The sequence below is a fragment of the Ferdinandcohnia sp. SAFN-114 genome (genome assembly GCF_059415045.1).
This window is the reverse complement of the sequence record NZ_JBPFDQ010000018.1, coordinates 1-57671: the sequence shown is the minus strand read 5'-3', so window position 1 is coordinate 57671 and position 57671 is coordinate 1. Positions and strand designations below refer to the sequence as shown.

Sequence of the window (57671 nt, the reverse complement as noted above, 5' to 3'; positions counted from 1 at the left end):
GGCAAACAGTTCGTGCAACAGTCACAGCACCTGAAAATGCTGTTTCTGTTAGATTGTTTGGAGGAGCTTCTAACTTCTTTACAACGTCAGGCGCCTATTACGATGACTTCAAATTAACGTATGAGAGAGAAGTTGTACTAGATAAAGTTGTTATTTCGGCAGAGGATACGCTTCTTCAAGGTAAGGAGATGGAAACTGACCTTTCTGTCCTCCTAACAAATGGAGAACAGGTCGATTTAGATGAAGTTGATGTAGAATGGGTAAGTAGCACACCTCAGGTTGCTACAGTAGAGAACGGTAAAATTACCGGTAAAAATGCAGGAACTACTGAGTTACAGGCAATCGTGACTTATCAAGATGAAGAATACACATCGAATAAGCTTACAGTGAAAGTTACAGTCACTACAGCTACATTAGCCAAGCAAATTGCAGAGCTTGCGGAATCAAATCAAATCGAGCACTCACTAATGAAACAACTAACAAACCGATTAGAACAAGCCCAGCATCATTATGATAAAGGCGATGTGCAGCAAGCAAAAAAGCACTTGCAAGACTTCACGAAGCACCTAAATAATAGTAATGCTGCGAATGATATTAAAGAAATGCTCAACAACAACGTAAATGCAATTTGGGAATAAGCGGGGCGGGACCTGTCCTCTGTCCCACAAAAAAGCCTATCTTTCGATAGAAAGATAGGCTTTTTATTAAGCTGTTCTATTTCTTCTCACGTACACAAACAATAAGGCTGAGCCGAATAGAAGAGTTGCGATTCCAATCGCAAGCATATTATAGAGTGGACTTGCAGTGTTAGGTAGCTTTGGACCTGATTTTGTTTCTGTTTTTTCAGGTGTTACTTTTTGCTCATCCTTAACAGGCTCTTCTTTTTTAGGATCTTCCTTAGGGTCTTCTGCTGGTGGCTCCTCATTCACTGGAGGCTCTTCAACAGGAGGTTCCTCGACCGGCGGCTCCTCTACTGGAGGTTCTTCCACAGGCGGTTCTTCAACCGGTGGAACAATATTTTTCACCTCAATGGAAGCGACCTTCTCCTCACCATTTCCGCTCAACACATAAACTGTGTAGAATCCATTTTCAGTTACTTCAAACACTGGATTGTCTAACGCAATTTCATTACCTTCTGTTTCAAAATCCTCTACAGGCAATTCACCCGGAAGCCATTTTAACTCCAAGACTTCTTCGTGGTTTGTAGCAACATTTATTGTGACAGGGCCTTCAGTAGAATCCGTCGGTGTAGCAGTTAATAGGATTTCCAGTTCAGGAAGTTCTGGCGGCAACAATGAAAGTAATACTTGGTCCGCTAATGCAGCCAATGCCTTTTGGCCATCAACGGTAGGGTGTACATCAGGAAAAGGTAGAATGTAAGCAGCTTGTTTTCCATTATAAGCCGAATAAGCATCTACTAAAAACGTTCCAGGTACACTAGCTGCAACTGGTGCGATTACCTTTTGATTCACATTTGTGATAATCATTTCGCCCATCGTATGTAAATTCGGCACGATTTGTTCGATATGTGCACCAAATGGGTTATAGGCGTTATAGAAGAGAATTGGCGCCTCTTGATTCACCCCACGAATGGCACCCATTATTTGTGCGAGATTACTAGCTAATTGAAGAGAAGCAGCTTCAATCTTTTTTGTAATTTCCGCTATTTTTTCTGGAGTTAACGATTGTCCTTCTTTAATGAGCGTCGAAACGTCGGCCGCCTGAAGCAAGTCATTGTTTCCGATATTTAGCGTAATGACATCAGCTTGAGCGATTGCAGGTAGATACGATGGATCACTTGTAAACTTAGCTAATAAATCGCTTGAAGTCCAACCAGGAGTACTCAAGTTTGTGACATCAAAGCCACCATTTAATATATAATTCGGGAATGCATGTGAGGATGGCTTTGATTTATCTGCATTCTCCCCCTCATAGAGATTCCATCCAAAGGTGATTGAATCACCGAGTGCTACTAGAGATGGCTTGTCCACCGGTACTTCGTCAGCAAACGCCATAGGTGCTACTACAGTTTGAAACAATAAAACGAGTAAAAATAAGATACTAAGTTTTTTCTTTTTAAAAAAATGCATCTAACGTCCTCCTTCTTTAGTAATAGAGTTATAGTCTTTTATAGTTTATTTGTAATTTTCAGAACCATCAATGTAAACCGTTCGCTAAATTCATACAAAATATTACAAAAAATTGTATTTTCTTTGTTGAAAATCGACGAAATTCAGTGGGACAAGGGACCTGTCCCTCCATCCCAGACATAGCGAGAATGAAATTCGAGCGGAGTATGGCATGTTTTAAAGGAAAGGGACAGTAAAGTCTTGACCTTCCATTCCCCTTAATCTACTACCTGTACCCACAGCACTTCATCCCTTTACACTATTGCAGGGTCAAGGGACCTGTCCCTTTGACTCATTTGTTTATCCTTCTATTGGACTAATACGACAAATTGTAACAAAACTCACGCTAGTTTTGGCTGAATTTTCCTATGACTTTTAGCGCTAGTTCCATAAATAGTAATTTAGTATAGTTTGAATATCCCGAAAATTTTGTAATGTTTTGGGGTCGAAATTTCCGTGAGGGGGGACTATTTAGAAGATTTACTAGTCTTGGAATTTCATGGGACAAGATGGCAGGTCTAGTGTCCCGATTTAAAAGGGAGGATGAAAATGGGGAAGAGAATCACGGCATTATTACTAGTTTTACTATTAGCATTTAGCGGTAGCGCGTTTGCGGTTACGGGTGGCATTACGCCAGCTCAGCTAGATGCACAGAAGCCAAAACAAGAAAACACCGATTTAAAAGCGACAAATCTACAAAACATCGATCCTGATCAAGAGGTTCGTGTCGTGGTAGAAATGGAAGGCGATGCCCCGGTTGAGGTAGCAACAAAACAGGGGAAAAAGTACGATAAGCTTTCAAAAGGTCAAAGAAAACAATTAGAGAAGGCTGCAAAAAACAAAAAAAAGACAGCTAAAGATAAAATCAAAGGGAAGAAAATCAACATTAAATATGAGCAAGAATTCGATGCGATTGTGAACGGATTCAGCGGTAAGGTAAAATATGCGGATATCGCTAAAATCGAAGAAGTTCCTGAAGTAAAAGAAGTTTACATCGCAACGGAATACAAAATTCCAAATGAAGAACCAGATATGAAATACAGTAAAGAGCTTGTTCAGGCTCAACAAGCGTGGAGAGACTACGGTTTCAAGGGAGAAGGTATGGTAGTCGGAATCATTGACTCTGGTATCGACCCTTCTCACAAAGACATGATCCTATCTGATAATTCAACAGCAAAACTTACCCAAGCTGAAGTCGGCAGCGACATCTCTGAATTCGATCTTCCAGGTAAGTATTGGAATGAAAAAGTTCCTTATGGTTGGAACTACATGGATGGCAATGATGATATCCTCGACGATGATGTCGACACTGGCATGCACGGAATGCACGTTGCTGGAACAGTAGCTGCTAACGGTGATGAAGAAAACGGCGGCATTAAAGGTGTAGCTCCAGAAGCACAATTACTTGCTCTGCGTGTATTTGGTGAAGGAGTGCCATCAACATATGGCGATATCTACATCAAGGCAATTGATGATGCACTTAAACTAGGTGCAGACGTTCTGAACATGAGTCTTGGATCGACAGCTGGATTCGTAGATTCAGATTCTCCTGAGCAACAAGCAGTTAAGCGTGCGGTTGACAATGGAGTGGTTGTGTCCATTTCAGCTGGTAACTCTGCGCTCTTTGCAGACGGATATTTTTATCCATATGCTTCAAATCCTGATTATGGGGTTGTAGGTTCACCAAGTGTTTCCTTTGATTCGATTTCAGTCGCATCTTTTGAAAATACATTCCTAACCACAGACCAAGCGACAGCTAAAATTGGTGAAGGTGACGCAGAACCGGTTGCATTCTTATCTGCAGGCCAAACACCTCCTGAAGTTGGGACAAGCTTTGAATTAGTTCATGCTGGTATTGGAGCACCTGAGGATTTCGAAGGTAAAGATGTAAACGGAAAATTTGCGTTAATCCAACGCGGTACTTTAGATTTCGTTACAAAAGCTCTAAACGCTCAACAGGCTGGAGCAGCAGGGGTTATCATCTACAACAATACGGATGGAACTGTAAATATGGCATCAGACCAGGCGATTACGATTCCACAATTATTTATGTTAAAAGCAGATGGAGACCGCTTTGCAGCAGCACTTCAAGATGGACAAACTGTAGAAATCGCATTCAATGGTGAAAAAACGTCTCTACCAAATGTGGATTCTGGAAAAATGAGTGCGTTCACTTCTTGGGGTATTACGCCAAACCTTGATTTCAAACCAGAAATCACAGCACCAGGTGGACAAATTTACTCAACGGCTGACCATAATGAATACCAAACGATGAGTGGTACATCAATGGCAGCACCGCATGTATCTGGCGGATCCGCACTAGTATTAGAACGTGTCGACCAGGAATTTGGTCTTCAAAATGCAGACAGATCTAAGTTTGCTAAAAAATTATTATTAAACACAGCAAAACCAGTTGAGTTTGACGGAGCACTTGTTTCTCCACGTCGTCAAGGTGCAGGTTTAATGCAACTTCATGCAGCATTATCAACTCCTGTAACGGTGACGGATTCTACAACTGGCGAAGCTAAGGTAGCGCTTAAAGAAGTAAAAGGAAATACAGTTACATTCACACTAACAGCAGAAAATCACTCTGATGAAGCAGTTTCATATGAAGTAAGTGCAAATGCACAAACAGACACGCCTGTTAATGGAGGCGGTGTGTTAGTATCAGCACCTAACTTATTCGGTGCTACGGATTTAGGAAACATTGCAACAGTTAACGGTCAAGCTACAAGCACAATAGAAGTACCAGCAAACGGTACAAAAACATTTGATGTATCGATTGATGTGAGTGACGTAGATGCAGATTTAAAATCAATTTTTACAAATGGCTATTGGTTAGAAGGTTTTGTAAAATTAACGGACCCAACTGACACAAATCCAGAATTAGTTGTACCATATGTTGGCTTCAAAGGCGATTGGACAGCAGCACCAATCTTTGACACGCCAGCTTGGGATCCGACATCATTCTATGGAAATACAGGTGTTCTAACTCATACGGGTGGAGGCAACTATAATTTCTTAGGTGTCGACCAAGCGACAGGTGATCTTAATCCAGACCTTATCGCGATATCACCAAATGGTGACGGAACAAATGACAGTGCAACTTACCTATTCTCGTTAGTACGTAATGCAAAAGATTTAAAACTAAGCGTAGTAAATAAAGATGGTAAAGTAGTAAAAGAAATCGCATCTGAAGTGGATGTACGTAAGAACTATTATGACGCTGGCAGAGGAACAATGTACTACCTCATCTCCGACTGGACATGGGATGGTACAATGCATAACGGCAAAAAAGCTCCAGATGGTCAATACTTCTTACAAGCGGTTGCGACTCTTGACTATGAAGGTGCAAAAGCGCAAACTCTAACATTCCCAGTGAAGTTAGACGTAACAACACCTAAAGTAAAAACAAAGCTAGAAAAAGACGGTAAAACAGTATCAGTCGATGTTTCAGACAAAACAAGTGGCATTGCTTCTTGGACAGTATTAGTAGACGGTCAATCTGTTCTTGAAGCACCATACGTAAACGGTGAAACACAACACGTCTTTGCTGACGCACTAGACAAAGGCCAAACCGTAACAATCGTTGCAGTCGACAACGCAGGTAATGTAACAACAAACGACGTAAAAATCGGAAGCAAAGGCAACAACGGAAACACAGGAAACAAGAAAAACTAAATAATGCGGGGTGGCCCAGCGGTTTGTCCAACCGGGTCCAGGGCTAAGTACCAAGAGGTCTTTTCCCTACCAATAAATTCCATAAAAACTAGCAATCATATCATTGATTGCTAGTTTTTTTGTCTCTTAATCTGCTATAAAACTAGCAATGGCCTAGTTCCAAAAATTGCTATAACGCAATCCTTCCAGATGGAGGCGCAACACCAACTTTGAGTCACGGGGACAGGTCCCTTGTCCCAAATATTTCACCCACCGAAATATGTTAAATATAGGAAAAATTATATATTATTTTCATAGTTGCTAATATATAATAATCTGGATGGTTTTCTATTATTATGGTAATTCCGGTAGGAGGAAGAAAGAATGCGTAATCGAAAATGGCTGCATGTAAGTATGGTCCTAGTATTACTGCTTTCGCTCGTGAGTCCATTGACCATCAGTAAGACTCATGCGCAAAACAAGCTAAGCCAAGTAAGTTTGACAGAAACAGAGAATGGCATTACGTTATCGTGGGAAGCGTCACTCCCACAAAATGAAGAAATCACAAGCTATCAACTTAGTAAAAATGGACAAGCGAACAAAATAGAGCCAACTGTCCAAAATGTAAATGGAGACATCAAACAGTACTCATATGAGGACACAGAAATTGAGCCAAACACCACTTATACATATGAAATCACAGCAGTGACTTCTTCTGAAAATCTACTAACAAGTGAAAAAGTAGTGTTCAATTCTGGAGAACCTCAGCAAGAAAATGGCGAAAAAACGGAACAGGAAGAAGTAGGAGAACCGACTGAGGCAGCAGAAACGCCAGAAACTCAAGATTCAGTAAAAGCTTCAACTACTCCAGAAACACAGGAACTTGTTGAGCCAACAGAACCGCCTGCAGTGGAAGTTACAAAGGAACCTGTGGTAACAAATATCAAAGTTTCCACTAATAATGGAAACATCCCATGGGAATTTGATTTCTCTATCATAGGAGTTAGTGAAAATGTAACAGACGTCGAATACTACGGTTACTTAGACGATGAGGGTTATTTTGTTGATTTTGACAAAGAGACTAAGAATCTAGAACTACCAATCGGAACCTATGAACTTAACACATACAATGGTTCAACGGACGAAGAGATCACAGCTGAATTCAAGGTGGAAAGTGAGCGCGACTACCTGACAAATCCAATTGAGATTCTTTTAGACGATGAAAAACTAATCATTAAAAAGGAATTGTACGTTGATGGCGTTACAGAAAAGTCCATTTCAATCTCTTGGGAAGAACCATGGGACGAGACGGATTTTGATAAATACCGAGTGTACCTCGATAACGAAGCAGTAGAAACGATTACAGATCCATATTCTACAACTTACACGTACACAGACCTTTTACAAGAAACTGCCTATCAATTAAAAGTTGAATTTTTCTACAAGGATGGCACCATTGAGACAATCGAAGCCGAAGCGACTACGACTGCACCACCTGCAGGAGAAAAGGTCACATTTAAAGATGAAAATCTAAAAACGGCCGTCGCGGATGCGTTAAAAATCTATCACCGTGACATCCATGTGGATGATATGGAAAGATTAATATCGCTTGATGCGAGCTATTTAGAAATCAATGACTTAACTGGACTTGAGTGGGCAACAAATCTTGTAGACCTTATGTTAAGCGGTAATGAAATCAAGGATATAGCACCAATTAAAAATCTGGAACAACTTGTGTACCTTGATTTAGATGTAAACCAGATTTCTAGTATTGAAATCCTAGCAAACTTGGAAAATCTCGATTCAGTTTACGTAGCATATAACGAACTAGAAGATATCAAAGTGTTGCTTGAATTACCGAATTTAACTTACGCAACTGTGTTTGGTAACCCAGATCTTGATTTTACAAAAGGATCTAAGGACATGGAAGTCATTAAAAAATTGTACATAAATGGCGTCTATATAGAGTGGAGCGACTTTGAGCACGAGATTCAAGTAACCGATGTAACGGAATCTACAGTTGAAGTGGAGTTCAACTTTTCAGAAGTAGTGGATAACATTACAAAATTCATTATCTATGTAAATGGTGATCAAGTTGGAGAAACACCTGTATCTAAGCCATTTTACAAGCTAACAGGTCTTGCACCTTTAACGGATCTTGATATCAGTGTTGAAGGAGTGGACGAGGACAGCTTTATATGGGGAAATGCTTATACGTATGTATCAACGCCACCGACTCCATCAGGCGACCCAGTTCAATTTGCTGACCCAGCTTTAGAAGAAGCGGTGAAAGATGCGTTACGCATTCATTCACGTGTTATCGTTGAAAGTGATTTAACCATTTTAACAAGTCTTGATGCATCAGACAGAGGCATCACTGACTTAACTGGGTTGGAACAAGCGGTACATCTTGAGGAATTGACATTAGATTCAAATGAGATCACAAACCTTGAGCCACTAAAGAGTCTAACGAATCTAGCCTATTTATCAGTAATCAACAATAACATCTCGGATATTACTCCTTTGAAAAATTTAACAAACATACAGATGCTGACCCTTGATTGGAATAATATTGAGGATGTTGGGGCTATATCAGGACTTACAAACCTATTATTTGTATCATTACAGAACAATAAAATAAAGGATATTTCCGCATTAGAAAACGTAAATATCGAGTACCTTAACCTGGGATACAATGAAATTACGGATATTTCTAGTCTACTAACATTACCGAATTTAGTGTTTGTACTAATCCTGAATAATGCACTTGATCTCACGCCGGGTTCTGAGACACTATCAATCATTAAAGAACTTAAGGAAAAAGAGGTACTTGTATTCTATGAATACGTCGATATTTCCATTGACCGAGTTTCAGATTCAGAAATCGAATTAAGCTGGAAGCCTGTCACAACCGATGATTTTGAAGACTTTACCTATATAGTTTTTGTGAATGGGGAAATGGTGGTAGAAGAAACAATGGATACAAGTTACCTATTAAGGGACCTTACGCCTGATACAGAATATACCATCGAAATCATGGGATATGACGAAAACAACGAGGAGCGCTTCATTCTTGGAACAACTCTAGTCACAACAGAAGCTGCGGTGGATAAGCCAGATGAAGAAACAGATCCTGAAGTTGGAGAAACACCTGAAGAACAACCAGGTGATGACCAAGATGAAGTAACAACCCCAGGTAAAAATAAAGAGAATGGCAACACACCAAAAGAAACAAACGATAAAAATCAAGACAAAAAGAACGACAACAAGAAAAACGATGACAAGAAGCTTCCAACAACAGCAACAAATAGCTACAACATACTACTAGTTGGTCTCCTTTTACTTGGAGCCGGAATCATCGCCTTTACTGCAACACGCAGAAAACAAGCGATAAAAAAACCATAAAAGCCCTTTGCGACCTCGCAAGGGGCTTTTTAATCAAACGGTGGGACATCGAACCTGTCCGCTAACCATCAAGTGTGAGTTTTGAATCCAACATTATTCCCCCGCCTTTTCACCATAAATAATCTGACCATCTCCGTCATAGACAGTAACGTCAACTGGCAATTGAACGTCATTCTTAAAAATCGCATACCAAACCCACAAGTTATCACGTACTAAAAAACGGTTTGGTTGGATGTTGCCTTCACTATTAATAACGATCGTCTTTGCACCATCCTCAGCAAATCCATAAATGATGGAAAAATCCTCTTGGACATGATTGTCAGCCCGCCAATTAATCGGACCTCTTTCAACTTTCTCTTCATTGAACTCCTGAAAGTCCATTATGGGGTAAATAAACTTCTTAAAATCAGTAAACTCTTGGTTAGTTAATACGGGAATGATACCAGAGCTACTTTCAATAAAAACTAGGTTTGACCGAGCATCAAACATAAGAATTCTTTGGCAGTCACCGAATTGTTCGGTTACCTTTTTACAAATGCTCTCTTCTAATGATGTTGTTGGAATTGCAAGGTGGGTAGGTTCACTTGAGCGGAATGTAAAAAAATAAAGAATGAAAAAGATACCTAAACAGGATATGGCGATAACAAATATTCTTTTGCCCATGTCAATTGCCTCTCCGTTCTTATATTTATGTAGTTTTATTATAAACCACCAGTTCCCTCCATTACGATCAAATTCACGACTAGTGGCAAGGTTTAATAGCTGCTAAATTTCGAGCGAAAACGACAAAAACCTACAATAAAATCATCTTTTGGATCTAAAATAGTCCTAAAGTCCCTTTTAATAGATTCGCAATCTAGTCTATAGTAATAATGAAGCATACATAAATCGTACGATAACGGCAAAATCATTGAAAGATGGTGACGCAAAACTAAAGGGGCTAAGGTCTTTTGGACTACGCCAGCCAGTTCCCGAACACGAAGCTCCGTCGATTTATGATTACAACAAATCGGAAGGAAAGATATGCATGAAAAGAGTCATTTATAAAGCGAGATACTTTTGGCACAGCATACAATTTAACAAGAATCGAGCACTATTAGAGGATTGCCTTTGTCAAGAATTGAAATCTAATATCGAATCAAAAATGCACTACCATGAGCGTGCGGCTATTAACTACATAGCCAAACTATAAAACCCCTATAAATGTAAACAACAAACCAAGGTCCCGATGATCTTGGTTTTTTTACGTTCTATAGAGTTTCAAGCAGGCCTCAACCCGCATTACCGCTCCTTCCTACCTCACCAAACCTCTGGGACACGGGACCTTTCCCTCTCCACGCTGGTTGGCCTCTGTCCCATACTACAAAAGCTGTATTTGCATTGAAAATAGAACTTAAGCCCCTTTGGCAGATGTACACTCTATTTTATAGTGGTGATAGGGCATACATAAATCGTACGAAACGGCAAAATCATTGAAAAGTGATGACGCAAAACTACAGGGGCTAACGTTTTTTTGGACTATGCCAGCCAGCTTCCCTTCCGAACACGACTCCGTTGATTTATGTGTACACAAATCGTAAGGGGAGATATGCATGAAAAAAATGATATACAAAACAAAGTATTATTGGCATACCTTTCAATTTAGCAAGAATCGAGCGTTATTGGAGGATTGCCTCTGTGAGAATCTCAAATCTACTATTGAAATGAAAATGTACTATCATAAGCGAGCAGCATTCAATTATATGGTAAAGCTATAAAACTCCTAACCAAAAAGGACCCAGGAAGAACATACTTCCTGGGTTTTTTGCGCGCTTTTGGGACACGGGACCTGTCCCTCTGTCCCTATCTCACAAAGGTCTGTTATGAGGATTATGGTAGTGAAGTATATGATAGTAAAAGGCTTGTCACATTTAACAAAAGAATAAAACATGTATGTTGTTAGTGAGAAAAAAGTACCAGAACTTTTTGTAAGAACTGGTACTTTTTTAACATTTCTTTGTCATTTTATTGTAGTATATTGTTAGATTTTGTTTTTTGGGGGGCAAAAATGAAAAAACATAAGCGATTATTACTAATTGCTGTTACAGGTAGTGTATTCGTATTCATCATATTTATATTCAATCAAGTCTTGGAGGTCAATGAAAATCTAAAAAGTCCAACAAGTACCATCCTTCTAGATAACAATGGTGAAGAAATAGTAGAGCAGAACAATACATGGATACGTTCTGAGGATGTACCGGAACTTATTACTACATATATGAAAAAAGAAAAGGATAACCTGGAGCAACTATTATATCCTACCCAAACGATAAAGAGACTACTAACAAGCGTAATCATGATTACATATTCGAAAGACGAAACATTCGAAGTCTACATAAACAAGGCCTACCTCGACAATGGAATAGTAGGTTTTGAAAATGCAGCAAATTATTATTTCGATAAAAGGTTAAAGGATACATCCGTTATGGAACAGATCTATCTCTTATACAAATCTAAAAATATTGAATCACAGAATATCCAGGTTGATTTAGAAAACATGATTACGACTCTAGTCAACGATAACTATATCGAAACAGACACCTATCAATCTGATATTCCAGAACTGTTAAAAGGTTTACACCATAAGAACACATTTGCTCAAACCTATGTGGATCTTGCATCCGATGAGTTAAGAGACATATTTGGCCAGGAGGAAAGTGAGATTTTCCGAAAAGGGTACATCATTACAACAAATCTTAATCGCGATCTTCAGCTTCACCTATATGATTCTTTTATGGATCAGAAAACATTCCCCGAAAATGAAAACACATTTGTAGAAGGCGGGATGGTCGTCCTTGAAAGTGAAACAGGGGAAGTAGCGGGTCTTATGGGTGGTCGTGAATATCAGTTGTCTACGTACAATCATTCAACTGATACAACTCGACAGCCTGCATCAACCTTTAAACCACTCATCGCTTATGGACCCGCGATTGAGCTAGGTTGGAAACCTGAAGACACGCTAGAGGATAAGCCGCTATCGTTTAATGGATATGAGCCAAAAAATCATGATGGTACATTTCACGGTGAAGTTTCACTCCACGAAAGTCTAGTTATGTCCTATAACGTTCCAACGGCGTGGTTACTGTACAAAATAGGGTTAGAAAATGGCCTAGCATACATCAATAAGTTTGATTTGTTTGAAATTGACCCGACTGACGAATATAAACTAGCCCTAGGATTTACAAGGGTAGGAACCTCTCCACTAGCGATTGCACAAGCATATACATCATTTGCTAATGAAGGTAAAATGGTGCACGCCCAAACCATACAACGTATTGAAACACAAAGTGGAAAAGTGAAATACAAAACAAATGTCAAGAAAACGAAAATTTTCGAGAAAGAAACAGCTGATACAATGACCTCTTTGTTACAGGATGTCGTGCAGGAGGGTACAGCTGATAATGCCCAAATTTCAGGCCAACAGATTGCTGGAAAAACAGGAACGACTTCTTTTGATGGCTGGTTTGTTGGATATAACGAAAAATATGTGGGAGCAGTCTGGATGGGTCCAGATGAAGTCGTGCCAGAAAATAGAATGTGGTTTGGATCGTCTCCATCAAGTTTGTTTAAACGTATTTTTCAAGATTTAGGAGAAAAATGAAACTGAACTTCTATGTAAGTTGTAACGGAGGATTTATTTATGAGATGGTTTACCTTTGTCATATTGGCATTATTATTCATTCTTACTCCCTATCAGAAGGGTTTGTATTTTGCCAAAGACTTTTATCCAATCAGTATATTCGTGTTAACTCTATTTCTTGTGCTTTTCCTTAGATGGATTCTTTATAAGGAAGTAGCGCAATTAAATTACGTAATCATAATTCTATTATTACCTTTATGTTACTTACTCCCTCTATTTTTTGCAGAGAGTCCAAGAGGTGCTTGGGATTCCATGATCAGATGGACAACCTATACAGCCTTTTTCCTTGGTCTCTATTGGGCAACATTGAGCCATGAAATCAAAAAGTGGATGCCAATCATCTTTAGTTTCACGGGATTGTGGATTTCATTCCATATGCTTTTTATCGACTCTGGGTGGATGTCATTCAAGAATAGTTTTATAGCGGGTCGTTCTTCGGGAGTTTTTCAATATCCAAATACATTTTCAATGGTATTGGGGGTCTTTTTCCTCTTTTCACTTGTAATGCTGACAAAGCGGAAACTTCCTTACAAATACATTGTCTTCTATTCCATACCATTGGTTCCGCATCTTTTGAATGTTCTTTTGTCAGAATCAAGAGGGATGCTACTAGTTCTTCCATTTGTTATATTTTTAGGTTTATGGCTACTATCAATAAAACAACAAGTAATTTATCTAGCAATTTCAATCATTTCTTCACTTTCGGCAATTTTAGCATATAGAATCATGACAGGTAAAGAGTCAGTCCCCCTTAGTGTTTGGGCGATTCTACTACTATCACCAGCAATTACTTTCCTTGTGGTATATCTACTAGATAAGGCTTTAGAAAGGAAAGAAGTAAAACCAGTCTTTCGCTTTATCGTTCCAGCACTCATTCTAGTCATCGGAATTGCTGGGGTTCTGGATATAAAAAATGATGGTCTTGTTTATCAGGCTTTGCCTGGAGAACTTCAGGATAGAGTGGACAATATTAACTTAACGACAGCGTCTGCCGCAGAAAGATTAAACTTTTTAGAGGATGCGGTGACGATGAGTAAAAGTTCCCCCGTTATTGGGCTAGGTGGGGAGGCTTGGGGTGCTGTTTATAGACAATATCAACAAACCCCCTATTTGTCGAATAAGGCACATAATGGGTTTGCAGAATGGCTAATAGATACGGGCTGGCTCGGCTTACTACTTTTTATTGCTGTTTTTGGTTATTTTCTAGTAAATATATTCCGGTCCATATTGAGAGAAAAAGATAATCCAATCTATATCGCTGTTTTGCTTTCTATTCTTACTATTTTTGTTCATAGTTTTATAGATTTTAACTTTTCCTACGGGACAGTTTGGTTACTTGTCTTTTGGTTACTCATTATGGCAACTTCCACACAAGTAACGGAGGAAATAAAGGTACCAAAAAGACTTTCTATAATATGTGTCTCTCTGTTTACCTTTGTTGTAGCGGTATGCTTAGTGTTCACGTTCCAATTTATGCAGGCTTCACAAGACTTTGAGCAGTCGAAACTGACAAAGACTCTCGATGCAAAACAAGTGCTGTTGGAGAACGCGGTACGTAAGCATCCACAAAATACGAAATATCTATTCGATCTTAGTGATGTCTATATTCAATCACTTAAGTCGAAGGGGTCGGAAGTAGAGATAGTGGAAAAGCTAAAGGCCCTTCTTGAGAGGATGGTAATCTTAGAACCAAATAACTCAAGTGTGCTAGTCAAAGCCGCGACTACATATAACAGGCTTGGGGACTTTGATAAAGCGATTGCCTATTATGATGCAGCATTAGCAGTTGATCGATATAATACGAAGCTATATGAATTAAGCATGTCCGCGAAGATAAATCAGGCAATCAAAACGAATAATCCAAGCTTAGTAGAATCTGCACTTCATGATTATGAAGTGATGAAACACGAGCATCAGCTAATCGTTGAAAGTTCCTTGCCTGCAGCCTTTAATAGCCGCAAGTTTGGTTTAACACCTGCGGTGCATTATCAAGCGAGCCTAGCACACTTCAAAAATGAAAATTATAAGGAAATAATAGATATCTATAATGAAATCGAAGAAAATTCTCTTAATCTAGCGGCAATAACTGCCCTAGCCTATTATCGAATCGGTGAAATAGATAAGGCTAAAGAACTAGAGAGAACCCGAGATTCAGCAAAAATCGACAAAGAAATCCAACTTTTGATTCAGAAATTTACAGGAAATTGATGTAAAATATGGACAAATAGTAAAAAAGTAGTATATATTAGTAAATGTTGGGATAATTGGTATTTCCAAATAGTTTAATAGAAGGAGGTGTGGAAAGTCTCGTACTATAACATGTATTGTTTATAGGGGGAAATGGAAATGAAGAAAAAGCTATCATTTATTAGTGGTTTAACAGCATTTAGTTTAATAGTTGCACCTTTTGCAACTAGTACATTTGCAGCTGAACATGAAGATAATTCAACAGTTGTAAATAATGTATACGAAGTACCAGCTGATGTGTACGGCGTGAGAGACGTTGTATATGGTGGTGACGTAACAGATGAAGTATACTATGGTGATGTAACTGACAACGTATACGGCGAAGAAGTAACAGACAATGTGTACGGGGAAGACGTTACTGACAACGTATATGGAGATGGAGTAACAGAAGATGTATACGAAGAAGTAACAGACGATGTGTATGGAGAAGATGTAACAGATAACGTATATGAAGAAGTAACAGATGATGTCTATGGCGACAATGTTACTGACGATGTATACGGTGAAGAAGTAACAACAGACGTTTATAATGCAGAAGCTGTCTTACAGACAAATGACAAAGGTGAGCTTGTACTTGATTATTCCGCACACACTGCTGTTAACGTAACTGTAACAAAAGAAAGCATTGAGCAATTATTACAAGAAAGTCCTAACACAAAATCGATTACACTTAACATTGGTGGAGCAGTAGAGGTTCAATTACCTGTTGCACTTGCTATGCAAGGTTTAGAATTAAATGCAGAACCTAGAAATGTAAAAGGTGCTGTGTCAGTTGTTTATGATTTTACGTTAGTGAATCTAGAAACTGGGAAAAATATTGATTTCAAAAATAATCCTATTACCTTAACGTTCCCTATTACTGGAAAAGTGAATAACTGGAATGACTTAAGTGTTTACTTTGTTAAAGAAGGTAAATTAGTAGAAGAAGCTTATAATGTAACGATTAATAAAGCGACTAAAGAAGTTACTGCTCAAGTTGTTCACTTCAGTGAATATGGAGTATTTGAGGTTGCTTCTGCTCCAGCTGATACAGACGAGTCTTCAGATGACAAATCTACAGCTGGAACAAAAGACAATACATCTACTACAACTAACGATTCAAATAAAGGGTCAGTAGATAATACTTCTGATAGTAACACAAACAAAACGACTGAAGGTCACAAGCTTCCAGTAACTGCAACTAATAGCTATAACCTATTAGCATTTGGTTTACTGATTGTTGCAATTGGTGGAGTTCTACTTTTCGTAAGAAACCGTAGAATGGCTTAATGACATATCTATAATAGAAAGAACAAGGGGATCTACTTGGTATTCAAGTGGATCCTTTTTCCTAAATAAAAGGTACATGGAGGAGTGGGATGGGAAAATACCTCATTTACCTCATATTAGCGATTGGCATCGGTGTAATTGGATATGCATCATGGGAAATCATGCACTCCAAGGCAGAAGCGAATGAAACATATGAGGAGGCAAAAAAGGTCATAGAGGAACCTGTAATAGAAAAAAAGAGAGAAAGGTTTGTTCCTGAACAGGGGGAAGTTGTTGGTCTCTTAACCATACCAAAAATAGATGCGGATTTAGCGATCATAGAAGGCACAGACCCAGATGAATTAGGGAAAGGGGTAGGACATTACAAAGGGGCCTATTACCCTGATGAAAATGGACAAATTGTATTATCAGGCCATCGTGACACAGTATTTAAGCATATTGGAGAACTAGAAATTGGCGATGAAATGAAAGTCGAAGTCCCATATGGTGATTATTCCTATAAAATCAAGCATACCGAAATTGTCGATGCAAATGATATGACAATCATTACACTTCAAAACGATGAGGAAGAACTAATCGTGACGACTTGTTATCCATTTGGCTATATTGGTGATGCGCCTTATCGATATATCATCTACGCAGAAAGAATGTAATTTCTACATGAATATCGGAATTTAAAATAAAGCCCCTCAAAAAGTGAGGGGTCAACTCATTCAAACTTCTGAAAATATCCACATCCACTGCACGCTCTTCAAATCTGTTGCTTCGTAGTAGGGTTTATGTAGTAGACTTCATCATGTCCGCAAACGGAACATTCCATATCATGTAAAACTTCACGGGGACCAAAGATTATTTGGGAATGATTATTCAACAGTAGATGGCACAGGGGTAAGAGATTATATACATGTACTAGATCTTGCTGAGGGCCATGTTACTGCTCTGGAAAATCTAACAGAAGGTGTTCATGTATATAACTTGGGAACCGGAAAAGGTACTAGTGTACTAGAATTAGTGAAAGCTTTTGAAGAAGCTAATGGTATTGAGTTTCTCTATGAAATTGTGGAACGGAGACCTGGAGATATAGATAAGTGTTATGCAGATGCTTCGAAAGCAAAGCGAGAACTAGGCTGGGAAGCTAATCGTGACCTTATTGCAATGTGCAGGGTTGCTTGGCGGTTTGAGAATAATTATAAGGAATAAAAAGTATTCTTTACAATTTAGATATTGCTGTATTTAAGTCAGTTAAAACTAATGGATGTGGAACTTTGCATAAAGGATTGCAGGGTACCACTTTTTTTGAAAAAACATTAAATTTTGGAGAGCAAATTTAATATATAGTTCTATTAATAGAAGGGGAGATGTTAAATTTTTATTAGGGAAAAACATCACCATCTAAAATCATTTAAACATCAAAAACAAAGTTGTTTTTTAAAACACTTTTTACCTTCTATGAATCTTAGACAGACTAATTAAATATCTGTACTAAACCTTTAGAATAGTAATAATTACCTTCATAAACGAAGTTAGAATTATAGTGATAGCTGATATCTTCAATATCCGTCTGAAGTAAATTGTACTAAACTAATTTAAATATCAAAAGGAAGAGAAAGTTCTCTTCCTTTTATTAAAGGAGAGGGTACGCTTAATAAAGTTATGAACAGTCTTGTTGGCCTATTTTAGCGATCAATTCATCAGCTAAATCCAACATTTCTTTGAATTTGCTTCGCCCTTTCGTCTTCACGTTTTCATCATTACAGTATTTTGTCCAAAGCTCATTGTTCAGTATTACTGAAGTAGTATCAGCTGGTGATACAAACGGCAGTGAACTAAAGCCTGGTTCAAGTTTGAATTGCCATTTAGGATTATTCTTGTCACCAAAATAGTAGAAAAACGTGAAGTTGAAATAATGCGCTAAATACATGTGGTTGGCAAGTTGAAAACGGTTCAAACAACCGAAGTGCTTTTTGTGTTCTTGCCCTAGTGCTTGACCTAAATAAAGTCCCTGAGCATCCATGTCCCCTAAAGGAATCGGAAGCCCTTTACCCATTTTTTTTAGACACCACATATTTTTCATAGCCTCTAAGGGTGAGCCCAAACCAATAGGAATGTCAGCAGCATAATCAACAAGAATGTTCTTTAATCTAAGCGATTCCAGTAAGTTAGAGAAGTCTTTCGTTTTTTTCACCATTAAGACTACGTACTCTTCTTTTTGTTTTCTATTCATCATAATCATCCTCCAAAAGATTGTTTTCGGAGCAATGCTTTTGGAAGTGATAAAACAGTGAATAAAGAAAAATACCCGCTCCTCTTATTACATTTTTTTACAAAAAATGATAATTGTATACATGGAGAGTACTGCAAACAAAACATAAAGTCGATATTTGTTAGAAATTTAATAGTCTACTTGCAACAAAAGGTTCATATCGTTTAGTAATCGGAGCAATGCTTTTTGGTAATTGGGTAACCAAGTAGGAGAATAATAAGAAGTAAGTTTTATTATGTAAAAATAAGAACGAGGAACAATGGTGTACAAGTGGAGAGAATGAAGAGTGCCATAACCAAAAGGTTATGGTTCTTTTGTTGCGAATAAAAATAGCGAGAAGTGACCCATACAAAGTAAAAAAAATAATATGTAAATAATAATCACTTGTAACCGATACACAAGGAACAATCTCCAGAGAAATCGGTCCATCTTTAATATACCTATGGTTAAATTTGAACAATATAATACGTGATTTGTGTATTATTTTTAGAGGGTTCTACTGTTTGAAGTTTTACTTCATTTCAGCTCTAGGAGCAAATATTAGGATTTAAGTTCTTATAAATTCCATTCAACCCAAATCTACCTGTTTATTGCAAAATAAAAGTAAAGACCTTTGCAACAGAAAATGAAGAGTCCTGCACTTTATTTTATAAGTGCCTATAAAAAGACTTGCCAGTCACCCCAAGTCCCACTACATTAATTGTGTCAAGAAATTTGGTAGTGGAGGTAGAAAGGATACTAGCAATTTCTGATATTAATTGAATCAAACACTTACTTAACAAAAAGGATTACCAATAACGAAAATTAAGGAAACTTTAGAGATTAATTGGAGGAAAGCTAAAAATTATGCTGACAAAGATCAGTTACATAAATCAAAGATCAAGAAATCTAAAGTTGGGGCTAGGCCTCCAAAGAGGTAAAGTTTTATAGTGTTAAAGTAAATTAAATGGTGACGTGGAACTAGTAATTTTTTGTGTTTTTTTGTATCGATGGGCGATATACGCTACGATTAAAACGCTCATGTGCGAAGAGAGAGCCATCCTATTAGTGAGATGTTTGAGTTTAGAATAAAGGTTTAACAGTATAAGCAACTCTTTAATAGTGTTCAACAGGAAAGGGGTTGGCCACATTTTTTTTTTGATTCGTTTCCTGGGCGATATATGAGAATGTGGTACCAGAAACATTAGAAAATTTCCCCTCGTCCCCAATAAATATTACTATTTTTCAAATTTCAACAAATTCCCGGGAAATATCTACAAATTATGAGTAGATATCGACAAATAAACTAGTATGAAATGTAGAGAATTGAGGTTACAACGGTCGCCAAGAACAAGAATTTTAGGTTGCATTATCACTCTGACGTTTGCAGACAGGGGAACAGGTCATTTTTCAGTATCCTAACGTATTTATATCACCATCTTCCCTAGGCTTTTTAAGGCGTTCCTCAAACAATCTTTTTTTCTCTTCGAAGCTAGGAGTATGTACAGGTCCTTTGCTCTGATCACGAGTATGAAACCAGTCAGGAAGGAATTCTTGTCTGGTAGTCTTTTTCATAGTTGGATGCTTCGCTTGATGTTTATAGGCAAGCCGTGCAGCATGTACATCATCCAGGGATTGATAGCCTTTATCCACCCAATCTCTTAGGACAGCTTCTACATAATTCCAGCGCTTCGATGAATTTTCTACAGCAAGTTTCATAGCTTCAATCACGAGTTCGTCTGATAAGTCATTACACCAGGCCTTAATTTTATCAGCTAGAAAACTTCCGATTGTACCAAATCCATTTTGCTCGAAGAATCGGAACGGGTCTTCTTTTTCATTGGTTTGCTGTAATTCTTTTGAAGAAGAAGAAGTCTCTGATGTAATCTTTGTAGTAATCTCTGTAGTAATCTTTGGTATAGGTGTGATCAAACTGAACTCCTCGACGTGCCAAGTTGGACTGCTCGACTGTTCGATTTGAACACATGGGCTGTCCAGGTTGAGCACATCGTCTGCTCTATCTAAACATTCCACTTGTTCAGGTTGGTCTGATGGAATAAGTTTTTCCTCCAAGGAAGTAAGGTCCTCGCCAAAACCCTCATCCTTTAATTCATTCAGATTCTCATAATTTATCGAGTACCATTTCGTTTTGTCTAGTTTCAATCGATTGAAGTTTTGTGAGGTTAGGTAGCCTTTGTTTTCTAGTTTAAGAATTGTTCTTCGAATCGTGCTTTTTGAGAGGAAAGGAATTTGTTCGACCAACTGATCATAGGTGAGATATACCCATTTTCGATTAAGTTTGATATGTTTGCTACGTTGGAGCCAGTAGTGGATCTGTTGAAGGATAATACTTTCATTCGTACCGAGCAATTTGGCAAGAGTCGGTACAACAATTATTGGTCGTTCATTCAGTAGTATATTTCCAGACATGTTCGTTCATCCTTTTTGTTTTAATTTGAGGGAGCGGGACAGTAGTTTCGCATCCAGGGGGTTTTTATGTTCAGTTTGCTGCGTCAATAGTAAGTCTGAGGGACAGGTCCAGCGTCTCAGGGAGATGATGTTGATTCATGGGACCAGTCCTCATAACCTATAGTTACATTCCTAGCATTGGATACGCTTGCATTTTTTCTTGTGTTGAATATTGTAAGACGCACATAGTTGTCCGGGTGTATTGCTTTTCTAATAGATAATAAGATTCGTTCATAAGCAGTTGTTGTTGATTTTTGAAATGAATAATGGATTGGATTGTGTTGCTTTGGTGAGAAGGTACGATTGATTTTATATGGTGGTAGAAGATCCAATTGCACTCAAACGCGGTAGGAGAGTGAGTGGGAAACGCAAACATATTTCTTCGGGGATTGATTGGAATAGGTACCTTTTGAATTGCTCCAGTCAGATGGGTGACGGCTTTGCGTCGGCCTTCGTATGTAGAGCCGCCCTCGAGGCAAGCTGCTTTAATGATTTGGAGTGGAGTTTGTCTTATGTAGAGGGTTTGATTTTCCTCTTTGACAATCGCTGAGTACTCGATTTCCTTTGCGGGACGGATAGCCATTGTGTGGGGGTTCACTTCGTAAGTGAGTTGAATGTTTTTCATGTGGTTTGCTCCTTTTTTTGTGGTGGTGGTGCGGGGGATATTATTCAAGAGAAACGTTATTGGTCGGTGGAGAGGTGAATTATCAACAATATTGGAGTAAAGGTAATAAGATTACCAATTATTATTTCATCTTTGGATCAGAAATAATGAACTTCGCCATTGTTCTGTTCATGGTTACTATATCTTCGTGGTATTTCTTTGGGATATCTTGATAGATCTCATCTAATTTAAGCATTAACTCAGGGTGTTTGATTTGGCTCGTGAACTCAAAATCCCCAAATAGTTCTCCAGGATGAATATCAAGTTCAACTGCAATTCTCAATAACAGATCTACTGAAGGTGTTCCAATCCCACGCTCAATTTCACTTAAGTATTTATTGGATATTTCTAGGGTTTTTGCTAGTTCTACTTGGCTTAGTTTTTTCTTTCTACGAGATCTTTTAATACTTTGACCAATAACTGCAACATCTATCATAAAGATCACCTCTAGGACTAGTAAATCCTAGAAAAAACAAAATGGAAACACGCTGTTAGTTGGAGTGTGTTGGAAATCAAACTATCAGTTTGATTTTTGGAAAATTTCTTTTTTAGGTCATAGTGACGCCTCGAAACGCCACGACCGGGATAGACCCGAATAATAGGTTAAGGAATGATTTTAATAAATAGAGTATCGTTGAACACACAAAAAAGAAAGACCGTACATTTACATATATAGTGAATGTACGGTCCTCTATTAATATTTCAATGTCTAGTAGTTTCTAGTTCATTCATATTTTAATGAATCGAGTATTTCAGATAGACTTAATTCCGCACAAGCCATTGAGGTATCTGCAACACCGTAATACATTTTTACAATGTCACCTTCAACCAATGCTCCACATGAAAATACGACGTTTCCGAAGAATCCTTCGACTTCATAGCTTGCTTCTGGTTCAAGAATCGGCTTTTCGGAACGAGCAATTATTTTTGTAGGATCTTCTAAGTTTAGTAAGACGGCACCCATACAATATCGATTATCTTTACTTGCGCCATGATAAAGTTCTAGCCAGCCTTTATCTGTTTTGATTGGAACCGCTCCAGCTCCTATCCGTGCATCATCCCACATATTATCACGTAGACCAAATATAAATTGATGATTCCCCCAGTAGAGTAGATTATCTGATTCAGCAATCCACACTTGAGGAGCGCCGGTTGCACTCGGTACAGGGCGATGTAAGGCATAATATTTTCCGTTTATTTTTTCAGGGAAAATTGTAACGTCCTTATTTTCTGGACTAAAGATCATGCCATGGTGGACAATCGTTTCTAAATCCTTCGTAGATACTAAGGATTCTCCCACACCCATTGGAGAAATGGCACTGAAGTACACATAATAGGTGTCATCTATTTTGGTAACACGCGGGTCCTCAATTCCGAATGTTTCGTGTTGGTTCGATGGATACACAAATGGTTTCTCATCCATTGTAAAATGACGCCCATCTTTACTTCTTGCTAAACGTAAATAGGAGAGCGATGTTAAATAGGCAAACTTGTTTGTTTCTACATCGATAATCACACGAGGATCTGAAAAGTCATACCTTGGATCGTCTGTTCTTAACTCAATTACTTCCAGCTCGTTCGTTGTTGGATTATATACAGGTGCTTTTACAATTTTTGGATCTTCACTCAGAGGTCTCTCTGCAACCCGTAATACAAGAATGGTTTCACCATTATATTCTGTGACTCCGGCATTAAATGCCCCAATTACTTCAAAGTTTTTATGATACGGTGTGACATCCATTGGTGTTAGTAATGGATTTTCTTCATAACGATAGATATTCATCAATTTAACTCCTATTGTTGAATTTGAATTAGAAAGCTAATTCAAAGACATTATTTTATTCGTATTCAAACTATCTGATTTTCCCTTCGACGATATCTCCATATCCTTCAAAAGGATTATCGATGGTGATTCTTCCTTCTTCTGTATCACCAATCCCACTATATAAATCTACTTTCCCGTCAGGTCTCGCTACGATTCCTGAAGTAAAGGCACAGTCCATTAGATTTGGTCGTTTCGCAGGTCCTTCTGGATAACAAGAACGTGTTCCGATGATTTTTTCATCTAGTAATGTATGCGTATGAGGGTCAAAAACAAACGAAACATTCATATACACCTTACGTTCTTCTCCGTTATCAGTGGATTGATTGTAGCATTTATGTCCAATGACTCCGATGTACCCACTGGATAATAGATAACATTGGTTACAACCACCCCATTCATCCTGATCGAATAACCCTTCGATAATAGAGGCATTCTCAATCACTTCTGCATTTAATTCATTAACATGATTGATGGTTGTAAATCCTACAATAGACTCGCTGCCATACTTTTTCCGGATTTCTTCGCTTCTTGGTCTTGAAAAGACGCCAATCTTGTTATCATGTAACTGAACAAGGCGAATATCCTTCATATAATCAGGACCGGTTGTAAAGTAATATAAATTGTCTAATTCGGTACCCTTATAAAAATAACCGTAAAAGGTATCCACTTCACCTTGTTTATAACGAACGTGGGTGCCACCCATCACGAGTTCATGATCAATAAATGAAATATAAGGATCTTCCAATTGATAGATCATGGAATCCTGCACTAATGTCCATTCATCCTTTCCGGTATTCTCGAATAAACGAACCCAAGATCGTGCCCATTCTTCACGTTTCTCTACTCTTCCAAAGAGATAGGTTTTATTCTGATACAAAAAGGGGATGGAGGTGTTGTAGACGTCATAACCATCTACACCAATAAAGGTGAGTGTTGCAGTTTCATATATTGTTTTGGTTTGTTCAAACTGTGCCCTTTTTTCCGCTAAGTTCAAGTGTGAATAACCTCCTTTTTTTCCTAATCCTTGTCTATGCTTTTATTGTTCAAATAATTGAAAAGGATCTGGTATGAGTAGCACCTGTGCGTCTGCATCACTTATGCCAGCATACAATTCTGCTGTTCCGTTTGCTTTACGAACCAATCCTCCACTAAACACGACATCTACTAAATCCGGGCGCTTTGTGGGTCCTTCCAAGAAATCGGCTCTCTCTGCAATGATCTGCATGTTACTGTAATCGCCAGTTTCTGGATTTACGACAAAAATCATGGAGTAATAGTGACGATCTCCAGCCTCATCAAACCGTGCGATATGTCCTAAGACACCGAGCAGGCCATTTGAAAGAAGGTGGATCTCATTTGCGCCACCCCATTCTTCATCTAAAAATTGTTGAAATAATGGTGCACCGTCGATACCTTGTATGGATAACTCATCCAGTGTACGTACTTTGGTAAAGCCAATTTTTCCTCGGCCGCCTTTTTCTCCTTGAGGGCGTGTAAAGATACCGATAGAGCCATCCTTTAACTCCACCAAACGTAAATCTTTCATGCCATCAGGGCCTTCAAAGAACTTTTCTAAAGTGGCAATGTTTTTCCCGCGATAAAAAACAGTTCTCCAGCTCAATGCATCTTGGAGGGTAGGGTGTGGGAAAGTTTCTACTCCTCCTAAAATCAACTCTTCCCCAATCTTTGTGAAGAAAGGATCCTGCAATTGAAAGACCGGACTATTCTCACGCAAGACCCACTGATCGTCATGGTTTTCAAAAATCATGACTTCAGAAGCCTCGCTATCCCTTTTTTCCACTCGTCCTGCAATTACCCATTTTCCTTCATCTTGAAATGGGGCTGTAATGTTATAGATATCTCTGTCCGTTACTCCTGAAAAAGCAATTCTCTTTTTTTCATAAGGTTGTTTTCTATTTGCACGGTATTCTTCAAGTAATTGAATACTAGAAATTACTTTTTTTTCATTCTGTTTGAGCACTACTCTCTTCCTCTCTTTTCCTCGAATATGATCGCTTCGTATGGTAGAAGTTCTATCTCTAACACCTGATTATTCACCACGGAGGCTCTTCGCGAAGATAATAAGACATTGCAAGCAGCATCCAACGAAATCGTTGTACAATCACGATTAAAGTTCAAATACACAATGATCGTTGAATGCTCATCTGTTCTTTTATACATCATTACCTTGTTATCTAGTTGAAGAGTTTCATACCTTCCAATAGCTAATGCAGGAATAGCCTTCCTTAACTTGATTACCTTTTGGTAGAAAGTAAGCATCGATTCAGCATTGTCTAGCTGATTCTCCACCGTTATATCGTTATCGGGTAATGAAATCCAAGGTTCTACTTCGGAAAAACCAAAATAGCTTGTGGACGCCCATTGCATAGGAGACCTTGAGCTGTCTCTTCCATGTTGATTCGCTTCTGCTAACGCTTCATTTTCCTTTTTACCAGCTTGAAGCGCTAGCTGATAAGCAATAACTCCCTGAACATCCTTCATCTTGGAAATATCCTCAATGATCAGGTCGCGCATTCCGATTTCATCTCCATAATAGATAAATGGAACCCCTTTAGCAGTTAACATAAGAGTCGCCATGAGTTTCGCAACTTCTTCTTCATAGCCAGGAATCGCAAACCTTGATATGAATCGTGACATATCATGGCTACCAAAAAACAGGGTAGGGGTTTGATCATCACGATATTCTCTTTCCATATCGACCAATTGTTGATAGATATGATTAACATCAAGCGTTGATATACTACCTAGATTAAATTGAAAGACGACATCCATTTTATTTGTACCGCAGTATTCTTTTAATACGGTTAAATCTTCCGAGCCAACTTCGCCCACCAAAAATGTATCAGGGTACGAATGTACAAACGTTGATATTTCTCTGATGACGTCAAGAATGCCGTCCTGATCTTTATCATTCACATGTAACTGCTTATTCGTATTTGGATCAATTGGATTATTAGGGTAATGATCTTTCACTTTTAAATGATTAATCACATCGAGGCGAAAACCATCAACACCTTTATCAAGCCAAAATTTCATCACATCAAACATGGCCTTTTTGACTTCTGGGTTTGTCCAGTTTAAATCTACTTGTTGCTCAGCAAACCCATGATAGTAATATTGATCAGTCACTTCATCCCATTTCCAAGCTGATCCACCCATGAAAGATTCCCAGTTATTTGGCTCCTTGCCATCCACAGGATCTTTCCATATATACCAGTCTCGTTTTGGGTGATCTATTGATGACTTGGATTCCTGAAACCATTGGTGATCAGATGAAGTATGATTCAATACGATATCAACAATGACCTTTATGTTTCTTGCATGAGCCTCTTCGAGAAAGTTCTCAAAGTCACGCATTGTGCCATAGTCTGGATCAACAGAATAATAATCGGAAATGTCATATCCATTATCTACTTTTGGTGATTGATAGAAAGGAGTTAACCAGATTCCGTCTATCCCTAAATTAGATAGATAATCCAACTTCGATGTGATTCCAATAAAGTCTCCAATCCCATCGCCATTGCCATCACAGAAGCTAGGCATATAAATTTCATAAAAGACTGCTTTTTTCCACCAATTACCCACAATAAACCTCCAGATTATTTAAGTGTAAATTGCATCCCTTCTTGGAACTTTTTCGCGAAGAACAAGAATAAAATAATAACTGGGATGGTTAAGAGAACAGAAGCTGCATACATTGGTCCTGGGTAACCACCGTAAGGGCCGAACATTTGAGAAATTAATACGTTTAATGTCAACATTTCATCACTACGAACAGCGATCATATCCCATAATAATTCCGTCCAGCGTTCTGTGAATAAGAATAGGAAAATAACAGTTGTGATTGATTTCGACATCGGTAAAATGATTTTAAATAAGATTTGCAAATTACTAGCACCGTCTAGTTTTGCAGCTTCGATAAAGGTGTTGGGTATTGCTTTAAAGAAATTGGTATACATGAATATCGCCCATAAGCTAACCGCCTTTGGAATAATTAAACCAAGATACGTATCGTATAAACCTACTCGTTCGATTAATAAGAAGGTAGGAATTAATAAAATTAAGGCAGGGAAGAACATATGGAACAATACAAAGTTATTGACGAAATCTCTTCCTTTGAAAATTAACTTTGATAGAGCGAAAGAAACTAACACTCCGACTAGCATCATTAAAAAGGTTGATGCAAGGGATACGACCACACTATTAAAGAAGGCGTTAAGCCATGGACGAGCTATACCAACATCTCCACCTGAAAATAACCATTCATAGGAACGTAATGTGAATTCTGACGGGATTAATTTCTTATCAACTTGAGACCAATCCGCAAATGAATTTAAAATCAGGTAGATAAACGGATAAACCATAATCAGTAACAAGATAGATGCAATAAGGTAGCGAACGATATAATTTTTCTTAGCTCCAACCATTTCGTTTACCCCACAATTCAATAAGTTTTCTAATAATATAAATAGAGACAAATGTAACAACGGCTGCTATTAAAGCGATTGCGGATGCATAACCAGCTTGCAAGTTCGTAAATGCTCTTGTGAAGATTTCCATTTGCCATGTATTGGTTGCATTGTTAGGGCCTCCACCCGTTAATTGATACACTTCTGTGAAGATACCGAAGCTAACACCAATTGCCAAAATGAGAACTGTATACAATGCTGGGTATAATTGAGGGATGGTAATTTTCCAAAGGGTTTGCCATCTGGATGCACCATCAATTGCTGCAGCTTCATAGATTTCTTTATTAATCCCTGCTAATCCAGAGAATAAAATCAACCCATAATAACCTGTGAATTTCCATGCAAGCATGAAAGACACAACAATTAATGCGGCCGTAGGCGTTCCAAGCCAGTCAATATTAATACCCATCTTTTCTCGAAGAAACGTATTCAGTGGACCATTATATGAAAGAATTCCATTGACAATTAATGAAGATACAACGCCAGAAGATAAATAGGGAAGAAAGAAACCTATTAAATAAAACCCTTTAAATTTTGGTAGCCCATTGACAACAATGGCAACCGTCAATGACAATGCCACTACGATTGGTACGTAAATAATAAGGAATTTATAGGTATTAAAAAACGCTGCTTGTACACCAGGACTTTTGATTGCGTCAATAAAATTACTAAAGCCAACAAAGTTAAACTCTGGTGAAATCAAATTCCAGTCCGTAAACGCTAAAAATAATGACCAGATAAGAGGTATAAAGAAAAATATAATCCCAAAAAGAACGTATGGGCTAGTGAATAGCCAGCCCATACCGTTTGATGTTTTTTGCATTACTTAAGTTCCCCCTCAATAGCATCCACCATATCGTTCCAGGCTTGTTCAGGGTCGATTTCGCCTTTCACGATTTTATTGAATGCATATTGTCCGATAACTGTTTGAATTTCGTTGTATTTAGAATTTTCCATTGATGGAACCCCTAATGCTACAGCTTCTGCATAAGCTTTCATAAATGGTTTTTCTTCAAAATAAGCTGCAAATGCTTCATTTGAACCTAAATCATCTCTTGCTGGAGGAAGGTCTGTCGTTTGAAGCCATTTTAAGTCAGCATCTGGATTAGAGTACACCCAAGTTAAAAACTCCATTGCTGCTTTTTGTTCTTCTTCAGTTGCGGAAGCATAGACTACGACACCTTTTGCGTCAGCAAATGTTTTTGCATTTTCTGGGTCCATATCATCTGGAACCGGTGGTAGACTTAGTGTATAAGTTTCGCCATATACCAATTCAGGATATTTTTCCTTCCAAGTAGAACCTGGAGTCCAAGGTCCAACATCTGTAAAGATTCCTGTGCCTTCTTCAAACGGATCTGTTACTTGTGCAGTTAATACCGCATCTTCGTTTACTAGATTTTGAACAAATTCAAATACTTCAGTTCCAGCTTCTTTTTCTCCAACAAACTCAGTGCCCTGTACAAATGCATTACCATCAGAAGCAGCATTATAGAGCATAAAGAAGTCGAACCATCTCTTCCATGCTGTTGGGTCTGCTAAATCTGGTTTTGCCCACACATATTTGTCAGGATATTTTTCTTTTAATTTTTGAGCGACATCAAGAACTTCACTATATGTTTTTGGTGCTTCTTCAAATCCAAGTTCATTTAGAATATCCAATCTCCAGCCAAATAACATGGAATTGGAGTAAATCGGGAAGATGTATTGACTACCATCGCCTGATTTCCAGCTTTCAATTGTTTCTGTCATTTGACGTGTGCTAACTAACTCATCAAATCCTTCAATTTCATTTAGAGGTACAATGGCTTTACTTTCAGCTAAAAGCGCACCAAATCCGCGGTTGATATTTTCTGACATTGTTGGTGCTTGTTTGGCTGCAATAGCAGACTGAATACTTGCCTCGGAAGTAGGGCTTTCTTTAATAGCCGATACATTGACTTTAATATCAGCATTTTCCTTTTCAAACTCCTTCGCCATTTCAGACCAGAAAGCTTGTTGAGTTGGGTTAGGAGCTGCCCAAAACTCAATTGTAGTCACTCCTTCTTCCTTATTGCCCGAAGAAGAATCATTACCTGTGCTACAACCGAATAAAGCAGTTGCAGTTAATCCAATTGTGGCCAAAAGTGTAGCTGTTTTTTTGAACTTCATCTTTTATTTCCCCCTTGTTTTACAATTACTCTTACCTTGTTTAATCGCTTACAAAATGCGTTCATAAGGTAGGTTTCGTTGTTGGTTTAATTATTTTTTCCTAGTAACTTAATAAAATACGTAAATAGTATTTTATAATTACAAAGGTAATTACAAGGTTGTTAAATGTAGATTTGTAATGTTACTAGAATTAATTACATTTTGATTATAATGTTAATGTAACGTTAGTGTCAAGGAAGAAGGAGTTCTTCAACATCTTGTCAAATTTAGATTGTTATCTTCCATATTGATATTTTTAGTGGTATTATTGTTGTAACGTTACAAAAAGATTTCGTAATGAATCTAGGAGGAAATATGAAAAAGAAAGTAACGATGCAAGATATTGCAGATAAATTGGGGATTTCAAAAAACTCCGTATCACAAGCTTTAACTGGAAAAAGTGGAGTGAGTGCAGATACCAAACGATTAGTTGAAAAAACTGCAGCGGATCTAGGATATGTATATAAAGGAAAAAAGACAGTCTCAAAAGAAAAAAGGAATCTAACGATTGGCTTGATTGCTACGGAATTTGCCTTTTCCCTTAAGAGTTTTTTCGGAGAAATCTTTTTATCGATCGAACAAAATGCCATTAATAACAAAGTAGACCTTCTGATACAATCGATTTCGGAATCTTCAAAGGAACATTTAATTTTACCAAGTTTCATAGAAGAAAAAAGAGTCGATGGGATCATCATCGTATCTCATATCAGTTTGGAATATATCAACAAAGTGATTTCCACTGGTATTCCTACCGTATTAATTGACCATCATCATCCATTGATACAAGCTGATGCAATCTTAACGAATAATAGGTTTGGAGCTTATACAGCAACGAAACACCTTATTGATTTGGGGCATCGCGACATTGCTTTTGTGGGGAATATTGATTTCTCACCAAGCTACTACGAACGGATGGAAGGGTATTTATTAGCATTGAAGGATGGAAATATCACGCGAAATGAGGAAGTCATGTTTCTTCATATAGAAGAAAATAGTGCTGCAATTGACCAAACGATTAAATCGTTAACTAACGTGCCAAGTGCTTGGTTATGTGTCAATGATGGATATGGTTTTATGGTTAGTTCATCACTAAAGAGTATAGGACGTAAAATACCGGATGATGTGTCAGTATGCAGTTTTGATAACGGTCAATTATCTCAACTATCTGATCCTCCAATCACAACAATGGCAATGGATTTAAAGTTATTTGGATCTTATGCGTTTAAACAGTTACTCTGGAGAATTGATCATCCAAATGAACCGATGCAAGAAATATTACTCCCGGCTAATTTAATTCAAAGACATTCCACAAGTGAATGTAAACAGTAGGTTCGGGATACAGTTCCTTTGTATTAGTGATTCATTTATTGTAGAAAGTGGATTTGAAGAAATACTACATTTATTTTTATCCGATTAATTAACAGAAGTAATGGAAAGGGAAGTGCTATTGTGAAACAACCAATTTTTCTAACACCACAATTTCAGGAACGTATTTGGGGCGGTACTAAATTACGAACGGAATTTGGCTATCAAATCGAATCAGACTTAACAGGCGAGTGCTGGGCTGTTTCTGCACATCCAAATGGGCAGAGTGTTGTAAATCAAGGTCCCTATGAAGGGAAAACCCTTGGGGAACTGTGGGAAGGACATCGCGAGCTCTTCGGTGATATGGAAGGGGACGTATTTCCACTTCTAACCAAAATTCTAGATGCCAATAATGATTTATCGATTCAAGTCCATCCAAATGATGAGTACGCGAACGAGCATGAAAATGGCGAACTTGGTAAAACCGAATGCTGGTATGTAATCGACTGTGAAGATGATGCAGAAATTATCTATGGGCATACAGCTCAAACGAAAGAGCAGTTTGTTTCGATGATTGAAGAAGGCAAGTGGGACCAATTAATGAGTCGTGTGAAGGTAAAGCCGGGCGACTTCTTTTATGTACCAAGTGGAACCATTCATGCCCTATGTTCGGGTGTTCTTATTTTGGAAACCCAGCAAAGCTCCGATACAACCTACCGCGTCTATGACTATGACCGAGTCGATCAAAATGGGAACAAGCGTGAATTGCATATTCAGAAATCAATCGAGGTAAGCACCATTCCACATGAAGAGGTGACAGTAAAGCCTAGCATTGAACAAATTTCAGGTGCTACGATTACTACTTTTGTAAAGGAACATTACTTCTCTGTGTACAAATGGGATATTGAGGATTCTGCAGCCTTCCATCAGGACAAGCCTTTTCTAATCTGCAGTGTATTGAGCGGTACTGCTGAAATTGTAACAGAAGAAGGTAGTTTTTCAATTAAGAAAGGCAGTCACTTTATCTTACCAGCGGGACTAGGTGAATTTGAAGTGAAAGGGAACCTGGAATTAATTGTTTCTCATCCATAAAAGGGACGATGGGGTAGGGGATTTTTCTCATGCCCCATTATTATTGGAACAATATGATTCGATAGGGTTTTATAAGGAGGAGTTACGAAGTGAAAACAAAAATGGACATAAAGAGAAGTATGAAGAACCCTCTCATTAGACCGCAAGATGTCATACCGTCACGTCCTGATTTTACAATTGAGTGCGTTTTCAACGCGGGTGTTGCACGATATGAAGATGAGATTATTTTACTGATGCGTGTAGCAGAGCGGCCTGTACAAACCAATCCGGATGTACTAACTGTACCTGTTTTAAAGAGTGATGGGGAAGAGTTTTATGTAGATGTGTTGGATCTTGACCGTAACAATCCAGCGTATGATTATTCCGACCCTCGAAAAGTGAAGCAAATAGATATTGATACATATGTGTATTTAACTTCGATGTCCCATTTACGTATTGCGCGAAGCAAAAATGGTGTCGACTTTATCGTAGACGAAAAGCCATTTATCTTTCCGAACAATCGTTATGAAGCATTTGGTGCTGAAGATCCTCGAATTAGCTTTATTGATGGATTTTACTATATTAACTATACAGCTGTTTCAGATAAAGGGATTACAACTGCGTTGGCGAGAACAGAGGATTTTAAATCAGTAGAACGACTTGGGATTATTTTTACAACCGAAAATCGAGATGTGACGATTTTCCCTGAAAAGATTAATGGAAATTATTTTGCGCTTCATCGTCCAGTTCCAAAGCAAATTGGACGTGGTGAAATGTGGACGGCCACTTCCCCAAACCTAACACATTGGGGAGAGCATAAATTCCTAATGGGTGTGGAAGAAGGCTGGCAATCACAAAAAATTGGTGGTGGAGCTGTTCCGTTCAAAACGGAAAAAGGCTGGATTGAAATCTATCATGGTGCAGACCGTGACAATCGTTACACATTAGGTGCTGTATTACTTGATTTAGAAGATCCAAATAAGATTTTAGCAAAAACAGAATCCCCAATTCTTGTTCCTGAAGCACCATACGAAGTAGAAGGATTCTTTGGAAATGTTGTCTTCACATGTGGTGCATTATTCGAAGATGATATCGTGAAAATCTATTATGGCGGTGCAGATCAAGTAATGGCACTAGCTGAGGTTCATATTGAGGAAATCTACCGAGCATTGAATGTTTGAAGGTATTGAATAATGGAAGCGAAAAGGATGACAACAAATGAAACTAACACATAACTGGAAAATCCAGTATTTCGAGGAAGGCCAAGAACGTGATTTAGTAATCGCTGCTCCAGACTATATTGATCATTTTTGGATGACGGCAAATGTACCTGGTGATGTTCATTCGACGTTAATTCAAAAGGGATTAATCGATAACCCATTCTTTGGACATAATGATTTGAAATCTAAATGGGTTTCGGAAAAAATTTGGTGGTACCGTACGGAGTTTCACTATGATAAGAAAAATCTCCAATCCGATGAGCGCTTAGAATTAATCTTTGAAGGACTCGATACGTATGCAACGGTTTATTTAAATGGATGCGAAATTGCCTCTACTGAAAATATGTATATTCCTCATGTATTCGATGTAACACGAGAGGTCCTTGATGGAAAAAACATCATTGCGGTTAAATTTGATGTGGTAGCTGATGTATTAAAGGAAAAGGAAAAGAACTATTGGGCTGGTTATGGGAAGGATCGGATTTGGGCTCGTAAAGCTCAGTCTCACTTTGGTTGGGATTGGGGTCCGCAAATCGTAACGACAGGTATTTGGAAAGAGGTTCGACTCGAAAAAAGAAAAATAGCCAAGATTGATAGTGTTTTTGCAAGAACAGTAGAAATCAAGAATGATAGAGCGATCGTCGAAATTGATGTCGACACGAAGACGTTTGTTCGCAATAAGCCATTAGCTGTGAATGTGAAGTTTCATGATGGAAGTAATGGGATGATCAAAACAGCTCAGGTAACGAGAAACCATGTGAATTTTACAATCGAACTTGAAAATCCAAAGCTTTGGTGGACGCATGATTTAGGTACACCTCACCTATACACGCTTGATGTTGAACTACTGTGTGACGATGAGACGATCGATTCGGAAACAACACAGGTTGGTGTTCGTACCATTGAGGTGATGCAAAAGGATGCGGAAGGTAATAACCGTTTTACCTTCGTACTAAATGGGGTAGAAATTTTCGCGAAAGGTGCAAACTGGATCCCAATTGATAGTTTTATCGGAGCAACACCTGATTCAAGATATAGCCAGCTCTTAACGCAAGCTAGAGAGGCACATATGAACATGATTCGTGTGTGGGGCGGTGGAATCTATGAAAGAGACATCTTCTATCAGGAATGTGATCGTCTAGGTATGCTAGTCTGGCAGGATTTCATGTTTGCATGTGCGCTATACCCGGATTACAACTATAACTATATGCAAAATGTACGAACCGAAATAGAGGCAGCCATCAAAATGCTACGTAATCACCCATCGATTGCTATATGGTGTGGAAACAACGAAAATGATTGGCTTTATGAAGTGGAATATACAGCAGGAAACATCAACACCCCATTTTACGGTGAAAAAATCTATCATGAGTTGATTCCTGAATTACTAGACGAGTTGGATACGAGTCGCCTTTATTGGCCAAGCTCTCCATATGGTGGCAATGACCATGATTCTCAAGAAGTGGGAGACCGTCACAATTGGCAGGTATGGCATGGTAATGTGGAACCTCGAAAGTTTGGAGAGAACTTAGGGCAGGATTATAGTGTTGAAGGTGTATCTTTCAAAAACTATAAAAAGGATTTTACCCGTTTTAGTAGTGAGTTTGGTATGCATGCTTCAGCCAATCGTTTTACATTAGAAGATAATCTTCCTGAAGGAACCTTCTACTGGGGCAGTGATGAAATGTCTTATCGCAACAAGGATTATCATCACCAAAAAGGCATCATGTTAATGGAAGGTTACACGGGCATCCCAACGGATATTGAGGAATATATGAATTTCTCTATGCTAACCCAAGCAGAAGGATTGAAATGTGGAATTGAGCATTATCGTCGTAACAAGCCGTTTACAAGCGGTGCGCTTGTATGGCAGCTAAATGATTGCTGGCCAGGTACAAGTTGGTCAATGATTGATTATTATCAACTACCTAAGGCATCATACTTCTATGCGAAGAAATTTTTCCACCCGTTATTACTAACGATTGATCATGATGTAGGAAGTGACCTGAAGATTTGGGTTGTTAATGATTATGTAGAGGCATATACGGATGAACTAGAGTTAAAGATTGAAAGCTTTAATGGGGAAGAATTGTTTAAGACGACAATCCCTGTTGAGGTTAAGGGGAATTCTTCAGTTGAGATTACAAGTTTTACAGAAGAAGAGGTGCTAAAAGGGTACCCAGCTAATGAGGTGGTTGTACACCTTTCTTCTACAGATGGTAAAGCACAACACAATGTGTATTATTTAAGAGACCAAAAAGACTTAGCCCTTCCACAAGCTCAACTTGATGTAGTCGTAGACAAAGAGAACCAAACGGCTACGATTAAAACAGATAATCTTGCAAGGATGGTAAAACTAGAAATACCAGCAAAGAAAATTCATTTTAGTGATAATTTCTTTGATTTATTGCCAAACGAATCGAAGACTATCGAAATCGGCCATCTCGAGAATGAAAAAGTTGATCTTGATATGTTACGTGTATCAGCAATCAATTCGATACAGTAAGGTAGAGACGAACGGGTAATCAAACCATTGCTAAGACGTGACTTTACAATGGAATTTGTCCAGCAGTATAAAAAAGCGGGATATGGGATTCTCGCCCTGTCCCGTTAGTAGCAATCTAAACTGGAAAGAAGGTTGGATGATATGTTAATTGGCGGAATCGAAGCCGGCGGAACAAAATTTGTTTGTGGAATCGGAAATGAACACGGGGAAGTTATCGAAAGAGTGACATTCCCAACCACCACACCAGAAGAAACAATGGAAAAGGTTTTTTCATTTTTCCATGAAAAAGAGGTTGAGGCAATCGGGATTGGCTCTTTTGGTCCAATTGATGTAGATCGAGCAAGCGAAACGTATGGATATATCACAGAAACACCAAAGGTAAAATGGAGAAATTATAATATCGTCGGTGAACTTAAAAAACAGTTTGATGTCCCCATTGGTTTTCATACGGATGTAACCGCAGCAGCATTAGCTGAATCAACTTGGGGTGCTGCGAAAGGTTTTGACAGTTGCTTATATATGACAGTAGGAACGGGAATTGGTGTCGGAGCTGTCATCGATGGTAAGCCATACCAAGGATTAACTCACCCTGAAATGGGCCATATCTTGGTGAAGCGTCATCCGAATGATACGTTTGATGGTTTCTGTCCGTATCATGGGGATTGCTTAGAAGGTCTTGCAGCGGGACCCGCCCTTGAAAAACGATGGAACAAAAAGGGCCAAGAATTAACAGACCATCCGCAAGTATGGGAAATGGAAGCTTATTATGTAGCGCAAGCATTAATGAATTATATTTTGGTCTTATCTCCGAAAAAGATTGTCGTTGGCGGAGGCGTGATGAAACAAGAGCACTTACTGCCGTTAGTACGAAAACAAGTGTTGGAATTGCTCAATGGCTATGTCGCACTTCCAGAAATAACACCAGAGAATATAGACAACTACATTGTTCTACCGGGATTGGGAGACAATGCTGGATTGGCGGGGGCAATTGCACTCGGTGTAGATGGAAAATGAGGATGATTTTTGTCATACGAAATTAAGCTTAGGAAGGAATCGTACCAGTGTCAAATCAAAAAATCTTTCTCGTTTCAGGTCCAGTTGGTGTCGGGAAATCAACAACATCAAAAAGTCTAGCTCAAAAGGTTGAAAACTGTATTCTTATTGAAGGTGATAAGTTCTTACACATGTTTGAATATGGAGCAGAAGCATCATGGGAGACATCCTTGCGATTAGCGTGGCAGAATATCCTCCATGTAACCAGACGTTTTATTCAAAATGGCTATAATGTCGTCATTGACTTTGTGGTAGAAGATGAACTTGAGTGGTTTAACAAACAAATTTCTGATTTGCAAGTTACACTGAACTATATTGTATTGAGAGCAGATAAGGAGACACTCATTGAACGGATTAACAAGCGGGGAGATATTGAATTAATTGACCGCGCCTTATTTTTATTAGAACAATTGGAATCCAGTCCTCAAAATCATCCATACTTATTAGACACGAATCTTAGAAATACGGAAGAGATAGTTGATGAAATCCTACACAATCCTCATTTTGTAGTTGACAAATAGAAACAAGGGGGACGGTTCCGCTGTCCCCTTGTTTTACCTAATGTACTAATCCAACACAATCTTATATTATAGTAGAAAAAATACGGCTCGATAGTACGAAATCTGTACTAATCGGGCTTTTCTTATGAAAGTCGATTTCAAACAAACGTTTGTTTAATGGTCTAAGCCAGTAATGTCATGAAACTATAAATTCAATCAATCGTTTGTTTGAATTGATTTTGTGTGGAAAAGAAGTATGTAAGCATAGCTGTTATACTGTGAAATTAGTATTCTGCTATATGAAAACGTTGATTTTCAGGCGTATAGCCAAGGTATTTAACCGAAATTAGCTCGCCGAGAATTTTGGATGTTTTTATAGATTTGTAGGATAGTTGAAAAAAATGAAAGCGGTATAATAATCATTGTAAGATGATGAAAACGCTTCAACGGAAGATAAAAAGGGAGGAATATATATGAAGAAATTAGGATTTATCCTACTGGCAGCTGTAATGCTGTTGGCACTAGCCGCATGTGGTGGCAAAGACGAAGAAAGTAAAGGTTCTTCAAAGGATGGCGCAATCGAGTTAAATCTTTGGACTGACTGGACCGAAGATCGTCCGGAAAATACACTTTCAAAAGACATTATTGCGAAATTTAACGAAGAGCATGAAGATATTCAAGTGAAAATCGAAGAAATTCCTCATGATCAATATGAAACAAAACTAAGAACACAGGCAGCAGGAAATCAATTACCTGACTTAATGCGTGTATGGCCTGGTGCAAGAACAGCGCCTTTAGCTGAAGGTGGAGCAATTCTTCCACTTAACCCAATCATTGATAATTGGGAAGGGGTTATTCCAGATTCAATCCTTCAAGACTATGCGGTTGATGGAAACTATTACGCAATCCCAGGTAACGTAAGTATTACAAGCTTAATTTATTACAATAAAGAAATGCTAAAAGAGGTTGGATACGATGAGTTTCCAGCAACATATGCAGAGTTTAAAGAACTTGTAAAAGCACTTGATGAAAAAGGTATTACTCCAATTGCTTTAGGTAACAAAGCAATTTGGCCATTACAGTCTGTATACATCTCTACAATCGGAGATCGTTTTACAGGAAGTGATTTCTTAAACAAAGCATTGAGCGGAGAAGCTTCTTTTGAAGATCCACAGTTTGTTAGTGCATTATCAGTAATTGATGAATTAACAAAAATGAATGCATTTAATGAAGATATGAATACTCTTGATGAAGCTCAATCAAGAAATGAATTTATTAAAGGTACTTCTGCAATGCACTTTGCAGGTTCATGGGCAATTGGTCCAATTTTAGACAGTGTTGAAAATGCGGATAACATCGGTGTAGCACCATTCCCAAGCTTTGAAGGTGGAAATGGAGATCAAGCAAAAATCGCGGGTGTTGCTGGTGGCGGTATCGCAGTTAGCAGCCAGTTAAGTGAAGAAGAACAAGAAGCAGCATTCACATTCCTAAAATACTACTATGATGAAGAGTTATACCAAGGTTTAATTAAAGCAAACATTATTGTACCTGCAGATGTTGAGATGGATGACAGCATTCCACAAATCTTCCAGGATGCAAATAGTTATGTAAAAGGTGGATTAGCACCTGTATACGATGCAACATTAACACCTGAATTAACAGATATTATCAACAATGGTCTTCAATCCATTACATTAGGTGACAAAACACCTGAACAACTTGCAAAAGAAATGCAAAAAGAAGCAGAAAGCAAATAATGTCCATCACAGGTTACTTGATTTCTAAGTAACCTGTGAGCATTTAGGGGGGAGAACATGAAATTAACAAAGACTAGCAAGGTCGCAATCGTATTAGGAATTTTACCGGCCTTCATCCTCTACGTTGTGTTTGCCATCTATCCAATTCTCCAGTCCTTTTATTATTCAGTAATGGAATGGAACGGATTCAATGAAATGACTTTTATTGGATTAGACAACTTTAAAAAGTTATTCTCGGATCCTCTTTTTTGGAATTCAGTAAAAAATAATATTTATGTCGTATTAGCTTCTGTATTGGGGCAAGTCCCGATCGCATTATTCATCGCGCTCTTACTTAACCGTAAAATAAGAGGTGCAAAGCTATTTAGAACGATTGGCTTTTTACCTGTTGTTTTATCAACAGTTGTTATTTCATTAACATGGAGCTTAATTTATAATTCTCGAAACGGGTTAATCAATGAAGTGTTACGAACAGTTGGACTTGATTCTCTAGCGCAAAACTGGTTAGGGGATACCAAATGGACCATGATCGCTGTCTTAGTTGTTGTCATTTGGCAGTTCGTTGGTCTGTACATGATTATCTTCTTAGCAGCCTTGCAAAATGTACCTGGTGAAGTATTAGAAGCAGCCAAGATGGATGGAGCATCTGAATGGGCCACCACTTGGAAAATCACGGTTCCGATGATTTGGGATACCATATTAGTTGCGGTTATCCTATGTATTTCAGGTAGCTTGAAGACATTTGACTTAATCTATGTCATGACAAATGGTGGACCAGCCCACTCAACAGATGTTATGGCACTCTATATGTTTAATGAAACATTCTCGAAATTACAATATGGATATGGTAGTGCTGTGTCTGTATTCATTTTCTTCTTTAGTCTTATCTTAATTGCTGTCGTCAACAAAGTATTAGGAAAGAAAATGATATAGGAGGTGGACATAGTGGAGAAAACGAATAAAGTATCGAAGCAAAAAAGTAGTAAGAAACCACTTATTTATCTTGCGTTAATCTTTTTCGCTATAATAAATGCATATCCAATTCTATGGATGGCAATCAACGCCTTTAAATCCGATAAGGAATTTGCGGTGAACCAGTTAGGATTCCCTAAGGAGTTTGTATTCGATAACTTTGCGAATGCGTGGGAAATTGCGAACCTGGGAGTACTATTTAAAAATAGTATTTTTGTTACGGTAACAGCAACAGCTTTAACCGTTTTTATCGGGGCATTAGCTTCCTATTTCTTATCTCGATTTGATTTCAAGTTGAGTAAATGGTTATATGGATTTTTCGTGTTTGGATTATTGATTCCAATTCATGCAACATTAGTACCTATGTTTATTTTGATGAAAAATTTAGGTCTATTAAATACACCAATTACACTACTGTTCCCTTATATCGCATTCCATTTGCCAATTACGATTTTTATTTTAACAAGCTTCATGAAGGCATTTCCTAAGGATATTGAGGAATCAGCGGTTATGGATGGTTGTGGAATATTCCGTATTTTCTGGTCGATTATCTTGCCAATGTCACGTCCGGCATTAGCGACGGTTATGATTTTGAACTTTATCTACAATTGGAACGAATTTTCGTTCGCGTTAGTTCTAATTAATGATCCAGAACTACAAACACTGCCATTAGGACTTGCGAAATTTGCTGGTCAGTTTACAACAGATTATGGCGCACAAATGGCTGGATTAACGATGTCATTAATTCCAATTGTAATTTTCTATATCATTTTTGAAAAGAATATTGTAAAAGGTATGACGGCTGGTGCGGTAAAAGGATAAGGTTGGGTTTTGAACTCCAGCTTATGGGTTACCGTTCCTGTCTTCATCCCCCCACAACTTGGGGTATAACATAAAGGTTGAATGCAAAATGATCCAAAACTGGGGCTTAAGACGAAAGTTCTTACTCATTTTCCTTGTTTTTATCACTATTCCAACAGCATTATTTGGAATACTCATCTATAACCAAACAACGGAAGTGCTAAAAAAACAAGTGGAGGAAGACATCTTAGACCGACTTAGTAAAGATGAACAAAAACTTATGTCCATCATCCGCGATGTCGAGAGTATGTCCGCTTACATGATTTACAATAAGGACTTCCGTACATTTTTTAATTCATCAGTAGAAACTTCCACCTCCTTTAATCAAAATGTGGAAGGAATGAAAGGCTATTTTACCTTTCAGCTCATGTCAAATGAGTATATTTCATCCATTCTTTTAAAAGGGGTTAGTGGTGAATTAACATTTGGTGAACCGGTTTCTGCAGACGAAAATGGCTTAGACCTGGCTGCAGAGGAAGGCAAGGGATTACCCATATGGAGTGATTCTTACAAGGTTGAGAGCGGTTGGGGTGGAGAGAAATATGTCATAAGCCTATCTCGGGTGATTAACGATATAAACGATATCGATCGACCGATTGGGATGGTACGAATACGTCTTGACCAAGAAAAGATTCTCAAAGCCTTTGATGTGAAACAAGGAAATTATCTGTTGATGTCAAGTAAGGGTGAAGTCATTCTCCATTCAAATCCATCTCTTATCGGACAAACATTTCCGGATCGGGAGTTTATTGACTGGCTAAGTCAAGGGGAACAGCCTACGTATGACATTACGTTAGAGGATGAGGAGTACAAAGTCGTTAAGAAAAAGCTCAGTGGGACAAATTGGACTTCGGTTGTGATGGTCAAGGAAAAGGATCTGGTTAAAGGGCTTTATAAGGTTCGGAGCTCAGTAGGGTATATGATTTTCCTTCTTTTGATCTTTGGCGCTATTGCATTAGTTGGTTTTTATCGCACCCATATCAAACGTATCATCGACTTAACTTACCAAACACGACAGGTTGAAAAAGGAGATTTTACTGCAAGTGTAGAGGTAACGTCAAATGATGAAATTGGGAGCTTGGGGATGCGCTTTAACAAAATGGTGAAGACCATCCAAAGGCTCATTGATACAGAATACAAGCTGAAGATTAAGCAAAAAGAATCAGAGTTAAAGGCCCTACAAAACCAAATTGATCCACATTTTCTTTACAATACGTTAGACATGATTCGGTGGACAGCACGACTTGAAAACGCAATGGAAACAGGACAGCAGATCGAGCAATTATCGAAAGTGTTCCGGATGAATCTTAATCAGGGAAAAACATGGGTAACGCTCGAAGAAGAGATGAATTATATTAAGTCTTATTTAGAACTACAAAAGAGCCGCCTTGGAGAACGCCTTGCATTCTACGTGGATATGGATGATGACATCAAGCGGACATTTATCATGAAACAATTGATTCAGCCCCTCGTTGAAAATAGCATTCAGCACGGGTTTCACGAACTGCCTAATCAAGGAGTCATCACGATTCGTTGCTATAAAGTCGATGATCAGATTTGGATTGACGTGATTGATAACGGATGGGGTTTCAAGAGTGAACGAACGGATACAGGCTACGCCCTTCGTAATATAAATGAGCGACTATCCATTGTGTTTGGAGAACCTTACGGATTACGTATCGAAAAACCTGAAGAAGGCGCATTGGTTAGGCTTGTACTTCCCCTTTTATGGGACACAAAACAGGTAGAGAATGCAGGTGATGAGTCATGACATGTAAGATGTTAATAGTGGATGATGAGCCTATTATTTCTCGCGGGTTGCAGCAAACGATTCCTTGGGAAACCATCAGTGTGGAAGTGGTTGATACAGCACACGATGGTGAAGATGCCATTCAGAAAGTAATCCAACATGGAAACATTGATATTGTGATTACCGATGTCAGGATGCCGAAGATGGATGGCTTGCAACTTGCAACCTATCTACATGAACATTTCCCGCATATTCGCACCATTATCATTAGCGGATACGATGAGTTTGCGTATGCACAAAAAGCAATTCAGGTCGGTGTGAAAGATTATTTGTTAAAACCGGTTGATATTGATGAGCTTGTCGAAGTGGTAAACCAAATCAAAAATAAAATCAAATTAGAACAAAAGAGGCAAAAGGAACAATACGAAGCTGAATTGCAGAATGCTATGATTCAGCAGCTATCTGATCTGCAAGGGGATAATCCTACTCAACTGGAAAGGTATGTGCACATACCTATTTTTCCATTTGTCAGTATGCAACGGCAATATACGGAAAAAGTAGCAAACCTCTCTTCTGAAGAGATTCGGTCTTTTAAAAATGAGTGGAAGAAAACAATAGAGCATGGGTTACAAGAATATGGACTCAACTCTATCTCATTTTTTACAGAGGAGAATATCTTACTTACCTGCATTCTTGGAGAGGAACCCTTTTCAAAAGAAATTCACAGTGAATCTTTTGAGCTACTGTTTGTTTGGAATGATCGATCCATTTCAATTGGGGAATTGAAGGGAACTTATGCAAGACTTGTAGAACAGACAAAGAATTTACTTCTAAAAGGTTTGGACAAACAAGATATGCTAATCGATCAGGCGAAGAACTATATTAGGGATTACTACCGGACGAATATTAAGGTTCACGAAGTAGCGGATGTCATTAATATTACTCCGAATTACTTTAGCTCCTTATTTAAGCAAAAAACGGGCGTTAACTTTAATGAATATGTGAACCAGTTACGAGTAGAAGAAGCGAAAGTGTTACTTGCGGAAACACCGTTTAAAGTGAATGAAATATCGGAACAAGTAGGATTTCACGAATACAAGTATTTTGTTGCCGTGTTCAAAAAGGTGACAGGAATGACTCCGACAGACTACCGGAAATTTGTGAAATTATAAAACGAGAACATAACATGGGGAGAGATGAGAAATGGAAAAACAAACAATGAGGCTACCGGAGGATTTTATCATTGGAGCTGCAGCTTCAGCTTGGCAAACAGAAGGCTGGACGGGGAAAAAGGATTTCCAAGATTCTTACCTAGACCTATGGTATAAAAACAATAAAAATGTATGGCATAACGGCTATGGCCCAGCGGTTGCAACTGATTTTTACAATCGATATAAAGAAGATGTTGGCTTTATGAAGGAGATCGGACTTACTCATTACCGTACCTCCATCAACTGGTCACGCTTCTTAACTGATTATGAAAATGCGATCGTTGATGAAGAATATGCAAGCTATATTGGAAATGTAATAGATGAACTGATTGCGAATGGTGTTGAACCGATGATTTGCCTTGAACACTATGAGCAACCAGCATACTTATTTGAAAAATACGGCGGTTGGGGCTCTAAGCATGTTGTAGAATTATTTGTTAAATATGCTGAAAAAGTGTTTGAACGCTATGGCGACCGTGTGAAGCATTGGTTTGTTTTCAATGAGCCTGTTGTTGTTCAAACGCGTGTCTATTTAGATTCCATTCGTTGGCCATTTGAACAAAATACAAAAAAATGGATGCAATGGAACTATAACAAAGGTCTTGCTACTGCGAAGGTTGTTAAATTGTTCAAAGAAATGGGATTAAAAGAAAAAACAGGTGCCAAAATTGGATCCATCCTAAATCCAGAGGTTACCTATGCTCGTTCATCCTCAGAACATGACAAAAAAGCGGAAAGAATTTATGACTTATTTTTCAATCGCGTCTTCTTAGATCCTGCGATTAAAGGGGAATACCCTCAAGAATTATTTGAATTAATGGAAAAACACGATATTACGTTCGAACATACAGCAGAAGAACTTCAGCTGATCAAGGAAAATACGGTTGATTATGTGGGGATTAACTTATATTTCCCACACCGTGTAAAAGCTCGTACATCTGCGTGGAATGAAGACACACCATTCCATCCGGAATATTACTACGAAAAACATGAGCTTGCTGGTAAGAAAATGAATCCTTACCGCGGCTGGGAAATCTACCCGCAAATCATGTTTGACATGGCCATGAGAATGAAAGAAGAGTACGGAAATATCGAATGGTTCATTGCTGAAAATGGTATGGGTGTTGAAAACGAAGGAAGATTCAAGAATGAAGAGAACATCATTCAAGACGATTACCGAATTGAGTTCATTAGCGAGCACTTGAAATGGCTATTAAAAGCTGTTGAACAAGGCTCAAATTGTAAAGGATACATGCTTTGGGCATTCACTGACAATGTATCACCAATGAACGCATTCAAGAATCGCTATGGACTTGTGTCCATTGATCTAGAAAATAACCGAAATCGTTCACTTAAGAAGTCTGCGTACTGGTACAAGCAACTCATCGAAACCAAAGAGTTCGAAGTGGAGAATGACGAACTCTATAAATAAGCTAAAAAGCACTGTCAGACCCTTGAAATCGATGAGATTCCAAGGGTCTAGTCCTATCCTAACAAACGAGGGAAACAACATGAGAAAATACATTGCCTTTGATATTGGTGGAACCTATGTGAAATGCGGAATTGTCGATGAGGATGCGCAGATCCTTCACTCATCGAAGGAGAGAACACCTAAAACTCTCGATGGTTTACTAGATTTACTCGAAACCTATAGCAAAACATGTTCAGATGCAGAAGGAATTGCGATAAGCAGCTGTGGTGCGGTTTCATATGAAGGGGTGGTATATGGCTCGAGCGCGCTCCCTTATATCCATGGTCCCAATATCAAGAAACTCGTATCAGAACGTACAAACCTTCCTGTATTTCACGAAAATGATGCAAACTGTGCGGGCTATGCAGAGGTCTGGAAGGGTGGAGCGAAGGGGAAAAAAGATGTGATGGTCATGGTCATCGGAACTGGAATTGGAGGTTCTATTTTTAAAGATGGTCACCTCCATAAAGGCGCAAACCTTCATGGTGGCGAGTTTGGATACATGTTACTTAACACCAATTTTTCCGATAGTAATGATGTATGGGCTCGAACCGCATCGACTAAAGCACTGGTCCGGAAGGTGGCAAAAGCCAAACAATTGGACCCTGAAGAATTATCAGGCGAAGAGATTTTTTCGATGGCCGATGCTGGAGACAAAGATTGTATGAAAGCCATTGATGAATTTTATCATTTGCTTGCTGTTGGTATCTATAATCTCCACTATATCTATGACCCTGAAATCATCTTAATTGGTGGCGGCATTAGTGCTAGAGAAGACTTGATCACAAATGTCAATAAAAAACTAGATGCTATTATTTCAGCCATTGACCTTGCAAAGATTAAACCTACAATTGCGACCTGTGAACTTCGTCAACATGCCAATTTATTAGGGGCAGTCTATGGATTATTGAAGCAACAAAATCACATATAAATACCAATTACAAACCATTAGCTTAAAAGTAATAGATAAATATCAGTTACCAAGGCAACAGAAGAGAGGGAATAACATGATTAGAGCAACAGATAACAATGAATCGTATGAATTAACGAGTCCAACAAGTATGCCAAAGGCTTCAGGCTTTTTATGGAACAATAAGATGATGATTCATGTCAATTGTCGAGGCTATGCCGTTTCGCAATTTATGCAACCAGAACCTGCTAAATACTCTCATGCACCCAATTTGGAAGCAAAGACATTTATGCAGCCAGAACAACCTTATTATGCTCATCATCCTGGTCGTTTTGTTTTTATAAAGGATGAAGAGAATGGCGATACGTTTTCTGCCCCTTATGAACCTATGCGTATCCTTCCTGATCAGTATTCATTTAAGGTAGGAAAGAAGAATATTGTTTGGAAGGTTCAACGAAATGATATTTTGATTGAAATGACCTTGAGTTTACCAAAAGATGAAGCGATGGAGCTTTGGCGTGTGAAAGTGACAAATCTTTCATCCGAGAAACGAAAACTAAGCATCTATCCTTATTTCTCCGTTGGGTATATGTCATGGATGAACCAGTCTGGTGAATATAGCGAAGCATTACAAGGGATTATTTGTTCCTCCATTACGCCTTATCAGAAATACCAAGATTATGATAAGATCAAATATTTTAAGGATAAAACGTTTTTAGTAGCCGACCAAAAGCCTTTCTCTTGGGAAGTCAATCAGGAGGCATTTGAAGGTGAAGGTGGTATCACATCTCCAACAGCCATCCACCAAGACGAACTCTCAAAAGGAGATGCACGTTATGAAATGCCGACTGCAGTGCTTCAGTACAAAGAGGAACTAGATGCTGGAGAGGAAAGAGAATATCGTTTCCTATTTGGAGCAGCCAGAACAGATGAGGACATTTTAACAATCCGTCAAAAATATTTTGAAACAAAATCGGAAAACGGTTTAGATGGATTTACAATGGCTGAGGAAGAATATGCAGAGTATATTGCGGACGGTAAAGGCATTCTTCAAATCAAGACACCGGATGCACACTTAGATAATTTCGTAAACCACTGGCTTCCACGTCAAATGTACTACCATGGTATAACAAATCGCCTTTCGACAGATCCTCAAACACGTAATTATCTTCAGGATAATATGGGGATGAGTTATATTAAGCCACAGATGACAAGAAATGCGTTTCTAGTAGCATTAAGTCAGCAAAAGGAAACTGGTGCAATGCCTGATGGAATCATTTTGCATCCCGATGCAGAATTAAAATATATCAACCAAGTACCACATACAGACCATTGTGTTTGGTTACCAATTTGCTTAAGCGCCTATTTAGATGAAACAAATGATTATAGCATTTTAGAAGAAGTTGTTCCTTTTGAAGGCGGAAACAAAACGGCAACTGTCTTTGAACATATTCATTTAGCTATGCAATGGCTGATCCGTGATCGTGATGAGCGGGGACTTAACTATATTAATCAAGGCGACTGGTGTGACCCTATGAATATGGTGGGGTATAAAGGGAAAGGTGTTTCAGGTTGGCTAACAACAGCTTCTGCATACGCATTTGCCATTTGGGCTGAAATTTGTAAAACTGCAGGGCAAAGTGAGCTAAGCAAGGAATATCGCCTGGAAGCAGAAAACACAAACGAAGTGATTAATAAGTATCTCTGGGATGGAGAATGGTACGCACGCGGTATCACTGATGATAACGTGATCTTTGGGATTAGCAAAGATAAGGAAGGTAGGATTTTTTTAAATTCACAAGGTTGGGCACTATTAAGTGGAGCAGCTGATGAAGCAAAAAAACCGAAACTACTACAAGCTGTCATTGACCAGTTGGAGTCTCCATATGGAGTTGAAATGCTCGGTCCAGCTTACACTGCGATGCGTGAGGATGTAGGTCGGGTCACTCAAAAACATCCAGGTTCAGCAGAAAATGGATCTGTCTATAATCATGCGGCAATTTTCTATATCTATGCGCTGTACCACGCAGGTGAGTCAGAAAATGCATTCCGTTTACTTCGAAAAATGATTCCTGGCCCTGACATGAATGACGTGATTCAACGTGGACAATTACCTGTGTTCATTCCGAACTATTACCGTGGTGCATATCGACAATTCCCACGTACGGCAGGTCGCTCTAGCCATTTATTCAATACAGGAACAGTATCTTGGGTATATCGTTCTATCATTGATGGATTGTTTGGAATAAAAGGAACAAAAGAAGGACTTCATATCAATCCTCAGCTCCCTTCAAGCTGGAATGAAGCTTCTGTTACACGTACTTTTAGAGGGGCAGAACTCCATATTGAAATGAAGCGAGACGAAAATGTAAGAATGGTAGAAGTATATGTAAATGATCAGCATATTGAAGATGGTATCCTAAAGGACATCAAGTCTGGTGAACAATTGAATGTACTTGTTAAACTGCCGGTGTTGGATTAAAATTGGAATTAAGTTTAGCTTTTAGTAGTAAATAAAAAAAAGAATAGTGTATCATAAAATAGAAGTGCAGAGTGATGAAACGTAACAGTACATGACTCTGCACTTTATTTTTTTGGCCAGCCAATCAACACAGCATGATGGAAGAGGAGCTGACCCAGGCTGTCCATAGTGGGTAAACTCGCTATTTCTCAGTCACACCCTATGATTAAGACATTTAAGATCTGGTTTTCATTTTTAAATAAGCCAACATTATAGGTTTAGATTTATCGTGCTGGCTATTTAAGCTATTCCTAGCATATAAATTAGGATAATCATTTAGAAAGTGGTGAAAAACATGGGAAAAACAGTAAGGGTAGGAATTATCGGAGCAGGTGGTATCGCAAGGGATGTACATGTTCCAAACTATTTAAAATGTGGCGAGCAGGTTGAGGTTGTGGCCGTAAGTGATGTCGTAAAAGAAAAAGCTGATAAACTAGCAGCGGATTTCCACATTCCGCACGTTTTTTCAAGTTATGAAGAAATGCTACAAGAGGTTCCATTAGATGCAGTGAGTATCTGTACCCCAAATAAGTTCCATCATCCTGCTGCAATCGCTGCCCTACATGCTGGCTGTCATGTTATATGTGAGAAACCGCCAGCAATAACAGCAAAGGAAGCAGAGGAGATGGCTGCTGCTGCCTCGAAGGCTGGGAAAATACTAACATATGGCTTTCATTTTCGCTATGCCCCTCAAGTTGAAATGCTAAAGCGATTTATCGATGGCGGAGAACTTGGAGAAATTTATGCTGCCCGTGTCACAGCGATGCGCCGTCGGGGGATTCCTGGATGGGGAGTTTTTACAAATAAGGAACTCCAAGGTGGAGGTCCATTAATTGATATAGGGGTACATATGCTAGACACAGCTTTATATCTGATGGGCTACCCGGAGCCTGATACTGTTTTGGGTGTAACTTACCAAAAGTTAGGGAACCGAAAAGGCGTAGGTCTAATGGGTTCATGGGATTGGGAGAATTTTTCGGTTGAAGATATGGCCCGTGGGATGATCACTTTCAAAAATGGTGCGTCTATCCTTTTGGAAACAGCCTTTGCTGCTAATGTAGAAAAAGGAGAAGAAATGAGCGTATCCTTAATGGGTGACCAAGGTGGAGCTGATGTCTTTCCGTTAAAGATTTATCAAGAAAAGTACGAGTCCCTAATCGACATTACACCAGCACATTTACCAAAACAAAACTTTCATGAACAAGAGATTAAAAGATTTGTAGATGCCTGTTTAAATGGCACACTCCCATTAAGTACACCTGAACAAGGTGTCTATCTCCAACAAATTATTAATGGATTATATTTGTCTGCTGCCAAGGGAGAAGCAGTGAAAATAAACAAAGCGTCACAGTGACGCCCCGAAATTTTTCGAAGGTCGGTACGCATTGGGCAATATTGAATTTAATAGTTAAAGGGGGAAGATGATTCACAAGAATATGAATAGCCAAAGGGGCTGGTGCCCCCCATTTAAAGAGAAAGAAGATGTCTCTACAAAATGTAAGGTTCATCTTCTTTTTTACGTTATTTATCCCACTTTTTGTACTTCACCAGAGGGCACACGGACAAACTTAGATGATATGACCATTCACTTCAGTTGTTCCTGTACGGATACACTTTCACAAGTTGTTATAAATCGTCTAATGAATATGTTCTTTCGTTCATTTATTGTGCCTCAAAGTTATAACGGTTTACTCACCCACCATACCGTCACCATCACGGTCATCCATATATTGGTATAACCAGTGGTCACTCGTTATTGGCATACTGAAGCCTGCTGCTTTTGCTTCTTTAATCGTCACCTGTCCATTACCATTTGTATCAATGCTAGAAATATCACCGTTTGTATTTGGAGTAGTTGACTCGGGGTGCTTCTTTTCTGTTAAACCAAGTTTTGCGTTTACTTCATCAGGGTTAACATTATCAAATTTATCAACAATCACGTTACCCTTTAAAGTATAGGTATACTGATAACTTGAAGGAATCTGCGTTTCCGTATTCGGATATATGATAATTGCTTCAAAATTAGTGGCACCACCCGCGCGACGTATCGCGTCTTCCATATATGCTTGATCACCATGTCGGTTGAGCGTACTATCTTGTGGGGTAATGTTATAAGCATTCGATACCCCACCGAGAGAATCGGCAATGATATGTCCTTCATCTAAAACGTCACTTTCGACACCAGGAACCTTTGCCTCATCAGAGTAATATCTGCCAGACGATAATACAGGCTCGTTACGGTCATCTTGTAAAATGATTTTGTCAGCAATGACACGTACTAGTTGCCCGTATTCATTTGTAAATGCCCAATATTCACGGTCCCCAAAACCAATATCAACGACGACGTTAGGTTCACGATATCCAGACAAATCACCACCATCAACTTCAATCAGTTTGTATCCTGGGAACAATTCATTACTTGGTTGGGTTGGTGTTTCCTCGACTACTGGTTCATCAACAACCGTAGTGGTAGTTTCTTCTTTTTTAGTATTATTTGTATCACCTGTCGTTACGTCTTGCGGAGCTGTTGCTCCATCTGTAATGGATGGATCTTCTACGTTGGTACAACCAAATATAAAGATGATCGTTAAAAGTAAGAATAAATAGTTGATTCTCTTTTTCATTTCAGGACTCTCCTATAATAGTTTCATACTGTTCAATCTAAAAATCTCAGAATCATAACATAGATTAACACTATCATCATATTGTTAATAGTACATTCTAAGATTATTCCTATCAACTATTATTAAATTCCAAAAAACCCTGAATTATTCCCTTGCATTTCAAGCACTTACGACTCGAGTCTAAATTCGATATATCAATGTACCATTTGGTTTGTTAAGGAAATCAAAAAAAATAATCCCATCTCATTAGTTGAGAAGGGATTATTCATAATTCAATACTTAGAAAAGTCTACTAAGTGATAATATACTATCTTTCACAAGCAAAATTATCTTTATCTCTATCCATTTTCGGTTGATAGGCTGGATGATCAGAAGCTACTCCATTTGGATATTTCTTTCTTAGTTCAGTACAATTGGCAAAGTCCTCTGATCCTTGACTTGAAGCTGCGACTGCACTGCTTGAGCATCCGCCTTTGCTTTAGCCTCAGCATATTTTGTGTAAAAAATATAGCGAAACACCTAATTCGTGTGAACCAGCCCTTTTAAATCTCTTCCCTACATACCAAGGGTAATTCTCTTCATTTAGAACATCCTCTGGTAGAATTGCAAATGGAACTACCTCATCTCCTTTATACCAGAACTTTTCTCCTAGTTGGTATACTGGTAGTTTGTAAAACACTTTTAATGCTTTGAATAATTTAGGTTCAATCAACGCGACAAAACAAGTAACTTCATTTTCGATACCAAACTGGTAAATTGTTGATAGTATGTTTGCTAAAATTTTGCTACGACGATGTTCCGGTAAAATAGCATGTTTGTCAATCTCAAAAACTTTCCCCTTTACTGATGGATGTTCTTTGAACGGAAAATCATTGTGAATCGGGGTTAATTCCATAGTTCCCACATAAACCTTATCATTTTTAAATAAAAACTTTTCCCCCCTTACTGGTTCTATTTCATAACCTTTTTCTTTCCAGCATTCCATCCATATCCTATTAAACTCTTTTAACTTATTTTCCGAATCAACAATTTCGTACATTACTCTACCCCTCTCGTGTAGGACTATATTACCACTAAATGGATATTTTAGTAAATAATATCCTGGTTACATGAGGAATATACTACTAGGAGGGTCAGAGGGACAGGTCCCTTGTCCCAGCAATTTGTAGGGGGCGGTTCCACCGTCTCCTTTTAAAAGCGTAGAGGCTGCAAAAGTCATACGGCAATTATGTGAGCAAGAATGGCAAGCCTCGTAAAAAGAAGAAGTAAATAAAAAAAATAAAATAACCCACTGAGTAGCGTATTGTTTTTGCTACTTGGTGGGCTTTTAGTTTTAATATACTATTTAATTTTGAATACTACTCTTTTAAACTTTTAAAATGCTCAATATTTCTTGACCAAACTCATCAGCTTTTTTGGGTCCAATACCTTCTATATCTAACAGCTTATTAATAGTGTCGGGTCTCTTATCAAGAATAGATTCCAAAGTATTATTTGTAAAAATGTAATATGGCTTAACGCTTAGCTCTTTTGAACGTTTTGTTCTAAATGCAGTTAAAGCCGATTTTATTTCTTCTCTGCTACTAATTTTTGACTGAATTTTTGTTGAAGGCATTTTGACTTGGGAATCCACGTTATAGTTTCCATTAATGATAGATGTTATATCTTCTCCAAATTCATCTGCTTTTTTATGACCAATACCTTCAATCTCTAAAAGCTGGTCTATTGTGAGCGGCTTTTTCACTAGAAGACTATCTAATATTTTATTAGTAAAGATATAGTAAGGTTTAACATTGAGTTCTTTTGAACGTCTTAAACGAAAATCTGATAGTGATGACTTTAAATCACTATCAATATGACTACTTATACTCGAAGTAGTAGTATTTTTTGTTGTTGAATTCTTCAGTGATGTTTGTTGCGGGTCTAACTTGTAGTCCTCAATGTTAAATGCTTTTTCTTTACTAAATTTTAGGACGGTATCAGCAATTTCGTAGAGTTTCTGATCACTCATTAATACAGGTGGCTTTTTCACTAATTCACTTTTTATGAATGTCTTAATCTGATCATGTCGAATGACACTAGATTGTATGCTCGCTGGTGCCTTTTTAGAAATGTCTAAAATGGTTTTAGGGTTTGCAAAAGTAACAGCATATTTGACTGGGCAGCTTTCGATTACTCCTTTATCTTTAAGGAGTTTTTCAAGAATTGCTACATGTCTTTCTACTTGGTTTATTGGGCTATACATGCCCTCTTTGTTCACAATTCTATTATTCTTAGTAATCAATCGTTGAAATTCACCTTTATCAGTAACATGTATATTACCAAACAGCTTTTTAACCTCTAGAACCATGATGAACTTATGCGTAATAATTACAAAATCTAATTGAGCGTGATAATCCTCATACTCAAGATATACATCATGTAGAACGACCAAATTAATTGATAAGGAGGACCTGGACCGAGTAAAAGCGAATGGATATACATGGTTCTATTATCAGGGAAACGGGTACCCCTATGCAGTTGCTAATAATTCAGAAGGACAGAGAATATATTTGCATAGGTATATTATGAATACACCTGAGGGAATGGTTATTGATCATAGAGATCATAATACATTGGATAATCGAAAAAGCAACCTAACGAACGCAACCATAAGTCAAAATCAACAAAACAGACTTGGATCAAGAAAAGGAAGCAAAAGTGGCATCAGAGGCGTTTCCTGGGATGAAACAAACCAAGATTGGATTGTGAATGTAAAAGGTACTTATTACGGAAGATACAAGGATATTGAAGAAGCTAGGAGAGTAGCGGAGGAAAAGTTGAGAGAACTGATGCCTTATATTCATTAGGGGCATTTCCTTGGCCATGCAATAGAGTTATTGGTAAGTATACTGACGTTATCTGAATCATATTTTCAATAAGCATATTTTAGATTTATGATACAGTAACAAAGTAGAGATAAATTAAGAGCATCTCCTTAAAAAGGTAATGGGTTCGGTTGATGGCGAGAAATATACTAAATAACAATGTAAATAACGCACCAATAAGCATTGTAAATGGGAAGCAAAAACGCTCAGTAGCTTAAACTGAGCGTTTTTTATATAATCTGCTATTTTTGTCTTCTTCAACTAAAGCTACACGTTAGTTGAGGTACATTCATTACAAACTTCTCCTATTTATAGTTCATAATTATCGGAACGCTGCCAAGCTTGTAACATAAGAAAGACTTACAAATTCTAATACTTTTAGTTTTTACAGGAATGCCTGTTAGTAATCTAAGATAAGTACAAAAAGAACCTTACATATTGAAGCCTCTAAATATGTTGGTTAAGCTGTTAATGTCACGAATGGCATTTGTCAATTTAATTATTGAAAAGTTTCCTATTTTTAGACTTCTAAAAGAAATTTGTCCTCACTACTCTTATCTAAACCTTTTGCTTCAAGATTCCCCCCCGTATCACTAAGCCCCATTGAGTATATTTCTATTATATTGTTTATGTTAGTTAAGACCGATTTAAATGAATTAAAGTTTATATCAGTATAGTTATCTAAAATATACTTAGAGAAAATTTCTTTTCCATAGTATTTTGAGTGATCATACTGGTCCTTTTTACAAAATTCTTTTCCGCCAATTTTTTGCGAAATGGTATTGTTTTCAAATAAGTCTTCTATATCACATTCGGGTTTTCCATTAATTAAAGGTACGGTTAGAAGGTATAAATTGTCAATAATATTAACCATGTATTTATCCTCTAAGATACCCCTTTTTTTATCATCAAGCTTTACGTGGTTAATAAAATTGCCTATAGGTTTATTCTTCCCACTCTTAATCTCATTATCGAACATTAAAATTACAGGGTTATTTGGTAAAGTGTTGCTTATCTTCTTAAAATATCTCATATAACTAGGAAAGGATTTATTAGTCTTAGCATCAAAGAAATTATATATATTATTTAGTGCACTCCCCCCATCCTGAAAAATCCCTAGAAAGTAAGCCAATCTTTTAGTCTTATTTAGAAAAGATACTTTAAACTCAAATAATCCATCACTATTTTTTGTAATTAAATTTGGATATTCACTATAGAGATTTTTTAAAGCTGCTTTTAAATAAGCAATATCTGTTTTACCTTCAGTCACAATTATTGGCTTTGGATTAGCGTAGAAGTATTTATAAAAAAGAAACTTTTGATATTGTAGTTCTCTCGAACTCAAATTATAAAAATTATGTTTTTCACCATCTAATTTGTTATTGTATCTAGTTAATTGATCTATAAACGCAAATCTTCCCTCTAATTGATTAAGGTTGGCGGGTTTACCATTAATCTCAAACTTTCCTTCTTTGTAGAGCTGATGAGCCATTGCCCTAGTCTCTTTGTAAAAAATTCTATTAACGTTAATTTTCTTATTTACAACAAGTCCAGTTACAACCTGTCTTGAATCCCGAAGTTGTAACCTTTTTTTCTTTTCATTAATTTTAAAACCTGCTCGTATTAACTCACTTGATAATAATTTATAAAACTCCGTTTCTAAATCTAAGAATTTTTCATCATTAGTAGAAAATGTCAAATCATCTGCATAACGTGTATAGTCTAACTTGTGCCTTTTTGCAATTTTCAATAGTCTTTGGTCGAGTATCTCACAGATTAGGTTTGTAATGATTGGAGAAGTTGGTGCTCCTTGCGGCAGGTTTCCTTTGTAGCATGTTAATTGTGCAATAACTGTGGCTACTTCACTAGATAATCGGAAATTATTATTTTTAATAAAAAAACCTCTTACACGACCAAAATGAAAACTTTCAAAAAAGTTTTCTAAATCAATATTCAAAACCAATTTTTTATTCCGATGTATTTTTGCATTGGTTATGATACTCTTTTCTTTTTCGAATGCATGAGAGAGATTATTTTTTATCTTCTGCTTTTTTTTCTTATGATTATGTAATGCCACTGCAAGTTTTCTTTGAATGTCTTTAAGTTCTGCTAATGGGGCATTGATTTTTCGAACGCCACCATTTTTTTTATCTATTTCAAACGAAGTGTAGAAAGTATTAATGTCATTTTTATACAATAGATAGCTCAGCTTTTTTCTGGGTATTTCAAGAAAATCAGCAAGATCATTTCGTGTTTTTATATCGTGAAATTCCATTATTAAAAACTCCTTTAAAAATAACGTGTGGCTACTCATTAGGCGAAAGGCGCGGAGTAACATTAAAGTATACCACCATGCAGATAAGAATCGGAGAAGCGAATGTTCCCACCATTATAGTCAACACTTGCGAAACACAAGCGAAAAAATCTAGCCACACGTAAAGAAAATTATACACTTTTTTTAACTAAATGGGATATATATAATGATTTTTCATCTGACTTTCATGAATACTAGCACTAATTTCATACCGGGTATAAAATCTTGTTCAGACAACTCTCCGTTAGTTTAATACTTTCAACAAAAAGATGTATTTAACCCTTATTGGATCAACGCACCTGTTCATATAAGTTATCACTTACTTCAAAAAAACATCTAAATTTAATCAGCACCTAAAAAAATTCCATTAAAGATTCAATGTATAAATGTATATCTAGATATAAAAAGATCAAGAGATTGAACTGACCTAGCCAAATGAGACATATATAAAACACCTATCCATATTAAATTTAACACTTTTTCATTAATTTG

41 protein-coding genes, 2 pseudogenes and 2 riboswitches (1 of these 45 running past the window's edge) are annotated in these 57671 nt (G+C 37.9%); of the genes and pseudogenes, 25 read left to right on the top strand and 18 right to left on the bottom strand.

Annotated features, from left to right (window positions below):
• Positions 1-638 carry the 3' end of an FIMAH domain-containing protein gene (locus tag ACR65M_RS08015; protein ID WP_440273054.1) on the top strand. It extends 2509 nt beyond the left edge of the window, so the window shows 638 of its 3147 coding nt (coding positions 2510-3147); its start codon lies beyond the left edge, outside the window; its stop codon occupies positions 636-638.
• A gap of 66 nt (positions 639-704) precedes the next feature.
• On the opposite strand, the gene ACR65M_RS08010 is transcribed toward ACR65M_RS08015, so the two are convergent.
• A complete protein-coding gene (locus ACR65M_RS08010; RefSeq protein ID WP_440273053.1) occupies positions 705-2090 on the bottom strand; it encodes an SGNH/GDSL hydrolase family protein in 1386 nt (461 codons plus the stop codon).
• Positions 2091-2678: 588 nt separating this feature from the next.
• On the opposite strand from ACR65M_RS08010, the gene ACR65M_RS08005 reads away from it, so the two are divergent.
• Positions 2679-5810, top strand: a complete 3132-nt coding sequence (locus ACR65M_RS08005; RefSeq protein ID WP_440273052.1) for a S8 family serine peptidase — start codon at positions 2679-2681, stop codon at positions 5808-5810.
• Between the two features lie 363 nt (positions 5811-6173).
• Complete coding sequence (locus ACR65M_RS08000) at positions 6174-9194, top strand: fibronectin type III domain-containing protein (RefSeq protein ID WP_440273051.1); 3021 nt, start codon at positions 6174-6176, stop codon at positions 9192-9194.
• A 93-nt stretch (positions 9195-9287) separates the two neighbouring features.
• Here the strand turns inward: ACR65M_RS08000 and ACR65M_RS07995 are convergent, their stop codons facing one another.
• Complete coding sequence (locus ACR65M_RS07995) at positions 9288-9857, bottom strand: hypothetical protein (RefSeq protein WP_440273050.1); 570 nt, start codon at positions 9855-9857, stop codon at positions 9288-9290.
• Positions 9858-10084: 227 nt separating this feature from the next.
• A riboswitch (cyclic di-GMP riboswitch) is annotated at positions 10085-10170 on the top strand.
• 476 nt (positions 10171-10646) lie between these two features.
• Positions 10647-10733, top strand: a riboswitch (cyclic di-GMP riboswitch).
• A gap of 53 nt (positions 10734-10786) precedes the next feature.
• On the opposite strand from ACR65M_RS07995, the gene ACR65M_RS07990 reads away from it, so the two are divergent.
• The 6 genes and pseudogenes from ACR65M_RS07990 to ACR65M_RS07965 all read left to right on the top strand — a co-directional run.
• Complete coding sequence (locus ACR65M_RS07990; protein ID WP_440273049.1) at positions 10787-10951, top strand: hypothetical protein; 165 nt, start codon at positions 10787-10789, stop codon at positions 10949-10951.
• A gap of 290 nt (positions 10952-11241) precedes the next feature.
• Positions 11242-12834 carry a transglycosylase domain-containing protein gene (locus tag ACR65M_RS07985; protein WP_341333153.1) on the top strand — a complete coding sequence of 531 codons (1593 nt, stop codon included), beginning with the start codon at positions 11242-11244 and terminating at the stop codon, positions 12832-12834.
• A gap of 39 nt (positions 12835-12873) precedes the next feature.
• Positions 12874-15081 (top strand): O-antigen ligase family protein, encoded by a 2208-nt coding sequence (locus ACR65M_RS07980; RefSeq protein ID WP_341333152.1) that lies wholly within the window; start codon positions 12874-12876, stop codon positions 15079-15081.
• 138 nt (positions 15082-15219) lie between these two features.
• The gene (locus tag ACR65M_RS07975) at positions 15220-16389 is read left to right on the top strand and encodes an LPXTG cell wall anchor domain-containing protein (RefSeq protein WP_341333151.1); all 1170 of its coding nucleotides are present in this window, start codon (positions 15220-15222) and stop codon (positions 16387-16389) included.
• A gap of 89 nt (positions 16390-16478) precedes the next feature.
• Entirely contained in the window at positions 16479-17042 is a 564-nt protein-coding gene (gene srtD / locus ACR65M_RS07970) for a class D sortase, LPxTATN-specific (protein WP_341333150.1), read from the top strand.
• 193 nt (positions 17043-17235) lie between these two features.
• Positions 17236-17589, top strand: a pseudogene (locus tag ACR65M_RS07965) (GDP-mannose 4,6-dehydratase); the annotation flags it as partial.
• A 451-nt stretch (positions 17590-18040) separates the two neighbouring features.
• On the opposite strand, the gene ACR65M_RS07960 reads toward ACR65M_RS07965, so the two are convergent.
• The 11 genes from ACR65M_RS07960 to ACR65M_RS07910 form a co-directional block, all read right to left on the bottom strand.
• Positions 18041-18613 (bottom strand): hypothetical protein, encoded by a 573-nt coding sequence (locus tag ACR65M_RS07960; RefSeq protein ID WP_440273048.1) that lies wholly within the window; start codon positions 18611-18613, stop codon positions 18041-18043.
• Positions 18614-20041: 1428 nt separating this feature from the next.
• Positions 20042-21061 (bottom strand): DnaD domain-containing protein, encoded by a 1020-nt coding sequence (locus ACR65M_RS07955; RefSeq protein ID WP_341333148.1) that lies wholly within the window; start codon positions 21059-21061, stop codon positions 20042-20044.
• Positions 21062-21224: 163 nt separating this feature from the next.
• Complete coding sequence (locus tag ACR65M_RS07950; RefSeq protein WP_341333147.1) at positions 21225-21725, bottom strand: competence protein ComK; 501 nt, start codon at positions 21723-21725, stop codon at positions 21225-21227.
• Between the two features lie 121 nt (positions 21726-21846).
• Positions 21847-22200, bottom strand: coding sequence for a helix-turn-helix domain-containing protein (locus ACR65M_RS07945; protein ID WP_341333146.1), 354 nt, complete (start codon positions 22198-22200; stop codon positions 21847-21849).
• A gap of 288 nt (positions 22201-22488) precedes the next feature.
• Positions 22489-23547: a BtaManbiosPhlase gene (locus ACR65M_RS07940; RefSeq protein WP_121445551.1), complete on the bottom strand. Its 1059-nt coding sequence runs from the start codon at positions 23545-23547 to the stop codon at positions 22489-22491.
• Between the two features lie 70 nt (positions 23548-23617).
• Positions 23618-24583 (bottom strand): DUF1861 family protein, encoded by a 966-nt coding sequence (locus ACR65M_RS07935; RefSeq protein WP_440273047.1) that lies wholly within the window; start codon positions 24581-24583, stop codon positions 23618-23620.
• Between the two features lie 42 nt (positions 24584-24625).
• Entirely contained in the window at positions 24626-25570 is a 945-nt protein-coding gene (locus tag ACR65M_RS07930) for an MTP-1 family protein (RefSeq protein ID WP_440273046.1), read from the bottom strand.
• Positions 25570-27195 (bottom strand): glycoside hydrolase family 13 protein, encoded by a 1626-nt coding sequence (locus ACR65M_RS07925; protein WP_440273045.1) that lies wholly within the window; start codon positions 27193-27195, stop codon positions 25570-25572. Before ACR65M_RS07925 ends, ACR65M_RS07930 begins: the two co-directional genes overlap by 1 nt.
• A 14-nt stretch (positions 27196-27209) precedes the next feature.
• On the bottom strand, positions 27210-28037 hold the full coding sequence (locus ACR65M_RS07920; RefSeq protein WP_121445553.1) for a carbohydrate ABC transporter permease: 828 nt from the start codon (positions 28035-28037) through the stop codon (positions 27210-27212).
• Positions 28024-28902: an ABC transporter permease subunit gene (locus tag ACR65M_RS07915; protein WP_121445554.1), complete on the bottom strand. Its 879-nt coding sequence runs from the start codon at positions 28900-28902 to the stop codon at positions 28024-28026. The genes ACR65M_RS07920 and ACR65M_RS07915 overlap by 14 nt, the downstream gene beginning before the upstream one ends.
• Entirely contained in the window at positions 28902-30227 is a 1326-nt protein-coding gene (locus tag ACR65M_RS07910; RefSeq protein ID WP_440273044.1) for an ABC transporter substrate-binding protein, read from the bottom strand. Before ACR65M_RS07910 ends, ACR65M_RS07915 begins: the two co-directional genes overlap by 1 nt.
• Positions 30228-30581: 354 nt before the next feature.
• Between ACR65M_RS07910 and ACR65M_RS07905 the strand changes: the two genes are divergently transcribed.
• From ACR65M_RS07905 to ACR65M_RS07835, 15 genes are all read left to right on the top strand, one after another.
• Positions 30582-31595 carry a LacI family DNA-binding transcriptional regulator gene (locus ACR65M_RS07905; protein ID WP_440273043.1) on the top strand — a complete coding sequence of 338 codons (1014 nt, stop codon included), beginning with the start codon at positions 30582-30584 and terminating at the stop codon, positions 31593-31595.
• Between the two features lie 117 nt (positions 31596-31712).
• On the top strand, positions 31713-32663 hold the full coding sequence (gene manA / locus ACR65M_RS07900) for a mannose-6-phosphate isomerase, class I (RefSeq protein WP_440273063.1): 951 nt from the start codon (positions 31713-31715) through the stop codon (positions 32661-32663).
• A 101-nt stretch (positions 32664-32764) separates the two neighbouring features.
• Positions 32765-33823: a glycoside hydrolase family 130 protein gene (locus ACR65M_RS07895; protein ID WP_440273062.1), complete on the top strand. Its 1059-nt coding sequence runs from the start codon at positions 32765-32767 to the stop codon at positions 33821-33823.
• 37 nt (positions 33824-33860) lie between these two features.
• A complete protein-coding gene (locus ACR65M_RS07890) occupies positions 33861-36368 on the top strand; it encodes a beta-mannosidase (protein WP_440273042.1) in 2508 nt (835 codons plus the stop codon).
• Positions 36369-36509: 141 nt separating this feature from the next.
• Positions 36510-37382: an ROK family protein gene (locus tag ACR65M_RS07885; RefSeq protein ID WP_440273041.1), complete on the top strand. Its 873-nt coding sequence runs from the start codon at positions 36510-36512 to the stop codon at positions 37380-37382.
• 47 nt (positions 37383-37429) lie between these two features.
• Complete coding sequence (locus ACR65M_RS07880) at positions 37430-37942, top strand: P-loop nucleotide/nucleoside kinase family protein (RefSeq protein WP_440273040.1); 513 nt, start codon at positions 37430-37432, stop codon at positions 37940-37942.
• A gap of 452 nt (positions 37943-38394) precedes the next feature.
• Complete coding sequence (locus ACR65M_RS07875) at positions 38395-39678, top strand: extracellular solute-binding protein (protein WP_440273039.1); 1284 nt, start codon at positions 38395-38397, stop codon at positions 39676-39678.
• A 57-nt stretch (positions 39679-39735) separates the two neighbouring features.
• Positions 39736-40611, top strand: coding sequence for an ABC transporter permease subunit (locus ACR65M_RS07870; RefSeq protein WP_121445562.1), 876 nt, complete (start codon positions 39736-39738; stop codon positions 40609-40611).
• 12 nt (positions 40612-40623) lie between these two features.
• Entirely contained in the window at positions 40624-41472 is an 849-nt protein-coding gene (locus ACR65M_RS07865) for a carbohydrate ABC transporter permease (protein ID WP_440273038.1), read from the top strand.
• Positions 41473-41560: 88 nt separating this feature from the next.
• Positions 41561-43282 (top strand): cache domain-containing sensor histidine kinase, encoded by a 1722-nt coding sequence (locus ACR65M_RS07860; RefSeq protein WP_440273037.1) that lies wholly within the window; start codon positions 41561-41563, stop codon positions 43280-43282.
• A complete protein-coding gene (locus ACR65M_RS07855; protein ID WP_440273036.1) occupies positions 43279-44433 on the top strand; it encodes a response regulator transcription factor in 1155 nt (384 codons plus the stop codon). The genes ACR65M_RS07860 and ACR65M_RS07855 overlap by 4 nt, the downstream gene beginning before the upstream one ends.
• Before the next feature lie 31 nt (positions 44434-44464).
• On the top strand, positions 44465-45904 hold the full coding sequence (locus ACR65M_RS07850; protein WP_121445565.1) for a family 1 glycosylhydrolase: 1440 nt from the start codon (positions 44465-44467) through the stop codon (positions 45902-45904).
• Positions 45905-45983: 79 nt separating this feature from the next.
• Positions 45984-46874 (top strand): ROK family protein, encoded by an 891-nt coding sequence (locus tag ACR65M_RS07845; RefSeq protein WP_440273035.1) that lies wholly within the window; start codon positions 45984-45986, stop codon positions 46872-46874.
• 76 nt (positions 46875-46950) lie between these two features.
• Positions 46951-49335: a GH36-type glycosyl hydrolase domain-containing protein gene (locus ACR65M_RS07840; protein ID WP_440273034.1), complete on the top strand. Its 2385-nt coding sequence runs from the start codon at positions 46951-46953 to the stop codon at positions 49333-49335.
• Between the two features lie 334 nt (positions 49336-49669).
• A complete protein-coding gene (locus tag ACR65M_RS07835; protein ID WP_440273033.1) occupies positions 49670-50728 on the top strand; it encodes a Gfo/Idh/MocA family protein in 1059 nt (352 codons plus the stop codon).
• Positions 50729-51062: 334 nt separating this feature from the next.
• Here the strand turns inward: ACR65M_RS07835 and ACR65M_RS07830 are convergent, their stop codons facing one another.
• The 4 genes and pseudogenes from ACR65M_RS07830 to ACR65M_RS07815 all read right to left on the bottom strand — a co-directional run bounded on the left by ACR65M_RS07830 (position 51063) and on the right by ACR65M_RS07815 (position 54432).
• The gene (locus tag ACR65M_RS07830) at positions 51063-51998 is read right to left on the bottom strand and encodes a DNA/RNA non-specific endonuclease (protein ID WP_440273032.1); all 936 of its coding nucleotides are present in this window, start codon (positions 51996-51998) and stop codon (positions 51063-51065) included.
• 307 nt (positions 51999-52305) lie between these two features.
• A pseudogene (locus ACR65M_RS07825) lies at positions 52306-52434 on the bottom strand (excalibur calcium-binding domain-containing protein); the annotation flags it as partial.
• Between the two features lie 48 nt (positions 52435-52482).
• Positions 52483-53037 carry a hypothetical protein gene (locus ACR65M_RS07820; protein WP_440273031.1) on the bottom strand — a complete coding sequence of 185 codons (555 nt, stop codon included), beginning with the start codon at positions 53035-53037 and terminating at the stop codon, positions 52483-52485.
• A 327-nt stretch (positions 53038-53364) separates the two neighbouring features.
• On the bottom strand, positions 53365-54432 hold the full coding sequence (locus ACR65M_RS07815; RefSeq protein WP_440273030.1) for an HRDC domain-containing protein: 1068 nt from the start codon (positions 54430-54432) through the stop codon (positions 53365-53367).
• A gap of 133 nt (positions 54433-54565) precedes the next feature.
• Between ACR65M_RS07815 and ACR65M_RS07810 the strand changes: the two genes are divergently transcribed.
• Positions 54566-54847 (top strand): HNH endonuclease, encoded by a 282-nt coding sequence (locus ACR65M_RS07810; RefSeq protein WP_440273029.1) that lies wholly within the window; start codon positions 54566-54568, stop codon positions 54845-54847.
• 538 nt (positions 54848-55385) lie between these two features.
• Here ACR65M_RS07810 and ACR65M_RS07805 read toward each other — a convergent pair.
• Positions 55386-57140: a retron Ec67 family RNA-directed DNA polymerase/endonuclease gene (locus ACR65M_RS07805; RefSeq protein ID WP_440273028.1), complete on the bottom strand. Its 1755-nt coding sequence runs from the start codon at positions 57138-57140 to the stop codon at positions 55386-55388.
• Positions 57141-57671: the final 531 nt, after the last annotated feature.

Coding starts and splice junctions, on each gene's coding strand:
- ACR65M_RS07955 (WP_341333148.1), bottom strand. CDS start 21,061: ATGTCTGGAAATATACTACTGAATGAACGACCAATAATTGTTGTACCG.
- ACR65M_RS07850 (WP_121445565.1), top strand. CDS start 44,465: ATGGAAAAACAAACAATGAGGCTACCGGAGGATTTTATCATTGGAGCT.
- srtD (WP_341333150.1), top strand. CDS start 16,479: ATGGGAAAATACCTCATTTACCTCATATTAGCGATTGGCATCGGTGTA.
- ACR65M_RS07990 (WP_440273049.1), top strand. CDS start 10,787: ATGAAAAAAATGATATACAAAACAAAGTATTATTGGCATACCTTTCAA.
- ACR65M_RS07890 (WP_440273042.1), top strand. CDS start 33,861: ATGAAACTAACACATAACTGGAAAATCCAGTATTTCGAGGAAGGCCAA.
- ACR65M_RS07910 (WP_440273044.1), bottom strand. CDS start 30,227: ATGAAGTTCAAAAAAACAGCTACACTTTTGGCCACAATTGGATTAACT.
- ACR65M_RS07980 (WP_341333152.1), top strand. CDS start 12,874: ATGAGATGGTTTACCTTTGTCATATTGGCATTATTATTCATTCTTACT.
- ACR65M_RS07830 (WP_440273032.1), bottom strand. CDS start 51,998: ATGAAAAAGAGAATCAACTATTTATTCTTACTTTTAACGATCATCTTT.
- ACR65M_RS07840 (WP_440273034.1), top strand. CDS start 46,951: ATGATTAGAGCAACAGATAACAATGAATCGTATGAATTAACGAGTCCA.
- ACR65M_RS07995 (WP_440273050.1), bottom strand. CDS start 9,857: ATGGGCAAAAGAATATTTGTTATCGCCATATCCTGTTTAGGTATCTTT.
- ACR65M_RS08000 (WP_440273051.1), top strand. CDS start 6,174: ATGCGTAATCGAAAATGGCTGCATGTAAGTATGGTCCTAGTATTACTG.
- ACR65M_RS07945 (WP_341333146.1), bottom strand. CDS start 22,200: ATGATAGATGTTGCAGTTATTGGTCAAAGTATTAAAAGATCTCGTAGA.
- ACR65M_RS07810 (WP_440273029.1), top strand. CDS start 54,566: ATGAATACACCTGAGGGAATGGTTATTGATCATAGAGATCATAATACA.
- ACR65M_RS07915 (WP_121445554.1), bottom strand. CDS start 28,902: ATGCAAAAAACATCAAACGGTATGGGCTGGCTATTCACTAGCCCATAC.
- ACR65M_RS08005 (WP_440273052.1), top strand. CDS start 2,679: ATGGGGAAGAGAATCACGGCATTATTACTAGTTTTACTATTAGCATTT.
- ACR65M_RS07950 (WP_341333147.1), bottom strand. CDS start 21,725: ATGAAAAACATTCAACTCACTTACGAAGTGAACCCCCACACAATGGCT.
- ACR65M_RS08010 (WP_440273053.1), bottom strand. CDS start 2,090: ATGCATTTTTTTAAAAAGAAAAAACTTAGTATCTTATTTTTACTCGTT.
- ACR65M_RS07975 (WP_341333151.1), top strand. CDS start 15,220: ATGAAGAAAAAGCTATCATTTATTAGTGGTTTAACAGCATTTAGTTTA.
- ACR65M_RS07985 (WP_341333153.1), top strand. CDS start 11,242: ATGAAAAAACATAAGCGATTATTACTAATTGCTGTTACAGGTAGTGTA.
- ACR65M_RS07905 (WP_440273043.1), top strand. CDS start 30,582: ATGAAAAAGAAAGTAACGATGCAAGATATTGCAGATAAATTGGGGATT.
- ACR65M_RS07855 (WP_440273036.1), top strand. CDS start 43,279: ATGACATGTAAGATGTTAATAGTGGATGATGAGCCTATTATTTCTCGC.
- ACR65M_RS07960 (WP_440273048.1), bottom strand. CDS start 18,613: ATGAATAGAAAACAAAAAGAAGAGTACGTAGTCTTAATGGTGAAAAAA.
- ACR65M_RS07860 (WP_440273037.1), top strand. CDS start 41,561: ATGATCCAAAACTGGGGCTTAAGACGAAAGTTCTTACTCATTTTCCTT.
- ACR65M_RS07940 (WP_121445551.1), bottom strand. CDS start 23,547: ATGAATATCTATCGTTATGAAGAAAATCCATTACTAACACCAATGGAT.
- ACR65M_RS07885 (WP_440273041.1), top strand. CDS start 36,510: ATGTTAATTGGCGGAATCGAAGCCGGCGGAACAAAATTTGTTTGTGGA.
- ACR65M_RS07920 (WP_121445553.1), bottom strand. CDS start 28,037: ATGGTTGGAGCTAAGAAAAATTATATCGTTCGCTACCTTATTGCATCT.
- ACR65M_RS07835 (WP_440273033.1), top strand. CDS start 49,670: ATGGGAAAAACAGTAAGGGTAGGAATTATCGGAGCAGGTGGTATCGCA.
- ACR65M_RS07870 (WP_121445562.1), top strand. CDS start 39,736: ATGAAATTAACAAAGACTAGCAAGGTCGCAATCGTATTAGGAATTTTA.
- ACR65M_RS07895 (WP_440273062.1), top strand. CDS start 32,765: ATGGACATAAAGAGAAGTATGAAGAACCCTCTCATTAGACCGCAAGAT.
- ACR65M_RS07805 (WP_440273028.1), bottom strand. CDS start 57,140: ATGGAATTTCACGATATAAAAACACGAAATGATCTTGCTGATTTTCTT.
- ACR65M_RS07820 (WP_440273031.1), bottom strand. CDS start 53,037: ATGTACGAAATTGTTGATTCGGAAAATAAGTTAAAAGAGTTTAATAGG.
- ACR65M_RS07875 (WP_440273039.1), top strand. CDS start 38,395: ATGAAGAAATTAGGATTTATCCTACTGGCAGCTGTAATGCTGTTGGCA.
- ACR65M_RS07845 (WP_440273035.1), top strand. CDS start 45,984: ATGAGAAAATACATTGCCTTTGATATTGGTGGAACCTATGTGAAATGC.